We start from the raw sequence: 57,671 nt of genomic DNA on the forward strand, positions 1-57,671 counted from the left end.
TCCGCCGCAGCCGCCCAGAATGCCGTCGACCACGGAATCGCCCATCTCGGGGAGAATCGCTGGCCGGCATCGGAGGAGAAGTGGAACCTTCTGCAAGGACAAGCGGTCTTCCACTTTATCGGGTCGCTTCAAACGAAGAAAGTCAAGGATGTCGTCGGACGTTTCGATTACATACATTCGTTGGATCGCCTGTCGCTCGCCGAGGAGATCCACAAGAGAGCGTCCGCGCTCGGCATCGTCGTCCCCTGCTTCGTTCAGGTGAACGTATCCGGAGAGGAATCCAAGCATGGCCTTCGCCCGGAGGAGGTGCCCGCGTTCGCGGAAGCGATTCGCGAGCTGCGCCGCGTTCGTCCGATCGGGCTTATGACGATGGCGCCGCTGGAGCTGGAGGCCGAGCAGACGAGGCCGGTATTCCGCGCGCTTCGATTGCTGAGGGACGAGCTTAACGAACGCAAGGCGTTCGCGGAGCCGCTTGCCGAGCTGTCGATGGGAATGTCCGGGGACTTCGAGGTTGCCATTGAAGAGGGAGCAACTTGGGTTCGTCTGGGAACCGTATTGGTAGGCAAAGAAGAGGAAGCCTGATTCTAGATCGCCTAGGAGTCGATCCGGATCGGCCATCAAAGGAGGTACCGATTATGAGCGTAATGAACAAATTTCTGAACTACCTGGGACTTCAGGAAGAGGAAGCTCCGGCCGATCGCGACGAGAAATACGGTGTCGAGGACGAGCAAGAAGTTGAAACCACTCCGTTCGAAACCCGTAAACATTCGAGTAAGAACAATGTTGTCAGTATTCATTCCCAGAAGAACGCTCGCGTCGTGCTGACCGAACCGCGCACCTATGACGAGGCGCAGGAAATCGCCGATAATTTGAAGTCCCGAAAATCCGTCGTCGTGAATCTGCAGCGCGTCCGCAGAGAGCAGGCGGTTCGCATCGTCGATTTCTTAAGCGGTACTGTCTATGCTCTAGGTGGGCATATTTCCAAGCTGGGCCCGAATATCTTCCTTTGCACGCCGGATTCGGTGGAGATCACGGGCACCATTTCGGAGATGTTGGGAGAGGAAGCCGACTATTCCAAAATGAGGTGACCTCGAATTGAACGAAGTGTTTAACATCATCGACCTTCTTTACCAAATTTACTTCTACATGATTTTGATTTACGTGCTCATGTCTTGGGTGCCGGCCGTGAAGGACAGCTTCGTCGGCGAATTGCTGGGCAAGATCGTCGAGCCTTATCTCTCGATCTTCCGTCGGTTTATTCCGCCGATCGGAGGCATTCTGGACATCTCGCCGATCATCGCCCTGATTGCTTTGCAATTCCTGGTCAGCGGGCTTAAAACCGTGCTCGACGTGTTTATTTAACCGCGTCTCGCGCACGAAACGAAAGGGAACGATTAAGCATGCCGCATGCTGAAATATACGAACATTTCCATCCCGATGAGAAAGCGTTCGTAGATCGCGCCTGGGAGTGGGTCGAGCGGGCCGCCGAACTTCATCAAGTTCGGCGAACCGATTTTCTCGACCCGCGCCAGGCGCATATTTTATTTACTCTGGCCAATCGGCACCCGGACGCCGCGATCCGCCTCGACGGCGGCTACGAAGCCGCGGAGCGCCGAAGGGCCATCGTGGCGCCGGATTACCGGCCGGTAGAAGAGGAGCCGATCGGCATTCGGGTGCTGGACATCTCGTCCGAGGATCGCCGCATCAAAGAGCTCGACCACGGGGATTACCTCGGAGCTCTTATCGGCTTGGGAATGAAGCGGGACAAGATCGGGGACATCCATCCTCGGGAAGACGGCTGTCACGTGCTGATCGCGGAAGAGATCGGCGATTTTCTGACTTCGCATCTACGGCAGGTTCACCGAGCCGAAGTCCGCGCTTCGGTCGTCGAACTGGATCGGTTGAAGGTCGTGACTCCCGAACTGGAAGAGATGGCGATCTCGGTCGCCTCCCTTCGTCTGGACGGCGTGGCAAGCGACGCTTTCCGGTTGAGCCGGGCCAAGATCGTCGATCCCATCCGCGCCGGCCGCTGCCGGGTCAACTGGAAGCCGGTGGAGGATCCGTCGGCTCCGCTTCGCGAAGGGGATATCGTCTCGATGAAGGGATTCGGCCGCTTCAAGGTTCTCGCCGTCGAAGGACAATCCAAGAGCGGAAGATTTCGGGTGAGAATAGGGAAATTTGTGTAATCAGGTCCGTAGCCGGGAGGAATTTGACATCTTCCGTCGAATTAGTCGATTAAAGCGAAGGAATACATACGGACATTGAGCACAGGAGGTACGCTAATGCCACTTACTCCATTAGACATTCATAACAAGGAATTCGGCAAGCGTCTGAGAGGATACGATGAAGACGAAGTTAATGAATTCCTAGATCAGATCATCAAGGATTACGAGCTGCTTATCCGCGAGAACAAGGAGCTTCAGAACCAGCTCGGCACTCTTCAAGAGAAGCTGGGGCACTTCGCCAATATCGAAGAGACGCTCAGCAAGACGATCATCGTCGCCCAAGAGGCGGCGGACGAGCTGAAGAACAACGCCAAGAAGGAAGCCCAGCTGATCGTGAAGGAAGCGGAGAAGAATGCCGATCGAATCATCAACGATTCGCTCGTGAAGTCCCGCAAGATCGCGATGGAAGCCGAGGAGCTCAAGAAGCAGGCCGCGATCTATCGCGCAAGATTCCGCGCTCTCATCGAGTCGCAGATGGAGCTGCTCAGCCAAGACGGCTGGGAGTCGCTCGAAGGCAGCGAGCCTCGAATTCGGGAGATCGAATAAAGCGATCCGTCGCCAAGGACGAGCTTGTCGACATAGACTTACCGCACTACTTTGATAAAGAGCCGCCCGCAGGCATCGTACCGGGGCGGCTCTTTGCCATCTTCAGCCTTGAACGCTTGGGAAAGGATGAATGCCGGATGCAAAGGAAGCGTATGCGAAGTCTTTGGATCATTCCGTTCTCGGGCGTTCTGCTGTTGAGCGCGTGCAGCGGCGCGAAGAACGCATCCGATTCGGAAGCAAGTTCTTTAGGCGGCAGTCCGGCCGTGTCGGTCGTCTTATACGGCATCTGGGGGAACTGACATGAGAATCGGACCGATCGCCGTGCGCCGCATGTTCTCGCAAAATATCCAGTTCCGCCTTACGTGCTACTTCCTCATTCTGCTTCTTCCGCTCGCGGCCGCCGGCATGTACGCGGTGGAACAGTCCAAAAGCATCCTGTACGACCAGGCGGTCGAACGATCGCAGCTGGCGCTCTCTTCCACGATGGATAGCTTGGATTTAACACTCCTGAACGTGGAGCAATTGTCGACGATCATCGCCACCGACAAGACGGTCATCGAGCTGCTCGAGAGCACCGGGGAAAAAACGACTCCGGCATCGATCCTCGGATTCGCGCAAATTCTTAAGCAATTATCCAACATCAAGCTCAGCAATCAGTTCGTTCAGAAAATATCGGTCTATCACGAGGCGTCCAATACGATGCTGACGACGGGGTACGGAGCCAGGCAGCCCGACGCGGAGGAGAGGAAGTGGCTGACGGACACGCTGAGTCGCATCGGCTCGGGCATCCTGTACGAATCGGGCCGCATCGGAACGAGGGGAACCGAATCGGGCGGCCAATCGATCCGGAACGACAGCCTGTCGCTCGTCCGCTCGATGGATCTATACAATCAGCGCAGGCAGCCCAACGCGCTTATCATCTCGCTCGATCAGTCGGAGCTGCGCGCGACGCTGAAGTCGCTGCTGCCGTCGGCGAACGCGTACGTGTCGCTGTACGGGCAGGACGGGGGGCTGATCGTCGGCGAAGGCAGCGGCGAGACGGCGCGGGCCGCCGCGCTAGGCGGCTCGAAGCTGCTCACCGTCACGATCCGCTCCAATTATTCGAACTGGCAGATGACGATCGCGCAGCCGAAGAGCGAGGTGTTTCGGCGGACCGAATCGTTCCAATGGTACTTATATTTGATCGCCGGCCTTAGCATTTTGCTGGCGTTTATCATCTCCTGGACGGTGTACAAGGGAATCGCCGCCCCGGTAAAGAAGCTTATGAAGGGGATGAAGCTGGTCGGCGCCGGCAAGCTCGACGTGAGAATCGACTACAAGCGGGCGGACGAGCTCGGCTTCCTGACCGAGACCTTCAACCAGATGACGCTTAACCAGAAGCGCCTGATCGAGGACCACTACGAGCAGCAGCTGCATTTGGCCCAGACCGAGCTTAAGTTTCTGCAGTCGCAGATCAATCCTCATTTTCTGTACAACACGCTCGATTCGATCTACTGGACGTCCAAAAATTACGAGGCGGACGAGATCGGGGAAATGGTGCTGAACCTGTCGAAGTTCTTCCGGCTGAGCCTCAACAAAGGCAAGGACGTGATCACCGTAAGGGAGAGCATCGAGCATCTGAATTATTACGTGCGCATTCAACAGCTGAAGTCGCTGGACAGCTTCGAGGTCGAATACCGCATCGAGCCGGACGCGGCGGAGGTGCCGGTGCTGAAGCTGCTGCTTCAACCTCTGGTGGAGAACGCGATCCTGCACGGCTTGGAAGGCTGCAGCGAAGGCGGAAGGCTCGCGATCGGCGGGCGAGCGGACGGCGAATTCCTGGAGCTGTCGGTCTCCGACAACGGCAAGGGGATGCCTCCGGAGCGGATCGCTTACGTGCAGTCCGAGCTGAAGGAGCTGCGCCGCCGCCATATCCGGCTGCTGTCGCTCCATTCGGAGGAGACGAACGACCTGTTCGGCCTGCGCAACGTGATGACGCGGGTCCGTCTCTGCTACGGCGAAGCTGCCGATCTGACCATCGACAGCCGGGAAGGCGAAGGAACGAAGGCCGTCCTGCGGCTGCCGCTGGCGCGCTGCCGCGGAGAGATCTCAATCCGGAGAGAGGAGGAAGCGTAGATGAATCTGATGATCGTGGAGGACGAAGCCCGGCTGCGGCAGTCGCTCGCCGGAGGCATTCCGTGGGAGGAGCACGGCATCGAGGTCGTGGCGCTGGCGGCGAACGGGAACGAGGCGCTGCGGCTGTTCGAGCAGAAGAAGCCGGACATTATCCTGCTCGACGTTCAGATGCCGGAGATGGACGGATTGACGCTCGCCCGATTGATGAAGGAGAAGGATGCCTTCCTGAAAACGATTATTCTAAGCGGGCACGACAACTTCTCGTACGCGCAGCAGGCGATGGAAGCGGGGGTGACGCAGTACTTGCTGAAGCCAGCCGGAGAGCGCGACATCCTGGAAGCGGTTCTCGTAGCGGGACGGCAGCTTCGCGAGCAGTTGGACCGCCGCTACAACGAGGAGCTGTTGCGGCAGAAGTGGAACGATCATCTTCCCCAGCTTCAGACGGCCTTCCTCGAGCGGCTGCTGCGCGGCGCGTTTCCTCCCGGAGAAGCCTCGCGCCTAGGCGCCGAGTATGGCATCAGGCTCCCGGAGGACGCGCGGTACGCGGTCGCCGTCGTCGACGCGGAGCCGGCGCCGGCGCCGACGCCGACGGGCTCCGATACCGACGACAACCTTGACCCGCGGCGCGTTCGCTCGTCCGATCTCGCGCGTATGCGCTTCTCCGTCTACCTGATGGCGCAGACGCTGCTGGCCGAGGAGGATTGCTGGCTTTGCCTGGAAGGGCAAGGCTATCTGGCGGCGATCTTCGCCCTCCCCTCGGATAAGGATGCGAAGCAGGCGCTGCTCGGGCCTCAGGCGCTGGTCGATAAGCTGCTCATCCGGGCGCGGGAGGGGCTCGGCATCGTCTGCAGCGCGGGGATCGGCGGCTCCGCCGGAACGCTGAGCGAGCTTAACCGGCTGTACGCCGAAGCCTGCCTCGCCCTGCAGGACCGCATCGTGTACGGGCCGGGCATCGCCATCCCGTACCGGGAGCCGGAGGCGCCCGGTGCGCCCGCTGCCGCTTCCCCTCCGATAGGCGGGGAGCAGGAGAAGGCGCTCGAGATCGCGCTCGAGCTGGGAGATGCCGAAGCGGCGAGCCGCGCGCTGGACGAGATGTGGAGAAGCGGCCTGGCGGAGGCCGACACGGCCGACGAAGTGATGGAAGGCTTTCTCCGCATCGGCATCCTGCTTGTCCGCTTCGTGCAGAAGCAGGGGCTGTCGGTGAAGGAAGTGCTGAGGGAGCACCTCGGCACGTTCCTGAATCCCCAGCAATTGACGAGCCGCGAGCAGCTTCGCGCCTGGCTGGAGAGCGGCGCGTCCGAAATCGCAGCCTATCAGGCCCGTCGCCGCAAGTCGAGTCGCCATCAGTTCGTCGAAACGCTGATCGCCATCGCCCAGGAGGAGATCGACCAGGACGTCACGCTCCATACGGCCGCGGAACGGCTGTACGTGAACCCTTCTTATTTGAGCCGCTTGTTCAAGCAAGAGATGGGGCAGACGTTCTCGGCGTACGTGCTCGAGCAGAAGATGGAGAAGGCCAAAGCCGCGTTGTCCGACGGAGCCAAGGTGTACGACGCCGCGAGAATGGTCGGTTACCGCGACGTCAGTTATTTCACGAAGGTATTCCGCAAATACTGGGGCGTCACGCCGGGCGGAATGAAGCAGTAAACGGAACAAGGATGGACAGAGCTCGGCCCGGGACCGCGAATGATGCGGTTCCGGGCTATTTGGGTTTCGGGGGCTCCCGGAGCCGACCGCCCCCGCTTTCGGCCATGGCCCATGCATTCCAACATCAAATTACCAAAAACGGTCATGAGCCTCCTCTACTAAGCAAGCGCTTGCGCCTCTACACTTAAGCTACGGCAACGATCACAAATCAGCCAGAGGAGGGAGAAGCATGACGGACGGAAACCCGAACGCGGCTATCGCGCCGCGGCCGAACCGACGATCGGTCTGGAATAAAATCCGCGCCGACCGGGAGCTCTATTTGCTCCTCCTGCCGGGGTTAGCCGCGCTGCTGCTGTTCAAGTACACGCCGATGTACGGCATTCTGATCGCCTTCAAGGATTACAACATTTTCGACGGGATGGGGGGCAGCCCCTGGGTCGGAATGGACAACTTCCGCAAGCTGTTCGAGTCCGAGGACTTCCTGCTCGTGCTCCGCAACACGATCGAAATCAGCCTTCTTAAGCTCGTTTTCCTTTTTCCGCTGCCGATTATCGCCGCCATCCTGCTTAACGAATTAAGGCTGATGGCCTTCCGAAGAACGGTCCAGACGGTCATCTACCTTCCCCATTTTCTATCCTGGATCATCATCAGCGGCCTGTTCATCGACCTCCTGTCGATCAACGGGGGACTGGTGAACAAGCTGCTGGGCCAGTTCGGCATCGAGCCGATTCCCTTCTTCCTAAGCAACGATTACTTCCGCGGCGTGCTCGTCACGACGGCCGGCTGGAAGGAGACGGGCTGGAGCACGATCGTCTATCTCGCCGCTTTCTCCACCATCGACCCCGGCTTGTACGAAGCGGCGCGCATGGACGGGGCCGGGCGCTGGAAGCAGATCCGGCACATCACGCTGCCGGGCATCTCCCCGATCATCGTGCTGATGCTGATTCTGAGGCTGGGCAGCCTGTTTACCGCCGACACGGAGCAGATCCTGGCCATGTACAACTCCACCGTCTACAAGTCTTCGGACATCATCGGCACCTACGTGTACCGGATGGGTCTGGGCAAGCAGGAGTACAGCTTCACGACGGCCGTCGGCCTGTTCGAATCCGTCATCGGGTTCATCCTGATCGTTTCGGGCAACTACTTGAGCCGCAAATATTTGCGCCGGGGCATCTGGTGAGGAAGGGGGCGATCCGGGATGAATAGCTTGACGACTCAAACGCCGGTACCCCCGAGAAGGAAGCGCCGGAGCAAAGGCATTCGCCGTTCGTGGCCGGAAAAGCTGTTCGATGTTTGCAACTACGCGCTGTTCGCGCTGATCGGATTGTCGACGCTGCTTCCGTTCGTCAATCTGCTTGCCAAGTCGCTCAGCAGCGAGGAGGCGGTGTTCGCCGGACGGGTCGGCTTGCTTCCGATCGATCTGCAATTCGGTACCTACCGCTACGTGCTGGAGGACGAAGCGTTCATGGGAGCGCTGCGGGTCTCGGTGCTGCTGACCGTTCTGGGGACGGCTTGCAGCCTGCTGGTGACGACGCTGACCGCCTATCCGCTGTCCAAGCCTCGTCTCGTCGGCCGCAAGTGGCTGCTGCTGCTCTTCATTTTCACGATGCTGTTCGGCGGCGGCTTGATTCCGACGTATCTGCTCATGCACAATCTACACCTCGTCAATACGCTATCCGTGCTGTTCCTGCCTTCGATGGTCAACGTTTTCAACATGCTGGTGATCAAAAATTACTTCGAGGGGCTTCCCGACAGCCTGGAGGAATCGGCCAAGCTGGACGGAGCCGGTCATATCCGGATCCTGCTGTTCATCTACCTGCCGCTGTCGCTTCCGGTGCTGGCGACCATCGCGCTGTTCTTCGCGGTCGCCTTCTGGAACGATTACTTCAACGCGATGATCTACATCTCCAATCCGAGCTTGAAGCCGCTTCAGCTGTTCCTGAAGGAGCTTCTGGTCTCCTCCAGCGACTTCCTCCGCAACGCGACCATGAACCCCGATCAGGCGCTGAACACGGCTCCGCAGTCGATCCAGGCGGCTTCGATCATTCTCGCGACCGTTCCGATCCTGGTGGTGTATCCGTTCCTGCAAAAATATTTCGTCAAAGGCGTGCTCGTCGGGTCGGTTAAAGAATAGGGGGGTGTTCGGAAAATGTTCCGTTGACGATATTGGGAGGTGATGCGGGCGCAAACGGCAAGGCGATCCGGCAACAGGGCTAGTCGCGACAGGCGGTCCAATCCATGAAAACGGAGGTTATAAGCATGTTTAGAAAAATAGCGGCACTTTCTTTGGCAGGCGCATTGACTCTCTCGCTGGCGGCCTGCGGCGGCAATTCCGGGAACGAGTCGGGCTCGGATTCCGATAAGCCCGAGCTGAAGATGCTCATGCAATACGGCCGCTTCGAGCCGAACGACGATTACGCGGCGAAGGCGATCTCGCGGCTGACCGGCTACCCGGTCAAGTACGACATGCTGCCCGCCGAGGAAGCGGACCAGAAGCTTAACCTGCTTGTCGCCAACAAGGAGCCTTACGACCTGATGAAGCTCAGCGCCCCGCAATTCTACAGCCTGGCCAGCTCCGGGGCGCTCGAGCCGCTCGACGATCTGCTCGGCAAGGTCGGCCCCAACATCAAGAAGTCGATCCAAGACGCCTCGTGGGAAAGCGCCAAGATGGACGGCCATATCTACGGCATCCCCGAGACGGGATCGGGAATCGCGGTCAGCGAGGAGCTGGCCGTGCGGCAGGACTGGCTGGACGAATTGAACCTTCAGATGCCGACCAATCCCGACGAGCTGTACACGGTTCTCAAAACGATCAAGGAGAAGAAAAACGTCATTCCATTGACCGCGAGCAAGGACGCGGTGAGCTCGCTGCTCGGCGACATCGCGGCGGCGTTCGGCGTGACGACCGACTGGGTCGACCAGAACGGAACTCTCGTCCATCAAGTCGAGACGCCTCAGATGAAGGAATATTTGGCCTATATGAATAAGCTGTATACGGAAGGGCTGTTGGATGCGGAGCTGCCTCTGAACACGTCCTCGAAAATGATGGAGAAGTTCGCCAACGGGCAAGCGGCGATGTTCAAGATCGCCTGGTACAACGCGCCGAGCGCGATCAACTCGCTCGCAAAGAACGATCCGAACGCGAAGGTGTCGCTCGTGCCGTTCCTGAAGGGCGAGGGCGGCAAAGCGACCGTCTTCGCGGCCAGCGGGACCACTTGGTACGCGGTCGTCCCGAAATACTCGAAGCATAAGGAAGACGCCGTGAAGCTGCTCGACGCCAAGCTGTCGCCGGATATTTTCAAGGAGCTGGCGATCGGCCAGGAGGGCGTTCACCACGAGGTGAAGGACGGCAAGTATTATCCGATTCTGCCGAAGTTCAACGACGACTTGAACAACGCCAGCTCCTACATGACCGGCGTCGACGAAACCAACTACCCGACGTATTGGCAGGCGCGCGTGCGCAAGGACCCGACGCTGCAATCGTACTTCGAGCAGATGCAGGCGAACGCCGAGGGCTTGATCGTGACCGATCCGATCGCGCTCGCGCCGCCGATCCCTCAGGTCGCCGAGAACAAGCTGAACCTGCTGCAGCTTCAGCTGGACGAGATGCTGAACTTCATTACCGGAACGGAGCCTCTGTCCGCCTACGACAGCTTCGTGGCCAAGTGGAAGGAGCAAGGCGGCGCGGAGATGACCGAAGGAACGAACGAGTGGTATAAGAATTCCAAATCCTAAATAGAAAACGGGCGAGGTAGACGAGATAGGCGAGAGTATAAAAGGGACAGGAGCGAGGCCGCCCCCGAACGAGGAATAACGTTCGGGGGCGGTTTTGTTCGCTAATGGGTACAGGCAACTCTGTCCATTGACTCGCCCGCGGCTATTCCGCCTCTCCCCTACGCTCAGGTTACTTTTTCGCGCTTGCCCTGGGGCCACGTATCGCGGATTTTTAACGGAAATGGATTCCGTTAGCAAACCAAAAACCCAGCATCCTCGACTAGAGGCGCTGGGTTATTTGATACTCCGAGCCCCTTTGCAGGAGCTGGAGCGCGCTGGAGTTGGGCTAGAGTGGTGCTAGAGGAAGGGCGATTACCTGTATTCGGAACGGATCAGTCGAACACGATCTCCTTGCCCTGCCGGCCCGACTCGTAAATGCCGCATAAAATTTTCATCATCTCGACGCCGTCCTCGACCGGGCTGAGCGTCTCTTTGCCGCCTTGGCAGACGGCGATGAAGTGATCGATCTCCGCTTGGAAGCCGGAGGCGAAGTCGAACGTCAAATGGTTGATTTGGGGGACGGCGTTCAGCATCGTGTCGTGCTTCTCCAACACGAAAGTGAGCTTCGGCTCCACTTCGACGCCGCCCCTCGTGCCGTACAGCTTGACGGTCAGCTCGTCTTCCTTCGCGTGCAAGGAGAAGCTCACGTCGACGAGCAGCGAGGCTCCGTTCTCGAACCGGATCATCGCGTTCGCGAGATCTTCGACGGTGTTATGGTCCGGGCTGTAGTCCGCGGCCTTGTAGCTGGCGAAGTTGCGGATGTTGGCGCGGTTGCCGAGCTTATGGTACGCATTGCCGCTGACCGACCGTACCTTCGGACGGCCCATCAGGTACCAACACAGGTCGATGACGTGCACGCCGACGTCGATCAACGGACCGCCGCCCGAGCGCTCGACGTCTCCGAACCAGCCTCCGGGATTGCCGACGCGGCGGATGCACGAGGTTTTGGCGAAGTAGATATCGCCCAGCTCACCGCTCTCCAGGAACGAGCGGACGATGCCCGTGTTCGAGCCGTAGCGGCGGACGAAGCCGACCTGGAGCTGCTTGCCCGAGCGGCGGACGGCGGCTTCGATCTCTAGCGCTTCCTCGACCGTCTTGCAGAGCGGCTTCTCCACGAGCACGTGCTTGCCGGCTTCGAGCGCCGCGATGCTGAAGAGGGCGTGGGTGTTGTTCCAGGTGCATACGCTGATCGCGTGCACGTCGGGGTTGCTCAGCAGCTCCCGGTAGTCGGTGTAGACGTTCGGGACCCCGTACTTCTCCGCTTTGGCCCGCGCGCGCTCTTCGTTCAGGTCGCATACGGCGACGATGCTCGCTTCGGGGTTGTTCTGATACGCTTTCAAATGCATCTCGGAGATCGTCCCGAGCCCGATGATGCCGATGCCGATTTTACTCATTTTCGACTCGCTCCTTTAACGGATTCTCTCAGGCGTTACATGGCGCGCAGCGTCGGCCAGCGCAGTTCGACGCCGGCGGAGGCAAGCGACCGTTGGAAGGAGGCCAGCTCCTCCTGCATCGCGCGGACGGCGCTCGGGCTTAAGGAGCGCTCCAGGCAGTAAGCCGCGCACGAGCCGGCGGCTTCGCCGACGTTCCATTCCACCGGATGAAGCCGGTAGCAGCCATTGGTGATATGGGTGGTGCCGATGTTCTTGCCCGCGGCGAGCAGGTTGCCGATTCTCTTCGGGATCAGCGCCCCGAGCGGAATCTCGAAGGGGAGCGCGGCGATGTCGATGTAGGGTCGCCCTTCCGTGCTCGGATGAAGGTCGATCCGGTAACAGCCGATCCCGACGCTGTCGGCGAACGCCTCCGCCTTGCCGTCCGGCCGGCATTCCGGCGACACATGCTGCTCCAGCGCCGTGAATTCCGCTTGGATGCGTCTCGACTCGCGGATGTAAGGGTACATCGCCAGCCCGTCTTCGGTGCCGACGATGTCGGGCCGAAGGCGCAGCCCGGGATAGCCCGACTTCCCGTCCGGACGAGGGGCTTCCGTCTGCAGCCAGTACAGCAGCGACAGGCTGAGCTGTTTCGCGCCGCGAAGGTGCTTCCGGCGCTCTTCCTCGGGCACGTCGATGATCGGGCCGAGCCAATAATCGTTTTGCGGCCAATTGACGAGAGTGATATCGCCGCGGTACAGGCCGTTCGCGAAGCGGTCCCGCGCCGCGATTTGCCGATATTTGAAGAGCGGAAGCGAGGCGCCTCCGGGAAAAAGATCGTAGCGGATCGGCTCCATCGTGGCCGGTTTGACGCCGGTCATGCTCAGCAACCGTCCCGGCCAGAAATCGGGCGCGTATTCCCGCCAGAACGAATAGTCCTCGGGCCTGTCGATGACATGGTTCTCGCCCTCCAGGTACTCCATTGCGAAGCAGTAGGTGAATCCCTGCATATCCTGCGGCCGCGCCTCGCCGTCTACGGCATGAGGCTCGCCCGTCTGGGCTCTCGACTCGGCGCCCGTCACGTATTCCGCTCCCGCCAGCGGCAGCAGGTCGCCGCATTCGGTCGCATCGAGGAAGTAGGCGCCCGTCAGATGCGCGACGTCTCCGCTGTCCGAGCTGCGGACGTCGACGGAGACGATGGCGTCTCCGTCCGTCTCCGCGCGGATCGGCGCGTGGCGCAAGAGCACCGTCAGCCGGCCGCTGCTTACATAAGGCGCAAGCATCTGCTCGATGACCGCGAGCGCGACGCGCGGTTCGTGGCACAGGCGGCTGACGAAGCCGCCGCCCGGGTTGAGTTCTCTCGCCGCGCGAGCCTCCGCCGTAAGCGGATAATGGTCCCGGTAATATTGCCGCACTCCGTCGCGGAACCGGCGATAGCTTGCCGTGCAGCCGAACGATTCGATCCACGGGTGCTCATCCGGCGGTACGGCCTGGCTCGTCAGCTGTCCGCCGAGCCAGGAGGTCTCCTCCGTCAGGATAACGGTTCGGCCCGCGCGGGCGGCGGCCAGCGCCGCGGCGCAGCCGCCCGTTCCGCCGCCGATGACGACGATGTCGGCTGCCAATTCACGTCCCATGCGAGAGCCTCCGTTCAGTTGGGGATAAGGGTCTGAAAGTAAGCATTGCTAGCCCGGATGCCCTCGGCTTCGTCTCCGGTTCCTTCGTATTCCAGCACGAATTCGCCGCCGTACCCGCTGGCTATAAGCCGTTCGACGATCGTATCCAATCGCACAAGCCCCTTGCCGGCCTCGACCCCTTCGAATTTGGCGCCGGCGAGCGAGACGTATCTGCCCTCGGGGTCTTCCGCGAAGTCCTTCACGTGAACGTGGCCGACTTGGGGGAGCAGGACGTCAAGCGCGCGGAGCGGGTCTTCGTCCACCAGCAGGAAATTGCCCGTGTCGAAGGTGGACTTTAAGGCCGGGGATCCTACGCGTTCCAGAATATGGCGAACCTGTTCGCCCGTCCCGGCCAGCTTGCCGTGATTCTCGAGGCAGAGCGTCATCCCTTGAGCGGCCGCCGCGGCCGACGCCTCGCGCAGTCCCTCGATGATGAACCCGAGCGCCGAATCGAACGTGAAGCCCTCGGCCAGATTGCCCGAGAACACGCGAATCGTCCGGGTTCCGAGCGTAAGGGCGACCGGAATCGCGTCCGTGATTTGGCGCAGCGCGGCTTCCCGTTCCGCCGGATCGCCATGGACGAAATCGTTCGCGACCGCATAGCTGACTACCCGAATCCCGCTCGTCCGGGCGAATTCGACGACCTGCGGCAGCTCCGCGCCGATGTCGCGCCAGAACACGTTCAGCAGCTCGACTCGGTCGATTCCCTCTCTTCGGCAGTGCTCGAGAAAGTCCAGCGCCGTCCACCCTTCCTTGCGAACGGTCCGGTGCATGCTCCACATGCTTAATGCGAGTTTCATGGTTTTGCCTCCCTAGCCCATTTGTATGCTTTGGAAAAGCGCTTTTTTATCCGTTCCTCGGCTCGTTGGTAAAGTAGAGGTTCTGCGCTCCGGCCGAACCGCCGACGAGACTCGTCTGCACCTTGATTTCTCGCTCTCCCGCGCCCAGCGTAAAAGTCTTGAAATTCCAAGCATTCACGTACGACAGCCAGCCGGAATTCAGAATCTCGTTTTTCCATTGAAGCGTATAGTTTCCGGAGCCGCCCGGCGGGTTCAAATACATCTTGATCGTCTTCGGACCGCCGTCGTCGTTGATATAATCGAACGTCCAATGATAGAGCACGCCATAATTGCCGTTGTTGATCACTTCCTTGCCGTCGACCGCGTTCCATCCCTTCTCATACTCTCCCGGCATATCGTCCTTCCACTTGCCGGAAGCCGCCGAATCGATCGGCAGATACGCATTCCCCATCGAGGTATGGTACGTCAGCGTCCCGATCCGGTCGAAGTGCGGGAACGTGCCGCGGACCTGCGGGCCTCTTGCCGGCAGCACCGGAGCTTCTTCCGGATGGTCGGGCTTCGTTTCGTAATTCAGGACCGTCACCTGAACCTCGGCGGGGGAATTCCCTCTTTGCGTTCGGGCTTCGAATTGCGCCAGGCCGCTAGTCGTCTGGCCCGCACCGGTGGGGGCGTCGAGAAAATAGCTTTCTCCGGGAGCCAGGAGGGCGAGCGACTTCGTCCTGCCGTAAGTCTTCAAGAACTCGGCCAAGCTCAGCTGCCCCGCTTCGGTCACGTAAAGGCTTGTCGATACTCCTTGCCCTTTGGAGAAGAGCTTGACGGTCTCCTGGGAAGTGTTCGTGACGGCCACCGCCACCGTCGCTTCGCTATCCCCTTGATTCTGATGGTGCCAGAACACGCGGAACTCTCCCTCGGCCGAGTCGCGATAGAACGCGCCCGGCCGGGTGAACGGCTCGGGGTCGTCGCTGAAAATCAACTTGCCGCCGACGGGAGTGAGAACGGGTTTGTCCATGCTTAGCGCGGGCTTCAAAGTCGCGACCGGCACGAGGTCCCCTTCGGCGCCCGTATGGGCCGCGAATGTCATAATTCCGAATAGAGCGCCGACGGTCGTTAACGTTTTGAGCTTGGCCATGTCATCTTCCTCCTTATCAGATAGGTAGTATCGTACGATCAAGTCCAGTGTAGAGAAGAGACTCGCCGGGGAGTAGGGGACGCCGATGACCATTTGTGGTAGTTTGATGCTCTAATCTCTCGCGGAATTTGTAAAATAGAATTGACAAACGAGGTATTTATCTTTATAAAGAAGGGAAGAACAATAGGATCAACGTCATTGACGGGAACAAGTGCCCCATGAGCGGAGCCCAGAGAGCTGGCGGCCGGTGCGAGCCAGCGCGAAGCGAAGGCGGCATATCCTCCCCGAGACGACTCGCCGAACGGGCTGCGCGAGCTAGCCTGCTAAGCGAGTACGGATTCCCCTCCGTTAACGGGGCCGCGCGGCCGGTTGTGCTGCGCTCTCAAGTGCCGAAGCGCTCCTCCTATGGGTGGAACGGTCGGAACAAGGGTGGTACCGCGAGCGAACCTCGTCCCTTTGCCAGGGGCGGGGTTTTATTTATTTTTGCGAAAGGATGCGATCTGGCAATGAACCGCGTAGACGTCAAAGAGAAAGCGAGAGCCCGCGAGCTCCGCGTGCTGGACAAATGGAACCGGGAGGACACGTTCAAGCAATCGATCGAGAACCGGAAGGGCGCTCCTAACTTCGTTTTCTACGAAGGACCTCCGACGGCGAACGGCAAGCCGCATATCGGGCACGTTCTCGGCCGGGTCATCAAGGACTTCATGAGCCGCTACAAGACGATGTCCGGCTACCGCGTCATCCGCAAGGCGGGCTGGGACACGCACGGGCTTCCGGTCGAACTGGGCGTCGAGAAGCAGCTCGGCATCTCCGGCAAGCAGGAGATCGAGAATTACGGCGTCGAGCCGTTCATCAAGAAGTGCAAGGAGAGCGTGTTCGAATACGAACGCCAATGGAGAGAGCTGACCGCGGCGATCGGCTATTGGACCGACCTCGACAACCCGTACATCACGCTCGACAACCGCTACATCGAAAGCGTGTGGAACATCCTCGCGACGATCCATGACAAGGGTCTGCTGTATCGCGGCCACCGGGTCAGCCCGTACTGCCCGGACTGCCAGACGACGCTGAGCTCCCACGAAGTCGCGCAAGGCTACGAGGACGTCAAGGACCTGTCCGCGACGGCGAAGTTCAAGCTGAAGAACAGCGGCGAATACGCGCTGGCGTGGACGACGACGCCTTGGACGCTGCCGGGCAACGTGGCGCTTGCCGTTCACCCGGACATCGAGTACGTTCGCGTCAAGCAGGACGGCGAGGTATACATTCTGGCCGGAACGCTCGCCGAGAAGGTGCTTAAGGGCGAATACGAGACGCTGGGCTCGGTCAAGGGCAGCGAGCTGGTCGGCCTCGAGTACGAGCCGCTTTTCCCCTACGTGGTCGTGGAAAACGCTTATCGCATCATCGACGCCGATTACGTCAGCGATTCGAGCGGTACGGGTATCGTCCATATCGCGCCTGCGCATGGCGAAGACGACTATCGCGTCGCCAGACAGCACGGAATCCCGATGCTGATGGTGGTTAACGGCGAAGGGCGTTACGTTGACGCGATAACCGATATGGCCGGCCGTTTCGTGAAGGATCCCGAGGTCGACATCGAGATCGTGAAGAAGCTGTCCGAGCGCGGGCTGCTCTACCATAAAGAGAAGTACGAGCACAGCTACCCGTTCTGCTGGCGCTGCAAAACCCCGCTGATCTATTACGCGACGGAGAGCTGGTTCATCCGCACGACCGCCGTCAAGGACCAACTGATCGCGAACAACCGGACGGTCAAGTGGTATCCGGAGCATCTGCGCGACGGCCGCTTCGGCAAGTTCCTGGAGGACCTGGTCGATTGGAACATCAGCCGCAACCGGTATTGGGGAACGCCGCTTAACGTCTGGACCTGCGAAACGTGCGGCAAGGAAAAGGCTCCCCACAGCCATCAGGAGCTGAGGGACCTGGCGATCGGGGACGTCTCGGCGGACCTGGAGCTGCACAAGCCGTACGTGGACGACGTGCATCTGCGCTGCGATTGCGGCGGCACGATGACCCGGACTCCGGAAGTGATCGACGTCTGGTTCGACAGCGGTTCGATGCCGTTCGCGCAGTACCATCATCCGTTCGGCGACGAGAAGACGTTCGAGGAGCAGTATCCGGCCGACTTCATCAGCGAAGGCATCGACCAGACGCGCGGCTGGTTCTTCAGCCTCCTGGCCGTCTCGACGCTTTACAACGGCAAGGCTCCTTACAAGTCCGTCATCTCGACCGGGCACGTGCTGGACGAGAACGGACAGAAGATGAGCAAGTCCAAGGGCAACGTCATCGACCCTTGGGACATCATCAACGAATCCGGCACCGACGCTCTTCGTTGGGCATTGCTCGCGGACAGCGTGCCGTGGAACAGCAAGCGCTTCTCGAAGGGCATCGTCGGCGAAGCGAAGTCCAAGGTCATCGATACGCTCGTGAACACGCACGCGTTCTACGCGCTGTACGCCACGATCGACGGCTACGACCCGGAAGAGCATAAGGCCGGCGCTTCGACGAACAAGCTGGACCGCTGGATCCTGTCCCGCCTGAACACGCTGATCGCGCAAGTGAACCGCGGCCTGGAAGCGAACGACTTCCTGAACCCGGCGAAGGGGATCGAGCAGTACGTCGACGAGCTGTCCAACTGGTACGTCAGACGTTCCCGCGACCGCTTCTGGGGCAGCGGCCTGACGGAAGACAAGATCTTCGCGTACCAGACGCTTCGCGAAGTGCTGCTCGCGCTGTCCCGCCTGATCGCTCCTTACACGCCGTTCGTGGCCGAAGACATCTACGGCAACCTGGGCGGAGGGGAGAGCGTCCATCTGGCGGAATATCCGAAGGCGGACGAGTCCAAGATCGACGAGAAGCTGGAGCGCGACATGGAGACGGCCCGCAATATCGTCGAGCTGGCCCGCAACGTGCGCAACGAGTCGGGCATCAAGACTCGCCAGCCGCTGTCCGAGCTGCTCGTCTCCTTAAGCGGCGAGTTCGATGTCGCCGGCTACGAGGAGATCGTGAAGGACGAGATCAACGTCAAGAAGCTGACGATCGTCACGGACGACAGCGGCTTCGTCGACTTCAACCTGAAGCTGAACCTGAAGGTGGCCGGCAAGAAGTACGGCAAGCACGTCGGCCCGATCCAAGGCTATCTGAAGGGGCTCGGAGCGGAGGAAGCGCGCGGCATCGTGACGAGCGGCGTCTTGAGCTACGCGTCTGCGGAAGGCGAGACGCTCGACGTTACGCTCGACGAGCTGCTCGTCGAGAAGCAGGCGAAGCCGGGCTTCGCCTCGGCGTCCGACGGCGGCTTGACCGTCGCGCTCAATACCGACATCACGCCGGAGCTGGAGCAGGAAGGGCTCGTGCGCGAAGTCATCCGCGCCGTGCAGGACACGCGCAAGAAGCTCGATCTCAAGGTCGAGCAGCGCGTCTCGCTCGTGCTGGACGTCGACGCCGAGACGGAAGCGGCGCTTAAAGCGTTCGACCGCGTCCTCCGCGAGAACGTGCTCGTGAACGAAGTGAGCTTCGGCCGCGTAGAAGGCAGCGAATCCGTGCAGGCGGGCGACAAGCTGATCGGCATCGCGATTCGATAAGGTTAAATAAGCAGAGAATAAGGGAATGGCGGCTTCGGGGAGATGATGCCCCAAGCCGCCGTTTCGCGTTCTTGTATGATTCGATGCCCGCTTTTTTTTGACCGATCTAAAGGTTTGCATCGCTTTCGCCTTGGCTACATTTCTGATACGGCCTTTTCGGAGAAGACCAGAAGGGGGAGGGACCATCTTGGCGAAATGGAGATCGCGTCGGAGAAGCATGGACAAGAGACGGAGCCAGCCTAAGCAGCCGGCCCTTGGCGAACCCGTCCGCGCGAGCATGGAAGCATCGGCCTCGCTCGGCAAGGAGCCGTCTCCGCTGCAATCCACGCTCGAGACGCTCACGGAACGGATCGATCGTCTTGCCGTCGACATGGAGAAGGCGGAACTGAAGGAATACGTCAACCTGATGCGCCGCCCGTGGGGGCTCATCTGGCGCAACTTCGTCTCCGGCTTGTTTAGGGGCATCGGAATCGCTCTCGGCTTCACCTTCTTCGCGGCGACGATCGTTTGGCTGCTCCAACTGCTCGGCGCGCTTAATCTGCCCGTCGTCGGCGATTACATCGCCGACATCGTCCGGATCGTCCAGCGTCAGCTCGAGATCAATCCTTATTGACGCTTTACGGCCGGCTTACCGCCAATCGTCTACCTGCTCGTCCGGCTCCAGCAGAGCTTCGCCTTCCCCGTCGGCCAAATAATGATGATAGGCCCTGTTGCGGACGATGCTGATGTCCCGGCCCGTAATGTCCGTCGCCAAGAAGCTCTCGATCGGCTCCACGAACCCGTCGTTCTCGTCCGACTCGATGGCCATCGAGTCGTAATCGTCGACGTTGTTGCCTTCGGCCATCGCGGGGCTGTTCGAGGTGCCCCACGATTCGACGATCTGCCAGGCGTCCTCGCCGTCGAAGCCGTTCTGGTCCTGCTGATCGTCCATGCTGGTTCGGCCGAACGGAGGCTGCAGGAAGCCCTCTTCGGCCGGGCGCCCTTCGTTCTCCCGCTGTCTCGGCTCGTGCTCGACGCAATAGGCGGCCGTTGGCATCGCCTCGAGGCGTTCGAACGGAATAAACCGCCCGCAAGCCGCGCATATGCCGTATTCGCCCGTGTCCATCCGGCGGAGGGCGGCATCGATGCGGTCCAGGCGGAACGCTTCGTTCTCGAGCAGCGCGATGTCCTTGCCGCGCTCGAACATCTCCGTGCCCGCATCGGCCGGATGATTGTCGTTGCTGGAGAGATCGCCTGTCGATTCCCGGTGCGAGTTCTCCAATCCGAAATGCGAATTGGCGTGGATTTTGCGTTCGATCTCGTTCTTATCCTCGATCAATCTCCGGCGAAGCGAATGAAGCCTGTCGTCTGTCCAGTTAAGGGTCATCGGTTCCGCTCCTTCGGTAGGTTCTGGCTTGGAACAAGAGCGCGGCCCTTGCCCAAGCTTTGCTTCCTGTAGTGTACTCGGTCGGCCCCCAAGTTATGAGAGCGGCTCCGATATCGCGGAAACCGCCGTATCGCGTGGACGGTGTTCGGCCGGTATGGTAAAATCATCAGGATGGAATAACAGGTTGAAAGGCGGACCCTACAGCATGCAATCGAGACGAGTAGGCATTTGGTTTTATTATCTATGGGCAGTCGTCGTGTTCGCCCTGGATTACGCATCGAAGAAGCTGATCGAACGCAGCCTTGATCTGTACGAGCAGATTCCCGTCATCGGGGATTTTTTCCTCATCACTTCGATTCGCAATAGAGGGGCGGCATTCGGGATTCTCGAGGGGAAGCGGGTATTCTTTATCTTGATTACCGTCGTCGTCGTCCTGGCGATCCTATGGTATCTCCATCGCACCTATAAATCGGGAAGCAAGCTGATGCTGTTCGCTCTTCCTACGGTGCTCGGGGGCGCGGTGGGCAATTTCCTCGATCGCGCGTTGTTCGGCGAAGTCGTCGATTTTCTGCAGTTCAATTTCGGTTCGTATACGTTTCCCATCTTTAATTTGGCCGATGTCGCGATTTGCGTGGGGGTCGGGTTAATCATTTTGGATTCGCTTTTAACGGCTAGACAGGAGAAGAAGAATGAGCATGAGCACGGAGAACAATCGGAAGAACAAACCGTATAACGAGTCCGAGCCGGCGCTTCTCGAGGAAGCGGGCTTGACGGACGATGGCATGGATACGGAGGAAAACGCGGAAGCGAGCATGGCCTGGACCGTCGAGGAGGAGCAAGCCGGGGAGCGGATCGACAAGCACGTCACCGATGCCCTCGCCAATCCCTCGATTTCGCGCTCGCAGGTGCAGGAGTGGATACGCGCCGGACTCGTCACCGTCTCTTCCGAGAAGGTGAAGCCCAACGCCAAGGTGGCCGCGGGCGACGAGATCGTCGTCGTTTTTCCCGAACCGGAATCGCTAGAAGCGCTTCCCGAGAATATTCCGCTGGAGATCGTATACGAGGACGCCGACGTCATCGTTATCAACAAGCCCCGCGGAATGGTCGTCCATCCGGCTTACGGGCACTCGAGCGGGACGGTCGTCAATGCGCTGCTGTACCATTGCAAGGACCTGTCCGGCATCAACGGAGTCATGCGTCCGGGCATCGTGCACCGCATCGACAAGGATACTTCGGGACTCCTCATGGCGGCGAAGAACGATCTGGCGCACGCGTCGCTTGCGGCGCAGCTTAAGGAGCATAGCGTGAACCGCCGCTACACCGCGCTCGTTTACGGCAACGTGCCGCACGACAGGGGGACGATCGACGCCCCGATCGGCAGGGATAAGTATGACCGCAAGATGTTCGCCGTCACGGAGAAGAATTCGAAGCGGTCGGTGACGCACTTCGCCGTCATGGAACGATTTAACGATTATACGTTGGTGGAGCTTCGCTTGGAGACCGGCCGCACTCATCAGATCCGTGTGCACATGAAGTACATCGGCCACCCTCTCGTCGGAGACCCGATGTACGGCGGACGCAGCGGCCGAACGCTCGGGATGAACGGACAAGCCCTTCATGCCGGCGAGCTCGGTTTCGTCCATCCGCGCACGGGGGAGAGACACGACTTCGAGGCTCCGCTTCCGGCCGACATGGAACACGCTCTCCACATGCTTCGCAATCGCTGAGGCGCCGGTTCGGGTTTGCACTTTCCTGCAAAAAATCGGCGAAAAAATGCATGGAGAACGATACGCGATTTCAGGCATAGTAGATAACGTACCCTCGTATCGATGCTTCTTGAATCGACATGGGGAATGTTCAGCGGAACGAACGATTTCTACTATTATCCGATAGGAGTGTCTCGAATGAGCGTCGAGCAATATCAATCCACTTATATTCAGCAGCAATTCGCCGACCGGATCGGCGGGGCTAATTACGGCAAGGACACGAACATCTACAAGTTCGAGAAAATCAAACGCGCGAAAGCGGCGGCGAAGCAAGCGAACCCTGGCGTCGAGCTGATCGACATGGGCGTAGGCGAGCCGGACGAGATGGCGGATGCCGGCGTCGTGGCCAAGCTTGCCGAAGAAGCGGCCAAGCCCGAGAACCGCGGCTACGCCGACAACGGGATCCCGGAATTCAAGGAAGCGGCGGCGAAGTATCTGAAGGAAGTGTTCTCGGTCGACGGCATCGACGCGGCGACGGAAGTCCTGCACACGATCGGCTCCAAGCCGGCTCTCGCCATGCTTCCTTCCGTCTTCATCAACCCGGGCGACGTGACCATCATGACCGTTCCCGGCTATCCGGTCATGGGCACGCACACGAAGTACCTCGGCGGCGAAGTGTACAACGTGAAGCTGACGAAGGAGAACAACTTCCTGCCTGACCTGGATGCCATTCCGGAAGAAATCGCGAAGCGCGCGAAGCTGTTCTACCTGAACTACCCGAACAACCCGACCGGTGCCACGGCAACCGTGGAATTCTTCGCGAAGGTCGTCGCGTGGGCGAAGAAGTACGACGTCGTTATCGTACACGACGCTCCTTACGCGGCGCTGACGTACGACGGGATCAAGCCGTTCAGCTTCCTGTCCGTTCCGGGCGCGAAGGACGTCGGCGTCGAGCTGCACTCCCTGTCCAAGTCTTACAACATGACCGGCTGGCGGATCGGCTTCATCGCAGGCAACCCGCTGATCGTCAAGGCGTTCGGCGACGTGAAGGACAACAACGACTCCGGCCAATTCATCGCCATTCAGAAGGCAGCCGCTTACGGCCTGGCGAACCCGGCGATCACGGAAGCGATCGCGGAGAAGTATTCCCGCCGCCACAATCTGCTGGTCGGCGCCCTGAACGAGCTGGGCTTCAAGGCGGAGAAGCCGAAGGGCTCCTTCTTCCTGTACGTCGAAGCTCCGAAGGGCATCAAGGGCGGCCAACGCTTCGAATCCGGAGAAGCGTTCTCGCAGTACCTGATCCGCGAGAAGCTGATCTCCACCGTGCCTTGGGACGACGCGGGAAGCTTCGTGCGCTTCTCCGTCACGTTCATCGCGAAGGACCAAGCCGACGAGATTCGCGTCATCGACGAGATCAAGAGCCGTCTGTCCGACGTCGAGTTCGAATTTTAAGGATGAAGCCCCGTGCCTCGCGTTCCTAACGCGCGGTCCGGGGCTTTCTCGATTTAGGGGACAAATAACCGGATTTGCGGTTGACAGAGCTTGTCGAAAATGCGATAATTCTTCTGATGAAACGGTACCTTTAACTCAGTCCCGTGAGGCTGGCAAGGTGGCGCGGCTAATTCGCGTGTGCAGATCGGCAGAATAAGCTCAATCCTTCGAACGGAGAGGAAGGGGGGGCTTGCCGAGCCTGCGCGCGGATTCAACCTAAGCTTCTCTTGCGCTTCTGTCGCGGGGGAAGCTTTTTTGATGCGTTTTAAGCTTAAAATGTCTTCTGGCTTGACGGAGCGAAGAAGGAGGTCTGCACCATGCAGGATACCCGAGTCATAATGGACGAATCGGCCATTCGCCGGGCACTTACGCGGATCGCACACGAGATCGTGGAGCGAAACAAAGGAATCGAAGGCTGCATTCTGGTCGGCATTCGCACCCGGGGCGTTTACTTGGCGCAGCGGATCGCCGAGCGGATTCTGGAGATCGAAGGCCTCCCCGTGCCGGTCGGCGAGGTGGACATTACCCGCTACCGCGACGATCGCCCGCCGGAAGCGTCCATCGGCGCGGACAGCTGCGAGCTGCCGGTGCCGATCAAGGACATGACCGTCATCCTTTGCGACGACGTGCTATACACCGGACGGACGATCCGGGCGGCCATGGACGCCATTATGGATTGCGGCAGGCCCCAGTCGATTCAACTGGCCGTGCTCGTGGATCGGGGGCACCGGGAGCTTCCCATCCGGCCCGATTACGTCGGCAAGAACGTCCCGACCTCCCGGCAGGAGCAAATCGCGGTCGGCCTTCTGGAACTCGACAAAACCGACGGCGTCACCATTATTCATCCCTAACAAGCGAATACTAAGGGAATAATGGAAACGAGGACAAGCCGGGCATAAATATTCGGCTTGAGGTTAAATCTTCATTCGCTTAGTGACAAATGGCGGTTATAGTTATACAATAAAATGAATAAAGATGCATGAACCGAAGCTGAACCGAATGAGGGAAATGCGGCAGAGGAGGATTTACAGACAATGGCAACATGGATTCTGAACGCGTTGTTCGCGAATGGCTCGAGCGACGCCCTCGAAACCAAACACCTGAAAGTACAAGACGGCAAAGTAGCGGAGCTGCTGGACGCTGGCGCCAGTCCCGACACGACAGGCTGCGAAGTTATAGATGCGACGGGCAAGCTGCTGTCCCCCGGTTTTATCGATATGCACGTTCACCTTCGCGAGCCGGGCTTCGAGCACAAGGAGACGATCGCGTCCGGCACGCGCTCGGCGGCGAAGGGCGGCTTCACGACGATCGCCTGCATGCCGAACACGAGACCGGTCATCGACGCTCCGGAGACGGTCAAGCTCGTCCTGGATAAGGCCGAGACCGAAGGAGTCGTTAAGGTTCTCCCTTACGCCGCGATTACGAAGAACGAGCTCGGCCGCGAGCTGACCGACTTCGCCGCATTGAAGGAAGCGGGCGCGATCGGCTTCACGGACGACGGAGTCGGCGTGCAGAACGCGCAGATGATGAAGAACGCGATGGCGCTCGCCAAGTCGCTGGATATGCCGGTCATCGCTCACTGCGAGGACGATACGCTGGTCGTAGGCGCGGCGGTGACGGAAGGAGCCTTCTCCCGCAAGCACGGCTTGAAGGGCATCCCGAACGAGTCCGAAGCGATCCACGTCGGCCGCGACATCCTGCTGTCGGAAGCGACCGGGGTTCACTACCATGTCTGCCACGTCAGCACGGAGCAATCGGTTCGCCTGATCAAGCTGGGCAAGTCGGTCGGAGTGAACGTGACCGCCGAGGTTTGCCCGCACCATCTGGTGCTGTCCGACGAGGATATCCCGGATTCGATGGACGCGAACTGGAAAATGAACCCGCCGCTGCGAACTCCGCGCGACGTGGAAGCCTGCATCAAGGCGCTGGAGGAAGGGACGATCGACATCATCGTCACCGACCACGCGCCGCACAGCGCGGAGGAGAAGGCCAAGGGGATGGAACGCGCCCCGTTCGGCATCGTCGGCTTCGAGACGGCGTTCCCGCTGCTCTACACGAAGTTCGTCAAGACGGGACGCTGGACGCTGGACTTCCTGCTGCGCCGCATGACGAGCGACCCGGCTCGGGTATTCCGCCTGCCGAGCGGCAAGCTGGAACCGGGAGCTCCCGCGGACCTGGTTCTGCTCGATCTGGAGAACGAACGGGAAGTGAACCCGGAGACGTTCCTCACGAAGGGGCGGAACACTCCGTTCGCGGGCTGGAAGCTGTACGGCTGGCCTACGCTCACCATGGTGGACGGACGGGTGGTCTGGACGGAAGAGAACGGCATCAACCAGGCATAGGCTTATGCGGTCGGTTGCAAGTGCCCTAAGCATATACTTGAGGAGGAATCGGGAATGCAAGCAAGATTGTTACTGGAAGACGGCACCCTGTTTACGGGCAAAGGATTCGGGGCCGAAGGAGCTTCCACCGGCGAGGTCGTGTTCAACACCGGGATTACCGGCTACCAGGAAGTACTGTCCGACCCGTCCTACTGCGGGCAGATCGTCACGATGACGTTCCCGCTTATCGGCAACTACGGAATCAACCGGGACGACTTCGAATCCGTGCGGCCTTACATTCACGGCTTCGTCGTTCGCCGTCACGAAGAGGTGCCAAGCAACTGGCGCGCTCAATATACGCTTGACCATCTGCTTAAAGAATACGGCATCATCGGCATCAGCGAGATCGACACCCGGATGCTGACGAGAATCCTTCGCCAGCACGGCACGATGAAGGGGATCCTGACGACAGGCAACGAGCGCGTCGAAGAGCTCGCCGAGCGCCTGTCCGTCTCCTCGCTGCTGCGCGACCAAGTGGCCCGCACGTCGACGAAGACCGTCTTCTCCAGCCCGGGCAGCCGCGAGCGCGTCGTCCTGATCGACTACGGCGCGAAGAGCGGCATCCTGCGCGAGCTGACCCAGCGCGGCTGCGACGTCGTCGTCGTTCCGCACGACACGACCGCGGATGAGATTCGCCGCCTGTCTCCGGACGGCATTCAGCTGTCCAACGGCCCCGGCGATCCGAAGGACGTTCCCCATGCGGTGGAGACGATCCGCCAGTTGCTCGGCGAATTCCCGATCTTCGGCATCTGCCTCGGCCACCAGCTGTTCGCCCTCGCTTGCGGCGCGGATACCGACAAGCTGAAGTTCGGCCACCGCGGCGGCAACCATCCGGTCAAGGAGCTGGAATCCGGACGCTGCTTCATCACGTCCCAGAACCATGGATACACGGTGAAGGAAGAGTCCATCGTCGGCACCGACCTGGAAGTTACGCACATCAACAACAACGACAAGACGATCGAAGGCTTGAAGCATAAGAAGTTCCCGGCGTTCACGGTGCAATACCATCCGGAAGCGGCCCCGGGTCCGTTCGACAACAGCTATCTTTTCGACCGCTTCATCCAGATGATTCGCGAACATAAATCCGCCAACCCGCAGCGTCCTCGTCAGGCGCAATTGGCGGAGGCGCTGAGAGGAGAACTGCAGTATGCCCAGAAATAAAGACCTCAAGAAAATTCTCGTTATCGGCTCCGGCCCGATCGTCATCGGACAAGCGGCGGAATTCGACTATGCCGGCACGCAGGCTTGCCAAGCTCTGAAGGAAGAGGGACTGGAAGTCGTCCTCATCAACAGCAACCCGGCCACGATCATGACCGACACGAACATGGCCGACAAAGTATACATCGAACCGATCAACCTGGAGTTCGTCTCCCAGATTATCCGCCAGGAGCGTCCGGACGGCCTGCTTCCTACGCTTGGCGGTCAAACCGGCCTGAACATGGCGGTCGAGCTCGCCCGCGCCGGCGTCCTGGAGCAAGAGAAAGTGAAGCTCCTCGGCACGCAGCTGACGGCGATCGAGAAAGCCGAAGACCGCGACCTGTTCCGCGAGCTGATGCGCGAGCTGGAACAGCCGGTTCCGGAGAGCGACATCGTCACGACGGTTCAAGGAGCGGTAGACTTCGCGAACCGAATCGGCTATCCGGTCATCGTCCGTCCGGCTTACACGCTGGGCGGAACGGGCGGCGGCATCGTCGGCAACGAAGAAGAGCTGCGCGAGACGGTCGCGAACGGAATCCGCTACAGCCCGATCGGCCAGTGCCTGATCGAGAAATCGATCGCCGGCATGAAGGAAGTCGAGTACGAGGTCATGCGCGACGCGAACGACAACTGTATCGTCGTCTGCAACATGGAGAACCTCGACCCTGTCGGCGTCCATACGGGCGACAGCATCGTCGTGGCGCCGAGCCAGACGCTGTCCGACCGCGAGTACCAAATGCTCCGTTCGGCATCGCTGAAGATCATCCGCGCCCTGAACATCGAAGGCGGCTGTAACGTACAGTTCGCGCTCGATCCTCAGAGCTACCAATACTACGTCATCGAAGTAAACCCGCGCGTCAGCCGCTCCTCGGCGCTTGCGTCGAAGGCGACGGGCTATCCGATCGCCAAGATGGCGGCGAAGATCGCGATCGGCTACACGCTTGACGAGATCGTAAACCCCGTCACGGGACAGACGTACGCTTGCTTCGAGCCTACGCTCGACTACATCGTCAGCAAAATCCCGCGCTGGCCGTTCGACAAGTTCACGGACGCCAACCGCAAGCTGGGCACGCAGATGAAGGCGACCGGCGAAGTCATGGCCATCGGCCGCACGTTCGAAGAGTCCATCCACAAAGCGGTCCGTTCCTTGGAGATCGGCGTACACCGCCTGCTTCTGAAAGATGCGAGCGAGCTAGACGACGAGACGCTGACGACCCGCCTGGCGAAGCCGGACGACGAGCGCCTGTTCCTCGTAGCCGAAGCGTTCCGCCGCGGCTGGGGACTGCAGAAGATTCAAGACATCACTCGCATTGACTGGTGGTTCCTCGACAAAATCGAACGCATCATCTCCTTCGAGGATACGATCCGCAGAGAGCCCGGCTTGACCCAAGAGACGCTGTACCAAGCGAAGCGCATGGGCTTCACGGACCGCGCGATCGCCGAGCTTCGCAAGGAAGGCCAAGGCGCAAGCGCAGCCCATACGGCAGAAGCGGACGTTCGCGCGCTGCGCGTGCAGCAAGGGCTGAAACCCGTTTATAAAATGGTCGATACCTGCGCGGCCGAGTTCGAAGCTTCGACTCCGTACTACTACTCGACCTACGAGACCGAGAACGAAGTGCTTCCGAGCACGAAGGAGAAGGTTATCGTACTGGGCTCCGGTCCGATCCGGATCGGCCAAGGCATCGAGTTCGACTATTCGACCGTTCATGCGGTGTGGGCGCTTCGCAACGCCGGCTATGAAGCGGTCATCATCAACAACAACCCGGAGACGGTATCGACCGACTTCAATACGTCGGACCGGCTGTACTTCGAGCCTCTCTTCTTCGAAGACGTCATGAACGTCATCGAGCAAGAGAAGCCGATCGGCGTCATCGTGCAATTCGGCGGACAGACGGCGATCAACCTGGCAGGCCCTCTGGCCAAGGCCGGCGTTCGCATCCTCGGAACTTCCCTGGAAAGCATCGACGAGGCGGAAGACCGCAAGAAGTTCGAAGCTCTGCTTCGCAAGCTGAACATCCCGCAGCCGAAGGGCAGCACGGTCACTTCCGTCGAAGAAGCGGTCGGCACGGCTCGCGAGCTAGGCTATCCGGTGCTCGTTCGCCCTTCTTACGTCCTCGGCGGACGCGCGATGGAGATCGTCTACTCCGACGAAGAGCTGCTCGCTTACATGAAGGTCGCGGTCAAGATCAATCCGGAGCATCCGGTCCTGATCGACCGCTATATGCTGGGCAAGGAGATCGAGGTCGACGCGATCTGCGACGGCGATACGGTTCTGATCCCGGGCATCATGGAGCACATCGAACGCGCGGGCGTTCACTCCGGCGACTCGATCGCGGTATATCCGCCGCAGACGCTGTCGGACGACATCAAGAACCAAGCGATCGACATCACGACGCGCATCGCGAAGGAACTGAAGACGGTCGGCCTGGTCAACATCCAGTTCGTCGTCTGGCAGGATAAAGTCTACGTCATCGAGGTCAACCCTCGTTCCTCGCGTACGGTTCCGTTCCTGTCCAAGGTTACGAACGTACCGATGGCGAACCTGGCGACCCAGGCGATCCTCGGCGTGAAGCTGAAGGATCTGGGCTATCAGGACGGCCTGTGGCCGGAAGACCAGTACGTGTCCGTCAAGGTGCCGGTATTCTCCTTCGCGAAGCTTCGCCGCGTCGACCCGACGCTGACTCCGGAGATGAAGTCGACCGGGGAAGTCATGGGACGCGACCGCTTCTTCGCCAAGGCGCTGTTCAAGGGCCTTATCGGCTCCGGCATGAAGATTCCGCAATCCGGCACGATCATCGCGACGGTATCCGACAAGGACAAAGAAGAAGCGATCGAGATCCTCCGCGGCTTCTACCAGCTCGGCTACAAGCTGATGGCGACGGGCGGAACGGCCGACGCGCTCGAGAAAGCGGGCATGCGCGTGAAGCGCGTGAACAAGCTGAGCGAGGGCTCGCCTAACATCCTCGACATGATCCGCACGGGCCAAGCGCAATTCGTCGTCAACACGCTCACGAAGGGCAAGACGCCGGAGCGCGACGGCTTCCGCATCCGCCGCGAAGCGGTCGAGAACGGAGTAGTCTGCTTGACCTCCCTCGATACGGTGCGCGCTCTGCTCAACATGCTTGAGGCGCTTCGCTTCTCCAGCGAGCCGATGCCGGTTCTTCAGTAATCAAGGCTTCATGCCCGGTCTCCTCCGCGCAAGCGGATGGGGCCCGGGCTTCTGTATGAATAGATCGATATAAAGATTAAAGGAGCGGGCACAATTGACGATGACGAAGCTAACGCCGGAGCAAGCAGCCGCGAAAGTAATGGTAGCCTTGGACAAGCCGGACCGAAGCGCCGCTCTGCAGCTCGCCGAGCAGCTTCAAGGCACAGGCTGCTGGGCGAAGGTGGGAATGGAGCTCTTCTATGCGGCCGGACAGGATATCGTCCGGGAACTGAAGGCTCGCGGCTTCCGGGTATTCCTCGACCTGAAGATGCACGACATTCCCAATACGGTCAGGGGAGGAGCGCGCAGCATCGCCAAACTCGGAGTAGACATGTTCAACGTCCATGCCGCAGGCGGCGCCGCCATGATGAGAGCCGCCGTTCAAGGCGTTCAGGACGCGCTCGATGCGGGCGAAACGGCAACCAAGCCTCTTATCATCGGAGTTACTCAGCTCACGAGCACGAATTTGACGACCTTGAATGAAGAGATCGGCATTCCGGGCACGGTAGAGGAGGCCGTTCTTCGCTACGCCCGATTGACGAAGGAAGCCGGCCTCGACGGCGTCGTCGCTTCTCCGCTGGAAGTCGGCGCGATCAAAGCCGCCTGCGGCGCCTCGTTCCTCACGGTCACTCCGGGCATCCGCCCGAAAGGCGCCGATGTCGGCGACCAGCAGCGCATCACCACGCCTTCCGATGCGGTCAAGGGCGGCACCGACTATCTCGTCATCGGCCGTCCGATTACGGGAGCAGCCGATCCGGCTGCCGCACTTCAAACGATACTTAAGGAGATGAGCTCTTCCTATGACGACCGTTAAACTCGACCGGCTTCCTGCCGAGATTGCCAAAGGCTTGCTCAGCATCAACGCCGTTGCCCTGCGCCCGCAGGAGTCGTTCACGTGGACTTCGGGCATCAAGTCGCCGATCTACTGCGATAACCGTCTCACGATGTCGTATCCGGCTATCCGGGACTTGATCGCGGAAGGCTTCGCGACCATTATCCGCGAGAAGTATCCGGACTGCCAAGCGGTAGCCGGCATCGCAACCGGCGGAATCCCGCACGCCGCATGGGTAGCGCAGAAGCTGAACCTGCCGATGCTGTACGTCCGCGACAAGGCGAAGGGACACGGCAAGACGAACCAAATCGAGGGCCACTTCGAGCCGGGGCAAAAAGTCGTCCTGATCGAAGACTTGATCTCCACCGGCGGCAGTTCCCTGAAGGCGGCGGTAGCCGTCCGCGAAGCCGGCTGCGAGGTGCAAGGCGTCGTCGCCATCTTCACCTATCAGTTCCAGAACGCGCTGGATGCGTTCGCCGCGGAGAACATTCCTCTCGATACGCTATCCAACTATTCGGCGCTCATCAAAGTTGCCGTGGAATCCGGAGCGATCCGCGAGGAGGACGTCGCCCGGCTTCAAGCTTGGCGCGAGAATCCGTCCGCTTACGGCGTATAACGATCCATCGTCCTCGTCCTCGGAAAGGTCGCCTTTGCGGCCCTTCCGGGGACTTTTTTATAGTCGCTTGACGCCACGGTACCTTCATCGAACTTACGGTTTGCCTTTCCTTATGTCGCCTCTCCCGTTCGCTCAGGAAATGATCGGACGCCCAAACAAGGACCGCCTCCTAAGCGCGCCGGAAAATAGAGGTTCTCTATCTGAAGACTAGATGCCCCTCAAGGCGGATACTCCATGAACTTCTTCTCCTGACGCCATCGCACAGACACGATATCCCTGACGTGATTTTTCCTCATTTTGATCCCCATCTCACCTTAACTTACGCTCCTTAACTCACGCTTCTTATCTGGCGCTTCTTATCTCATGCTCCTTATTTATGGTCACCCTCTCATGGTCACCCTCTCATGGTCCCAACCTCATGCTCTCTATCCGATGCTCTCTATCTTATGCTCTCTATCTCATGCCTCTATCTCAGATTTCCCGCTCGTGCTCCCTCTTTCTTGATCGTCTTATTGCGAACGGTTCCTGAGCGGAGGGGAGAAGCGCGATAGCGATCCCGATCCGATAGCTCGAATGGTAGTTGGGACGAAAATGTTAAAATCCAATTGACATACTTGGTATTATTCGGTACGATAAGTCGCGAGAAGCAAACTTACGCGTTTCGATCCTCGAGGGATCGATCATAACCGGATACCCCGAAGAGTCGACCGGATCGCCGGAGATTCAACGACAGCCGAACAGCCCTTTCCCCGCGGGCGGCACTCGGCTTGACGTTGGATCTTTTTATTTTGCCCAAAGGGGAGTTCAGTCATGGAATTGTTCTGGTTTATTCCGACTTACGGCGACGGGCGCCACATCGGCACGAGCCGAGGCGCCCGCCAGCTATCGCCGGCCTATCTGCGCCAAGTCGCGGTCGCGGCCGACGATCTCGGTTACGAAGGAGTGCTGCTTCCGACCGGAAGATCGTGCGAGGACGCTTGGGTGACCGCATCGTCTCTTATACCGGTCACCCGGAGACTGAAGTTTCTGGTCGCGGTGAGGCCTGGCCTGATGAGCCCGACGCTGGCGGCGCGCATGGCTTCGACGTTCGATCGGACGTCGGAGGGAAGGCTGCTTATCAACGTCGTCGCGGGCGGCGATCCCGAGGAGCTTGAAGCGGACGGCGTCTTCCTCGGACATGACGAGCGCTACGAGCTGACGGACGAATTCCTCCACGTTTGGCGCAAGGTTCTGGGCCGGGAAGAAGTGACGCTGTATGGCGATCATTTGCGAGTCAAAGGGGCTCGGGTGTTCTACCCTCCCGAGCAGTCGCCTTACCCGCCGCTTTACTTCGGCGGCTCCTCGCCGAAGGCGATCGACGTCGCGGCGAAGCATTGCGACGTGTACTTAACGTGGGGGGAGCCTCCCGCGCAGGTGGAGAAGAAGCTGGAGTTCGTGCGCAAGCGGGCGGCGGCCGAAGGCCGGGAAATGACGTTCGGCATCCGGCTGCACGTGATCGTGAGGGAGACGGAACGCGAAGCGTGGGCGGCCGCCGACGACCTCATCCGGCATCTGGACGACGACACGATCGCGAAGGCGCAGCAGGTGTACGCGAGGATGGACTCGCACGGGCAGCGTCGCATGACCGAGCTGCACGGCGGCAGCCGGAGCAACCTCGTCGTCTCGCCGAATTTGTGGGCGGGAATCGGACTCGCGCGCGGAGGAGCGGGGACGGCATTGGTCGGAGACCCCGAGACGGTCGCCAAGCGGTTCAAGGAGTATGCCGAGCTTGGGATCGAGAAGTTCATTCTGTCCGGCTATCCTCATTTGGAGGAAGCTTATCGCGTGGCCGAGCTTCTTTTCCCTTTGCTGCCGTTGACGCGCGACGGAAGCGGAGCCAAGCCGTCCGGGTCGACCGCCGGATATATCCGCAACCCGGGAGAAATCGTGGCGTACGAACATCTCCCTTCGGCCGGGAAATAAGGCGGGGCGTTCATGCGAATCCGATCTTGGAACGGCTGGTTGTCGCTGCTGTCCGTCTTCCTGCTGCTGAGTCTCTGGTGGCTGTCGACCGCGTTGAACTGGGTCAATCCGCTGTTCGTTCCGTCTCCGCAGAAGGTGTGGGGGGCTTTCGTCGACATTTGCCGCGAAGGCTATAAAGGCAGCCCGCTCGCCAGCCACATCGGCGAAAGCCTGAAACGGCTCGCCCTTGCGTTCTTCTTGGCGATCGTAACGGCGATTCCGCTCGGCCTGGCCAGCGGGTATTCTCCGAAGGTGCGCGCGCTGATCGACCCGCTTATCGAATTCTATCGCCCCTTGCCTCCGTTAGCTTACTACACGCTGCTCGTCCTCTGGCTAGGGATCGGCGACGCTTCCAAGATCGCGTTGCTCTTTTTGGCGGCTTTCGCGCCGCTCTATATTGCCGTCGTAGCCGGCGTAGCCCGCATTCCGAGAGACCGCATCCTGGCGGCCCGGTCTCTCGGGGCCAGCCGCGGCAAAGCGTTCCTGTACGTCATCTTCCCGTCTTGCCTTCCCGACATCTTCACCGGCATCCGCACGGCGATGGGAATGACGTATACGACCTTGGTCGCCGCGGAGATGGTCGCCGCCGTGTCCGGCATGGGGTGGATGGTGCTCGACGCCAGCAAGTTCCTGCGGAGCGACGTCATCTTCGTCGGCATTCTTCTGATGGGTTTGATCGCGGTTCTGCTGGATCTGCTCGTTCGCTGGCTGGCGAAGACGCAGGTGCCGTGGAACGGCAAGGAATAAGTTCCAACAATGAAAAGGGAGAGGTCCAATCATGGCTCAAAAAAGAAAATTCAAGCGGACGGCACTCATACTGGCGGCATCCTTCGGGCTCGGATTGACGGCGTGCGGCAACGACCATTCGGAGAGCGGAAGCCTTCCGAAGGAGGTGACGATCGGTTACCAGGTGATCCCGAACGCGGAGCTGCTCGTCAAAGCGCAAGGACTCGCGGAGAAGAAGTTCCCGGACGTCAAGATCAACTGGAAGCAATTCGATTCCGGCCGGGACGTCAACACGGCCGTCGCGGCGGGCAGCGTCGATCTCGGGCTGGCGGGCTCCGTCCCGGTATCGATCGGGATCTCGAACAAGCTGCCGTACGAAGTGTATTTCCTGCACGATATTATCGGCGAAGCCGAATCGCTTGCCGTTCGCGACAGCGCGAACATCAAATCCGCAAAGGATCTCGTCGGCAAAAAGGTAGCGACGCCGTTCGGCTCCACCTCGCACTTCAGCCTTCTGTCCGCGCTTAAGCTCGAAGGAGTGGATCCGGCGCAGGTGACCATCCTAGACCTGCAGCCTCAGGATATTCTGGCCGCCTGGCAGCGCAAGGACATCGACGCCGCGTTCGTCTGGAATCCGACGCTGGCGAAGCTGACCCAGGACGGAGGCGGCATTATCGTTACCGCGCAAGAGCTGTCGGAGAAAGGCGCCATCACGGCCGACGTCGGAGTCGTACGCACGAAGTTCGCGGAGGATTATCCGGACTTCGTGAAGCAGTACGTCGGCGTTCTCGACGAGGCCGTCAAGCTGTATCGCGACAAGCCGGAAGAGGCGGCGAAGGCGCTCGCTCCGCTGCTCAGCACGGATGAGGCGGACGCGCTCGCTCAAACCAAACAGCTTGTCTGGCTGACGTCGAAGGAACAGCAGGACGCCAAGTACCTCGGCAGCAAGCCGGAAGAAAGCGGCTTCGCGAAGGTACTTAAGGAGACCGGCCAATTCCTGGCCGACCAGAAGCTGATCGAGGCGGTTCCGGAGCTGAAAGACTACCAAGCCGCCATTTATCAAGAATCGTTGAACCCATAATCGTACCGAACGGCGGGTGAATCCATGAGGGCTATCGGGTTAACGGAATCTTATGACGCTTCTCCTTCCACAGAGGATGGGGAGCGTCTGGTCTCTATCGAGGAGGTATCGCTCGTTTACGGAAGAGGCAAGAAGGAGAAGGAAGTGCTGAGGAATGTCAGCCTGGAGCTCCGGGAGCGGGAATTCGTCTGCGTGCTCGGGGCATCCGGCTGCGGCAAAACGTCGCTGCTCCGCCTTATCGCGGGATACGAGCAGCCTTCATCCGGACGCGTGAGAGTACTCGGGCGGGAGAAGGCGGAGCCGCGCCCGGAAGTCGGCGTCGTGTTCCAGCACGCTAACCTGTTCCCTTGGCTGTCGATACGACGGAACGCCGAATTCGGCCTTCGGATGCAGGGAGTCGGCCGTGCGGAGAGGCGGGAGCGGGCGGAGGAAGCGGTGCGCCGGGTCGGCCTTGGCGACGCCGAGGATAAGCTTCCATTCGAGTTGTCCGGCGGGATGAAGCAGAGGGCGGCCATCGCGCGTACGCTTGCCGCTTCGCCTAGAATTATCCTGATGGACGAACCGTTCGGGGCGCTGGACGCGATCACGCGCGAGAACCTGCAGCAGCAGCTTCGCCGGCTTTGGCTCGCTTCCCGGCAGGCGATCTTCTTCATCACGCACGACGTAGACGAAGCGCTTCTGCTGGCGACGCGCGTCGTCGTCCTCGGCGGATCGCCCGGCTCCGTCGCCGTCGACGCGCCGAATCCGCTATACTCCGAGGAAGAGTCGACGGCCGAGCTCCGCAAGCGCCAAGAATACGGCAAACTGCGCGAGCAGCTTGTCGAATCGCTGAAGCACGCATGACAGAATAGTAGTAGTAGGACCGCCCGGCAAGGCGGTCTTTGTCGCCTTTTCCCCGCCGCTGCCTTGATGCCTATTTGTCCCTCCTGTTTGAACCTTTCGTTCTCCGGGGAATAGGATGAAACGATAGTCAAGGATGAAAGGATAGATCGCGATGCATCAGCTATTAGAGAATTTATGGAACGTAACGGACGATCTCCTCTATCGGGTTCGGATTTACGACCGCAATCTTGCTTATTCGGATGAAATCGTAAAGATGGATGAACTTCATCGTAAAATAGACAGTTTGCGGGTATCGGACGATGAGCGGCTCCTCGCGTTCGGGGTCGATAAGCTCAAGGAGATGAGGTCCCGCCTGCTGACGATGATGGAGGACCTGCTGTTTACCGCCTGATGGAGAAGCTTATCCTCGCAATCACCCTTGAAGACGGTCCTTAGCGGTCTGGACGACACAGACCCAAGGGCCGTTTTGCGTTGCCTAGGCCATTCGCTTGACGAGCCCATGGGAGAAACCGATATACTGTAAGGGCGGCTTTTCAAGAAATGAGCATCGACGGAGGATTAGCATGAACTTTCAAAAACGTTTAATCATCGATACGGATACGGCGGGGGACGACGTCACGTCGATTCTGTTCGGCTTGCTCTGGCCCGGGGTCAAGGTGGAAGCGATCACGACGGTGATGGGGAACATTCCGGTCGGCCAGTGCACGATAAACGCGCTGACGACGGTCGAGCATGCGGGACGGAGCGGGGAGGTGCCCGTGTTCGAAGGCTGCGATCGACCGCTGCTGAGGCCGCTCGTGCAAGCGGCTTACGTGCACGGAGCGGACGGAATGGGCGAGACGAACTTCCCGCTGCCTAGGCAGAAGGCGGAAACGGAGCATGCGGCAAACGCCATCGTCCGGCTGCTGAACGAATATCCGGGCGAGCTGGAGATCGTGGCGCACGGACCGCTGACCAATCTGGCCGTCGCCTATATGCTGGATCCGTCCATCGTACATAAGGTGAAAAAAGTATGGGTTATGGGAGGCTCCTGCCACTTCCGCGGGAATATCACTTCTACGGCGGAATTCAACTTCTACGTGGATCCCGAGGCGGCGCAAATGGTGTTCCAAGCCGGCTTCCCGATCGCGATGGTCGGCTGGGACGTATGCGTCCGCTACGCGCTGGTGGGAGGGGAGGATCTGGAGAAGCTGAAGCGAATAGATACCGAGGTCTCCAGGTTCTACCACCAGGTCAACCGCAAAGCGCTGGAGTTCAACCTGGCGAACGGCCTGGAGGGCGTGACGCATCCGGATTCCGTGACTATCGCGATGTGCATCCGGCCGGAGCTGATCTTGAAGTCGGGTCATTACCCGGTGGAGATCGAATGCCATAGCGAAGCGAATCGGGGGTTCAGCGCGGTGGACACGAGACCTGCACCGGAGAACACGCCGGCCTGGAGCGGAGAACGCCCGCGTTCGGAGGTCGTGCTGGAGAGCGATTACCGGGAATTCTATCGCATGCTGACCGCCATGCTCAGCGGCGACTTCAGCGAATTCGCGGCGCCATAATATCGGAAGGCTCCGCGGACAATGCCGCGGAGCCTTCCTTTTGCCAAAACTTGCGTGTCTACCAGAACCCCGCGATTTGATAGGATGATACTATCCTATTAAATCGAGGTGCTTGTTCCTTGAGATTCGCTCGTAGTCGCCGCGTCCTTCTGCCTCTAATCGCGGCGTTAACCTTTGGCGCAGGCAGCCTGCCGACCGCCCCCGATGCCGCTTCCGCGGCTTCTTCCTTGCCCTTCGACGATATTTCCGCCAGCTATGCCAAAGACGACATTACCGCTCTCGCCGCCAAAGGAATCGTAGGCGGAACGGGCGAACGGCTCTATGAGCCCGGCAAGCCGGTGACGAGAGCGGAGTTCGCGGCCGTGCTCATCCGGCTGTTCGGCCTGGAAGAGACGAACAATGCGATCGCCTCTTTCCGGGACGCGAAGCCTTCCGACTGGTTCTACGGGGCGGTCCAAGCGGCATCCAATCTGGAGCTTGTCGCCGGAACGAGCGCAACGGCATTTCAGCCTAAGGCTTCGATCACGAGAGAGCAAGCGGCCGTCATTCTGGCGCGGGGGCTCGGGCTGAGCGCGAACGGCACCTCGGCTGTCCGCTTCCCGGATGTCGGCTCGATCTCCGACTATGCGAAAGCTTCCGTGCAGGCGGCTTCCCAAGCTGGTCTGCTGAAAGGCGACGGGAACGGGAATTTCCGGCCGACGGCTATATTGACCCGTGCGGAGATCGCGGTCGTGTTCCACCGAATCCTGCAAACCGCCGATTGGGAGAGCCGGTTCGGCGCGACCGCTTCCGCCATGCCGCAGCTCGGCTGGCAATACCAGCAGACGCTCGCCGAGTACAAGGCCAGCATCTCCCGCTCCTCGGTCAATACCTTGGTTCCCCGCGTGTTTTTCCTCGATTCCGCTTCTGCCATCACCGACAATACGGACTCGGCTCTGCTAAGCTGGGCGAATACGAGCGGCAAGCAAGTGTGGGGCATGTTCGGCAACCGTTTCGACGCGGATAGGACCCATGCGATGCTGAGCAGCCAGGCGAACCGCCAGAAGATCGTGTCGCAAGCCGCCGCTCTCGTCGTTAAGCACGGAATGGACGGCCTTAATCTCGACTTCGAGAACGTGTACGGAGAAGACCGCGATTCGATGACTTTGTTCGTAGAAGAACTGGCGGCGGCACTGCATAAGTCGGGCGCCGTGCTGTCGGTCAACGTCTCCCCCGATTTGGGGACGGACTGGACGGAAGCGTTCCAATACGAGGCGATCGGGGAATCGGCGGACTACGTCGTTCTGATGGCCTACGACGAGCACTGGGGCGGCTCTCCCGTGGCGGGCTCGGTGTCGTCGCTGCCTTGGTTGAAATCGGGCTTGAATACGCTGCTGCGCGAAGTCCCGGCCGAAAAAACGATAGTGGCGCTTCCCTTATACACGAGAGACTGGACGATAGAGCCCGCTGTGAGTTCGACGGAGCTTGAGATCGGCGAGCAGAACGAGCTCATCCGATCGCTCGCGTCCGCGTCCAAAGCGTGGGATTCCTCGGTCGGCCAATACGTGTTCGCCTACGCCAAGGGGCAAACGACGCACCGGATTTGGACGGAAGAAAGCCGCTCCCTGACCGCGAAAGTACGCGAATCGTTAAAGCTGGGAGCGGCAGGCTTCGCTTATTGGTACATCAGCGCCGATTCGGCGGACGTATGGCCGAGTATCCGCAACGCGATTAAATATGAGTCGTTCGGCTTCGATTGATCGGTTAGCCCTGCAAGGAAGACCGCCAAGCTTTGATGTCGCTGTTCAGCTCGGCCAGGTCGGGAACGGCCGTGTCCTCGTCCTTAAGCGCGTACTCGCTTTTAAGCCGAAGAATGCGGTAGACGCTCTCGTCGATTCTCGACTCGTCCAGCTTGCCGCTCTCGACCGCTTGCAGGAGAGAGTCGCGAACGGTCTTCATCTTATCGTAGCCATGGGCGACGAGCAGGACGTCGCAGCCGGCTTCCACGGCCTCGACGGCCGCTTCTTTAAGCGTATAGTTCTTCGCGATGGCTCCCATCGTCAGATCGTCGGTCATGACGACGCCGTCGTAACCCATTTTGTCCCGCAGCCAGTGTCCGACAAGCTCCCCGGAGAGGGAGGCGGGCTTATCCGGATCCAGCTTCGGGTACAGGATGTGGGCGACCATGATCGCTTCGACGCCGTTCTCGATGGCCTTCTCGAACGGAATCCATTCCAGCTTGGCGAGCTCCTCGGCCGTCTTGTCGACGACGGGCAGATCGAGGTGCGAGTCGACGGAGGTGTCGCCATGGCCGGGAAAATGCTTCGCCACCGGGATCACGCCGCCCTCGCGCAGCCCCTTGAGCTCCGCGGTTCCGAAGTAGGCGACCAGGGTTGGCGAGCTGCCGAAGGAACGCGATCCGATGACGGGATTGTCCGGGTTGCTGTTCACGTCCAGCACGGGAGCGAAGTCGAGATTGAAGCCGGCGGAGAGCAGCTCCCGCGCAAGGAGACGGCCCATCTCGCCGGCGAGACGGTCCTCCTTGGCCGCGCCAACGACTTCATTGGCCGGAATGTCCTCGTAGCTGTCCGGAAGCCGGCTGACCTTGCCTCCTTCCTGATCGACGCTCATGAAGAGGGGAATCGAGTAGTCCCGATTGGCCTTCTTAAGCGAGTTGATGAGGGAGACGGTACTCTTGAGCGTGCCGACGTTGCGGGAGTATAAAATAATCCCGCCGACATGGGAATCGGCGATCATCGAACGTCCTTCGGCGTCGAGAGTCTTGCCGTCGATGCCCGCGATCAGCATTTGACCTATCTTCTCCGATAGGGTAAGCCGCTTCACCTGATCCGCGATGGGATCGTCGATCCCGGTAGGCGAGGAGGACGGCGACGGCGTCGGCGAAGGGGACGCGGGATCGGACGGAGCGGGCGAGATCTCCGGCGGGACAGGCGTCTCCGTCCCGGCCTGGGACGGAGACGCGGACGACGGCTGGCTCGGCTCGCCGGTGGGAGCCGTGCCTCCGGAGCCGTTGCCGCATCCTCCCAAGACCAGCAGCACGGCTATGGCTAACAGCGTCCATCGGCAATGGATGCTTCGTTTCGTATTCATGCTTGGCATTCCTCCTTTATACGAAGGATAAGACGGTACAGCCTGCCTTCAGGTTCATTCTGGCCCTTATCGGGCCGTTTGTCGCCCGATTCGACAAAGAAAGCTCCGTTCCCCGCGGCCAAGCCGAAGGGGAGCGGAGCTTTCTTGCTATAAGATGGTTATGCTTTGGGAACCTCGAACGAGCTCTTGAGCGACACGATCCGGTTGAACACCGGACGGCCCGGCTCGCTGAGCTTCGAATCCACGTTGAAGTAACCGTGCCGGAAGAACTGGAACTTGTCTTGAGCGACCGCGCCCTTCATGCCCGGCTCGACGAAGCCCTGCAGCGTCTCGAGCGAATTCGGGTTGATTCGCTCCAGGAAGGAGGTGTCCTCGTCGTCGTCCTCGTCGTTGATAAGAGGCTCGAAGAGGCGGAACTCCGCCGGAACGGCTTGGGAAGCCTCGACCCAATGGATCGTTCCCTTGACCTTGCGGCCGGTGAAGCCGGAGCCGCTCTTCGTCTCGGGGTCGTACGTGCAGCGAAGCTCGACGACTTCGCCCGCTTCGTTCTTGACGACTTCCTCGCACTTGATGAAGTATGCGTGCTTCAGACGCACCTCGTTGCCCGGGAACAAGCGGAAGTACTTCGGCGGAGGCGTCTCCATGAAGTCGTCCTGCTCGATGTAGATCTCGCGGGAGAACGGGATTTGGCGGTTGCCCAGCTCTTCGTTCTCCGAGTTGTTCTCGGCTTCCAGCCACTCGACTTGGCCTTCCGGGTAGTTCGTGATGACGACCTTCAGCGGGCGAAGGACGGCCATCGTGCGGGGCGCCTTCAGCTTCAGGTCCTCGCGGATGAAGTGCTCGAGCATCCGCTCGTCGACGACGCCGTAGCTCTTCGCGACTCCGATCTCGCGGCAGAACGCGCGGATCGCTTCCGGCGTGTAGCCTTTGCGACGGAGGCCGGAGATCGTCGGCATGCGCGGATCGTCCCAGCCGTCGACGACCTTCTCGTCGACGAGCGCCTTCAGCTTCCGCTTGCTCATCACGGTGTTCGTGATGTTCAGGCGGTTGAACTCGTATTGGCGGGGCGTCGCTTCCATCTCGCATTGCTCGACGACCCAATCGTAGAACGGCCGTTGGTCCTCGAACTCCAGCGTGCAGATCGAGTGGGTCACTCCCTCGATGGCGTCCTCGAGCGGATGGGCGAAGGCATACATCGGATAGATGACCCAAGCGTCCCCGGTATTATGATGATGAGCGTGGACGATCCGGTAAATGACCGGGTCGCGCATGTTGATGTTCGGAGACGACATGTCGATCTTCGCCCGAAGCACCTTTTCCCCGTTGCCGAATTCGCCCTTCTTCATCCGTTCGAACAGCTCGAGGTTCTCCTCCACGGTGCGGTCCCGGTACGGGCTGTTCCTTCCCGGCTCGCTCAGCGTGCCGCGGTTCTCGCGAATCTGATCGGCCGTTTGGTCGTCGACGTATGCGAGTCCCTTGCGAATGAGAAGAAGAGCGCGCTCGTACATTTGCCCGAAGTAGTCGGACGCGAAGAAGAGTCCGTCCCACTCGAAGCCGAGCCACTTGACGTCCTGCTTGATCGATTCGACGTATTCGACGTCTTCCTTGACGGGGTTGGTATCGTCGAAGCGCAGATTGGTCCGGCCTTTGAATTCGTCGGCCAGCTCGAAGTTGAGGCAGATCGACTTGGCATGTCCGATATGCAGATAGCCGTTGGGCTCCGGCGGGAAACGGGTCACGACCTCGGTCACGCGCCCGGCCGCGAGATCCTCCACGACGATGTTTCTAATAAAGTTGTTAGATGATGCCGTTTTGCTCTCCAATCCGACCAACCTTTCTCGCGTAAAACTTGTTATTTCTTCATCATACACAAAATATCCCTCCCTTATAAAGAGGGAGCGAAAAAAAACAGGCGCTCTGCCGTATTCCGCCTGCGATTGAAGGCGCTTTCTGAGAAAAATGCCGAAATCCTTCTCATGTTTCTCATAAAATATACCTAAAGCCGTAACTTTTTCCCGGATTGGATCGTTAATATTGTTGGAAGTGCAACTGGAAGAGGGAGGGAATTCGGATGCTCGCTTGGAAGCCGCGCAGGAAGAAGCGGGAAGAACCGGGCGGCAGCCTGGAAGAGGCAGGGAAGATGGGGACAAGCGCGGAGGAGGGGCATGAGGGAGAAGAGAACAAAGAACCGCTTCTCGTCGTGCAAGGCGTGGAACGCTCTTTCGATGTGGGCTCTCAGAAGCTCAGGGTTCTGAAGGGCATCGATCTTAAGCTTTACCCGCAACAGCTCATCATGCTGAAGGGCCGATCGGGCTCGGGCAAGACGACGCTGATGAATTTAATGGGCGGCCTCGATACGCCGTCGCAAGGCCAAATTTTGTTCCGCGGCCAGCCGTTCCATGAATGGGACGACGACAAGAGAACCTCCGTGCGGCGGAAGGACATCGGCTTTATTTTCCAAGCGTATGCCTTGATGCCGCTGCTCTCCGCCTACGAGAACGTCGAGCTGTCGATGAGAATGGCGGGCATTCCGCGTTCGGAGTGGAAGGCGCGAGTCACCTCCTGCCTGGAGCTCGTCGGCCTGGGCAAGAGAATGCACCACCGCCCGTCCGAGATGTCCGGGGGCGAGCAGCAGCGGGTCGCCATCGCCAAGGCGATCGCGCACAAGCCCAGCCTCCTGCTCGCGGACGAGCCGACGGCGGAGCTCGATTCCCAGATGGCCGCGCAGGTGATGGCGGTATTCCGGGAGATCGTCGCGACGGAGAAGATCTCGATCTGCATGACGACACACGATACGACCATTATGGAGGTAGCAGACCATGTCTACGAGATGGTGGACGGCGTTTTCGCCCAAGGGTGAGCGTCAATCAATGAAGAAATCCAAAGCCGGCCTGCTGGCCGTCCTCTCGCTGTCCGTCGCGGTGACGGGCTGCAGCCTGCTGCCGGACGAACCGGTCGAGGAGGATCTGTCCGCGATTCAGCTGCCGCAGATCTCCAAGAGGCCGGAATACGAAGTGACGACGAAGACGCTCGAGAAGAAGGCTTCTTTCTCGGCTAAGCTTCTGTCCACGCAGGAGAAGTCGATTTATTACACTTCGAAGAGTTTAAACGGCAAGTTTATCAAGAAGCTCTACATACAGAACGGGGGCAAGGTGGAGGCCGGACAGGTCATCGCGGAGCTGGACGTGGAGGACATGAAGAAGTCGCTGCGCGACCAGCGCCTGGCGATGAGGAAATCCGAGCTCGCCATGAAGGAGACGATCCGCAAGAAGGACGAGATGGATCCGATCGAATTCGAAGAGCAGCAGATCGCGTTCGAGGAGCAGCGTCAGGCTATCGCCGATTTGGAGCAGGACATCGCGGACGCGGTGCTTACGGCTCCGTTCGCCGGCGAGGTGGTCTCCCTTACCGCCAAGGAAGGCGACGCGGTCGAGGCTTACAAGCCGCTAGGCGTGCTCGCCAATCCCAGCCAGTTGATCGTCGCCGCGGAGCCCTCGAAGGATTACCTGGAGATGATCACGGTCGGCATGGAAGCGCAGATCGACTTGAACGGCACCGGCACGGTAACGGGCAAGGTGAAGAGCCTGCCGACGAATACCGAGAGCAACAACGGCCAGAACGGCGGAGCGACGAACGTGAAGACCTTGGATCAATATCTGCTGATCGAGGTGAAGGATCTTCCCAAGACGGCGGTTCGCGGAACCTTCCTGACGGTGTCGATCATCCTCAGCCGCAAGGAGAACGCGATCGTCATTCCGCTCTCCGCCCTTCGCACGGTCGGAGCCCGCACCTACGTGCAAGTCGCCGAGCCGGACGGAACCAAACGCGAGGTGGATATCGAGGTCGGCCAGCAGACCTCGACGGATGCCGAAGTGCTGCAGGGCCTGACGCCGGGGCAGAAAGTCGTGGGTCAATAACGGATGGGGGCGCTGATCCGATTCCTCTTCCGCAAGATGTGGAATACGCGATGGCTGACGCTCAGTACACTGGCCGGACTGCTCCTCGCCGTCGCGTTCACGACAAGCATTCCGATGTACGCGGACGGGGCGCTTAAGCGAGTCGTCGCGCAATCGCTTCAGGAGAACAGCGAGGGACTCCCCGCGGGAGCCTTGCGGGTGCTCTATCAATCGACGGACGGCAAGACCGATATGGAAGGCTTCCGGAACGTCGACAAGTACATCACCGAAGACATACCGGCGAAGATCGGCTTCCCTCGGCAGGCGACTCAGAACAGCCTGACGATCCGGAGCGCCGACGTGCAGCCGGAGGATCCGAGCACGGTGGACGCGAGCCGGACCCGCAAGATGACGCTGAGCTCCTTCAGCGGCTTGAAGGATCAGGTCGAGCAGAGCGGGGGCGAGTGGTTCGCGGACCGGGCGGGCAGCGACGGAACGCTGCAAGCCGTCATGATGGAGGAGGCGATGTTCCGCAACGATCTTCACGTTGGCGACGTGTTGCTCTATCCCATCTATTCGGGCCTTAATATCACTCTGCGGGTCGAGATCGTCGGCACCTTCAAGCCGAAGGAGGATTCCGGCAGCTATTGGTACCAAGGGTTCGATAGCTTGATGTCGACTTTGTTCATCGCCGAGCCGGCGATGAAGGAGGACCTGGTCGCGAAGCAGGGCATTCCGCTGCAGATGGCGAGCTGGTATGCGGCATATGATCTGAGAGAGATCAAGACGAGCCAGCTCTCGCCTCTGGCGGATACGCTCGGCCGCATCGACATCGACGTGTTCCAGAAGCTGAACGGAACGCACCTGGACATCTCCTTCGAGGAGATGCTGGGGGAATTCCGAAGAGATAGCCTTCAGCTGCAAACGATGCTGTTCACGCTGGCCGCGCCGATGATCGCGATGGTGTTCTACTTCATCACCATGAACGCCCGCCAAGCGCTGGAGAAGCAGCGCTCCGACATCGCGGTCATGCGCAGCCGGGGAGCCGGCAAGCGCCAGATTCTGCTTATTTTCTTAATGGAAGGTATTCTTCTCGGAGTGATCTCGCTGCTGGCGGGACCGTTTATCGGCTGGTTCATGGCCAAGAGCATCGGCTCCGCGAGCGGGTTCCTGGAGTTCGTCAACCGCAAGGCGATCCCGGTCGGCTTCGGCACGGACAGCATTCTCGCGGGAGCCGCGGCCGTGCTCGTCGCGATCGGCGCGGCGGTTATCCCGGCGTTCGTGTATACGAGAACGTCGATCGTCGACCACAAGCGCCGGATGGCGAGAAGCGATCGCGCGCCGCAGTGGCAGCGATGGTTCATCGACATCGTGCTGCTGGGCGTGGCCGCTTACGGCTGGTACCTGTTCAACGAGCGCCAGATGGTCAGCTTCAAGACGGGAATGACGACGGATCAGCTGAACGTCCAGCCGTTCCTGTTCTTCGTTCCGGCGATCACTATTTTCGCGGCGGGGTTGTTCTTCCTTAGATTATTCCCGCTGCTGCTGAAGCTGTTCAACCGTCTCTGGAGATCGATTCTCCCCGTTCCGCTCTACCTGACGTTGACGCAGCTGTCCCGCTCGTCCCGCTCTTATTATCCGCTTATGATCCTGCTCATTCTGACGCTGGGTCTCGGGGTGTACAACGCCTCCGCCGCGCGGACGATCGACCTGAACTCGGAGGAGCGGATCCTGTACCAGTACGGTACCGACGTCGTCGTGTCGACGGTCTGGGAAGGAAGCCCGGACATCAGCTCCGGCGAAGGATCGGGCCAAGGCGGCGGCCAAGGCGGCGGACAGGGCGGAGGGCAAGGTCAAGGCCAGACGCCTAGGCCGTCGAAGGTTATTTATTCGGAGCCGCCGTTCGAGGTGTTCCGCACGCTGCCGGGCGTCGAGCATGCCGCCAAGGTGCTGCAAGCCAAGGTGAACCTGCTCGTCAACGACCGGTCGGCGGGCCAAGGAACGGTCGTCGGCATCCAGAATGTCGACTTCGCTCGCGTGGCGTGGTTCCGCGACGACCTGTATCCGGCAAGTCCGTTTCAATATTTGGCCCTGATGGGCAAAGGCGCGGAATACGCGCTTGTCTCCTCCAATCTGGCGGAGAAGTACAACCTGAAGCAAGGAGACCAGATCTCCGCGGTCATTCAGGAGCAGAGGGCCGAATTCATCGTCGCCGCCATTCTGCCGTACTGGCCGGCCCAGTATCCGTCCGAGTCGCCGTTCATCGTGGCGAACCTGGACTATATCTACGACGAGGCTCCGATGGCTCCATACGACGTATGGCTGAAGATGGAGCCGGAGGCGAAGGTGGCGCCGCTGATTCCGCTGCTTCAAGAGAAGGGAATCGAGATCGCCTCGATCAGCGACGCGAGAAGCGAGCTCATCACGCAGAGCAAGCACCCGGCAAGGGGCGGCGTCTTCGGAATCTTAAGCCTCGGCTTCCTCGTGACGATTATCGTCTCGCTGTCCGGCTACATTCTGTTCTGGTTCTTCAATCTATCCGGCCGGATCGTGCAGATCGGCATTCTGAGAGCGATGGGGCTGTCCCGCAAGCAGCTCACCGGGATGCTTCTGCTCGAGCAGGTGTTTACCGCCGGATTGTCCATCGGGCTCGGGATCGGCATCGGCAAGCTGACCAGCATGCTGTTCCTGCCGTTCCTGCAGACGACCGATAACGCCGCCGGCCAGATTCCGCCGTTCCGCGTCGTCTTCGACAACGTCGATACGAACCGGCTGTACATCGTCGTCGGCGTCATGATGGCGATCGGAGTCGCGATGCTGGTCGCCCATATCAGACGCTTGAAGGTCCACCAGGCCGTCAAGCTTGGAGAGGAGCGCTAACCCCATGATCCATTGCGAAGGGCTCGTGAAGATTTACAAGACGGACGATCTGGAGGTCGTCGCCCTCCAGGGCTTGAACCTGTCGGTTCAGGAAGGCGAGATGATGGCCATCATCGGCAACAGCGGCAGCGGCAAGTCGACGCTGCTGAACATTCTGGGCGGCTTGGACCGCCCGTCCGCCGGCCAAGTCAAGGTCGGTCCGTGGGACCTGCTTAAGGCGACGGAAGAAGACTTGGTCAAGTACAAGCGCGACACGGTCGGCTTCATCTGGCAGAACAACGCGCGCAACCTGCTGCCGTTCCTGTCGGCGCTCGAGAACGTCGAGATGCCGATGATGTTCTCCGGCAAGACGGACCGGGCGTACGCCAAGCAATTGCTGGAATGGGTCGGCCTCAAGGACCGGATGCACAACAAGCTGACGCAGCTGTCCGGAGGGGAGCAGCAGCGCGTCGCGATCGCGATCTCGCTCGCGAACAAGCCGCAGATGCTGCTCGCCGACGAACCGACGGGCTCCGTCGACACTCGCACCTCCGACATCATCATGGATATTTTCCGCAGGTTCAATCGAGAGCTCGGGCTTACGATCGTCATCGTCACCCACGACCTGTCGCTTGCCGGCAAGGTGGACCGCGTCGTCGCGATCCGGGACGGCCTTACGAGCACGGAGTTCATCAAGAGAAATCCGAATCTGGACGATGCCAAGGTTCCGCAGGAAGAGGGATCCTTGCTCGGAGAGGTTCACGAGGCGTACGTCGTCGTCGACCGTTACGGCCGGCTTCAGATTCCGAAGGAATACCTTCAGAGCCTCGGCATCAGCGACAAGGCGAGCTTGGAATTCGACGGAGAGAAGATCGGAATTCGCGCGCCGAAACCATTAGAGGGGGAAACCGCATGAACGTATTTACAACCAAGGCACGCAAATGGACGGTCGTAGGAATGACCTTAACGATGCTGGTTCCGATTCTCGCCGCTTGCAGCGGCGGCAACGACGACGACCCGAACAACCGCCGCACGCTCCGAATCGGAACGATGTACGGAAGCTCGCAGGACGAATCGTACTTCCGGCAGCAATATACCGACATGTTCGAATTGACTCATAACAACATCGATATCGAGATCGTTCCGGCCATCGACTACACGGAGACGCAATTCGATGAGCCTAAGGAGAACCAGAAGCAACCGGACCCGATCGAGAAGGTGAAGGAGATCATGACCGGCGAGAATCCGGTCGACGTCATGATCCTGGATTCCGGCGTGCTGGGCAGCCTCGTCCGCGACAATCTTCTTATGCCGCTGGACGCGAAGATGAAGGAAGACAAGATCGATCCGAACGACTACGTTCCGGCGGTCATCGAAGGAATCAAGGATCAGGGAGACGGGCAGCTGTACGCTCTTGCGCCTACCTATACTCCTTCCGCGCTCTTTTACAATAAGAAGATTTTCAGCAAATTGAACGTAAGTCCTCCCGCCGCCAACATCACTTGGGATCAATTGTTCACGCTGGCTCGTCAGCTGAAGAGCGGCGAGGGCAAGGATGCGACCTTCGGCTTCGCCTTTAACCAATGGGGCTATAGCGACGGTTACAGCGATATGATGAACTATGCTTCTCCGCTGCAGCTCAAGCTCTATGACGCGAACGCGGAGAAAATGACCGTCAATACGCCGCAGTGGGAGAACGTATGGACGACGATCTCCCAGCTGTACAAGGATCACATCCTGCCGACGACGGAGGATCTGCAGGTCGATCCGGCCACGATCGACAATACCAGATACAATCCGTTCCAGCAGCAAACCTTCTTCAACGGGAAGGTCGCTATGGTCATCGCGAATTACAACTTCATCAACGAGATCGACACCTACAACAAGAACTATCAGAAGTTCGAAGGCATGGAGCAGCTCGATTGGGACGTCGTACAGGTGCCGACCTTCGCGGAAGCTCCGGGAGTCAGCAGCTATATCTACATGAACTCGATGGCGGGCATCAACGCCAAGGCTCCGAATCCGGACGACGCTTGGGAATTCGTGAAGTTCATGAACGGCAAGGAGTGGGGCAAGCTGAGGTCCCGCAGCAGCTACGAGATGCCGGCGCTTAAGGAATTCATCAAGGTGAAGGACGGCATGTCCTACAACATCGACGCGTTCACGACGACGAAGCCGCTGCCGTCGCAGATCAATTACGCCGAGCAGCAGCTCCTCACCGAACGTCCGAACCTGTATATGATTCAGCAGCTCGCCCAAATCGAATTCAACAAGGTGATGCAGAATCAGATGACGGTCAAGGAGGCGCTCGCCGAGTTCGAGACGAAGGGCAACGATCTTCTGCAGAAGATCAAGCTGAATCCGACCGGCCAGATCGACGGGGTATTCGACGACGTTTACGGCGGAGGAGGAGGCGGGGGCGGCCCGATCCTCTACTAAGCGGGCACGATTATCATTCAAACTCATAACATCCATTACACCGCGGAATCGCAGACAAAGAGCTATAGAACTGGGTTCCGCGGTTCTATTATCAAGGAGGGGCTTATGAATACAAAGAAAAAAAGCATCGCCGCGACTTTATCCATTGCCATGCTGGTGCCGCTGGTTGCGGCTTGCAGCAGCGACAGCTCGGACGATCCGAACAACCGCAGAACGCTGAGAATCGGCATGCTGTACGGCAGCCCGGACAACGAGACTTATTTTCGCCAGCAATACACGGACATGTTCGAAATGACGCACAACAATATCGATATCGAGATCGTGAACGCTTACGACTGGAGCGAAATGCAGTATGCGACCGAGGAGGAGCGCAAGGAGAATCCTCAACCGGAACCGATGGAATTGTATAAGAAGCTCATGACCGGCGACAATCCGGTCGACGTGATCATGCTGGATTCGGGTTCCATGATCGGCGATCTGGTTGAGGCTAACATGGTTAAGCCGCTGGATCCTCTGTTGAAGAAGGATAAAATCGATCTTGCGGATTACGTGCCCTCGGTCATCGATTACATACGCGAACAAGGCAACGGGCAGATTTACGGGCTTACCCCGACATTCTCCTCTTCGGCGCTGTTCTATAACAAGAAGCTGTTCACCGACAAGGGAATCACGCCTCCGACGGACGATATGACCTGGGACCAGGTGTTTGCCCTCGCTCGCCAGGTGACATCGGGAACGGGGAAAGACGCCATCTTCGGATTTTCTTTTAACGACTGGAACAGCGGGTTGAACTTCTATAACGTGCAAAATATCGTAGCGCCGCTGCAGCTGAGAACATTCGATACGCAGGGAGAGAAGATGACCGTCAACACTCCTCAATGGGAGAAGGCTTGGGCGGAGCCGATTCAGCTTTATAAGGACCGCGTCATCCCTAAGGTCGAAGATTTCCAGCAAGAGCAGCCCATGGACGGCAATTACCGATACGATCCTTACGAGCAGAGACCGTTCTTCAGCGGAAGGCTCGCCATGATGATCGGCAGCTACAATCTGGTCAACGAGCTCGACGCCTTCAATCGAAACGTCAGCAAAATGAAGGATTACAAGGCGATCGAGTGGGGAGTCGTCACGTATCCGCAGTTGTCCGAGATGCCGGGCGTCGGAGGCAATATGTACTTGAACCAGCTCGTCGGAATCAATGCCACGGCCCCGAACGAGAAGGATGCCTGGGAATTCATCAAATTCATTAACGGCAAGGAGAACGCCAAGTTCAAGGCGAGAAGCCAATACGAGCTCAGCACGCTGCAGGAATTCGTCAAGCCGAAGGAAGGAGCTACCTTCAATATGGAGGCCTTCACGAAGCTGAAGCCGGTGTCGTATGAATCGAGCGATGCCGATACGCAGCTGTACAAGGACCGCCCGAACCTGAACCTTCTGTATAACCTGAGCGAGCAGGCTTTCCAGAAGGCGCTGAGCGGAGACATGTCGGTCAAGGAAGCGCTGGCGGATTGGCAGGCCAAGGGCGACGAGCTGCTTCAGAAAATCAAGGCGAACCCGACCGGCGAGATCGATATGACGCCTTACATGGATCCGAATGCCATGGACCAGAAGAATGCGATAATGGCTGCGGCCGGCATGGCCGTGGCTGGATGACCTTATCGTTGATAATGCATATGCTGAACCGCCCATCTCGGGCGGTTTTTGCTTCTTCGGGAAGGAAACGCGAGTAAGCGCAACGTCTGCCGTATATGCTAAGACCGTAGACAACTGACTTTTCCGGGAGGGAACTAGGGTGAGATGGGTGTACTGGTCCAGACTCTACGACAGCAAATTCCAAGCGGGATGTCTCGTGCGCCGAATGGAGAACGACGGCTGGCTGTTCGGCATCGAGATGCCGAGGGAAATCGAGGTTTACCGCTCGCGCAAAGGCAAGTATGGGGTGCGTTACGTGCCTTGATTATTGGAAGGACCGCGGCAGGGGAAAAGAGGCCGGCAGGACTAAGCTAGCTCGAGCTCTACGAGGCGCTTAGAGGCTTGATAGGCGTTTCGCAGGCCTTTGTAGGCTTGCGTAGAGTTGCCGGTCCTAGTTCTTGCCTGCACGCGGCTTTTGGGCTTAGCTTCGGTCTTACCTTGGCTGCGCGGCTGATTTTGTGGTATCGTCTAAAGAAGAAGGAGCGATGCCGAATGAGAAGAATGCCGTTGTCCGCGGATACCGCCGTCAAGCTGGCCAAGCACCTAAACGTGCCGTTGGAGCACCTGATGCATATGCCCCAGCATATTCTGATCCAGAAGCTGGCGGAGCTGGCCAAAGCTGAACAGGCGGAGAATGAGGCCGATAAGGCAGAGGAGAAGGCAGAAGGTAAAATCGGGAATAACGAAGAGAAATAATTCATATCCTTTAGTGAAAAAACCACAATTATTTCGGTTTTAGCCTTGACGCAGAGGATGGAAGTGTTGTATATTAATTCTTGTCGCCGTAAGAAGCGCGACCGAATACAACGACGCGGGGTGGAGCAGCCCGGTAGCTCGTCGGGCTCATAACCCGAAGGCCGCAGGTTCAAATCCTGCCCCCGCAACCAATTCCTCGTAGGACCCATAACGAACGAGGGCCCTTAGCTCAGTGGTTAGAGCTGTCGGCTCATAACCGATTGGTCGGGGGTTCGAGTCCCTCAGGGCCCACCACCAGACAACCTTGAGAATCAAGGTTTTTTTGATTTTTAGGGGCCTGTTTTTTATTGCCGATTGATCTGTTTTAATGTTTGACGAGTCGGGCTTGTTCATGGTAATATGTAACTCGTTGACCGAACGAACGGCCTTTCGTTCGCGCTTTCAATCGACATGCCGGGGTGGCGGAATTGGCAGACGCACAGGACTTAAAATCCTGCGTAGGGTGACCTACGTACGGGTTCGACCCCCGTCCTCGGCACCATACTTAAAGATTGAAATCCCTTGATGCAAGGGATTTTTTTGTTCTTCCCAACGGGAAAAGTTTCGGCAAATTCATGAATGACCCGTACCTTGAGATGCGTTGGGGACGGATTGGGGACGAACTTCAGAAGTCGCTCGCTTCTTCCGGCGGTCAGCGTTTGGAACCCCGAAGAGTTTACTTTTTTTTCTTTCTAAATACACCAAACACAACCGCTAGAATAATAACAACGATTAAAAAATCCATAATGTCACCTCTAGTTTGAATTATAGCATGAGCAATTGTTGTTTGAATACGAAGGAACATGGCATTAGGGGCTTAACTCTCTCCGCATATCGTTGGCCCTAATGGGAGGGCATATGGAACATTAAGAGGTCACACGATAATGGGCCCAATCGACGAAGCGATCGGGCCCAGCAGCCTGGCATAGGCGGCTCTATGTCAGCATGGCTTCACCGACGCACTTGCAACGGCGAACGAGCCGAATACGGGTTACTTCCTCTTTTCAATATACGTGAGTAAAGAAATGAGGAATAAACCAAAAGCAACGATGACTGACAGGCTTTGAAAGAGATCCACAACGACTCCTCCTTTCGCAGGAGTGCTGTCCGCCTTCTTCCAAGCTGCAAGATTAGCATAATATGATTTGGGTATTATTGTAAGTTGATCGCGCACTATTCTTTCTTGCGGATTCGACACGCGCACCGAGCATTTCGGCACATCCAAGGTCTGTTTCTCTGTTAAATTAGGAGGATAGATCGAATCAGCAAAGTTTTTCTAGCGTTTGTACAATCCTCTTCTGTGATGCATAAGAAACAATTACAGAATCGAAAACAATAGGATGATGATTGAACAATTAATCGAATTGGTTGTTTTCTGTAAATTTAACTTGATGTAATATCTATCCAAGGGCGTTTATTTTTGAGGGTTTACTATCTTGCATACAATGGCAAGCGTGTAGGCGCGCCGCTACCTCGTGAAGAAGCGATCTTGCTCTTATTTACGACAAGAGGGAAAGTCAAGGGCTTATCCATTCAAGTTTGGAAGAATGGCCGAATGATAAAGCAGATTCCGAACCGGCCGCGCTAACGACGCTGTTCGGAATTCACAATAAGCGCGTTGTTGCAAATTCGTTGATTCTCAAGATAACGAGGCGTTCTCGCCAACAAAGGGAAGAATGCCTAATGACTCACCTAACATCCGCCTGCTTAATCTCCCTAATCCCCGTATCGATAAATCCGGGTAACTGCCGACCATCGCTTACCTTGATCAGCGTATCGACGATCGATCTTCCCCAATTCTGCTCGTTCTGGGAAACGATCGCGGTAAGCTGTCCGTTCTCCAGCGCTTCGATGCTTGCGGGGTTATTGCCCATCGAGAGGAAAATTCTATTCAAACCTTTCGCTTTCCAGATGAGAGTCCCGGCGGAAGCGGAGACGGCGTCGAGGCTGATCATCGCGCTGAAGTGCGGATGCTCGCCGATCATGGTCTCGATGTCCTTCATGGCCCGTTCTTCGTTTCCTTGATTATAACGAACCTCGAGGACCTCGATCGAGGATTCCTCGTTCAAGTACTCGAGCAGCGCCTCGAGCCTCTGATGCAGGCCGAGCATCTCCTGCATGCCGGTCTCCACGATAATCATCCCCTTGTTGCCCAGCAATTGACCGATCGTGATCGCGATTTGCCTTCCGGTCGCGTTATTGTCTGCGCCGATATAGGCGGTTCGGCCGCTCCCCGGAGCATCCGATTCGAACGTGATGACGGGAATCCCCTTGGATACGGCTTTGCGGATAACGGGAGCGAGCGCGTCGGAGTTCACGGGGGAGATGGCGATCCCGTCGACATCGAGCTTGATCATCGATTCCATGATCCGGATTTGCTGCTCCGTGTTCGCTTCGTCCGGCGCGCTGACCAATAGAGTCACGTTGCGACTCTCCGCGGCTTCTTTGGCATCTTGAGTGATCGTCTCATAGGTCGTATAGGTCATCGGGTAGATGATACCGAACGTTCGGTCCGATACGGGCGCATCTGCGGAGGAGACGGAGTCGGTCGCCTTAGGCGAGCTTGCGTTCCTATCGGCGCCGATACAGCCGGTTGCTGCGAGCAATAGAAGCGCATAGGCAAGTAAACCCCGAATGAAGCGTTGGATGCTAGTTCGTCCTTCTATCATCAGTTGCCTCCGAATGGCCGGCTTTGGGCTCCGCCGTTCCTTGGTTTCGATATTCCTTGGGCGTCATGCCCGTCATCTTCTTAAACAGGTTCGAGAAGTAGTGCGGGTCGCCGTATCCGACATCGTAGGCAATCTCGAACATCTTGTTCGGGGTGGACTTCAGCAGCTCCATGGCCCGCCGGATTCGTACCTGCGTTAGATATTCGGTCAAGGTCTGGCCCATCTCCTGACTGAAGATCTTGCTCAGATGGCTGGGGCTGATTCGGACGTGAGACGCTATCTCCTTAAGGGACAATTGATCGTTGGAAAATTGATCCTGGATATACGCTTTGACTTTGTCGATCACTTCCCCGTACTTATCCGAGCACTCCTCGCGCCACTGCCATAGCTGAAGAAACAGCGTGTTCAGGTACTCGAGGCAATCTTCCCAGGATGCTGCCCTGCGCAGCGACTGCTGCATCCGTTCGATCCGATCCGCGGGATCCTCCGGCGAGCGGAACCATTGCTTCGCGACTCGGAACGCCTCCAGGGTCAGGTCGTTCAAGAGATAGAAGCCGTAGGAGGAAGAGCGCCAATCGATTCGTCTCAGGTCCTCGGCGAACTCCCGGACGAAGCCGTCTCTCTGGGCGAGGGTCCCGATCTTCAGGAAGTCGAGGAATTTGGCGCGATCCAGCAGAATGTCCGTTTTCTCCCGGAAGGTAGCTTCTTTAAGAGAGATCTTGTTCTGCCGGGTTAATCGAGTGATGTACTGGTCTTCCGTGGCTTCCAAGTAGGAGAAGTGAATGCCCTGCAAGCGTTCCTGCAGGCTGCCTATGCCTACCGTGATCACGCACCCGTACTGTTCCTCGAGCTCCGATCGAATCCGCGCTCCTATCGGCTCGATGGAATCGGATAAGCTATCCGCGACGTTGCTCTTGAAGATGCGAACGAGCTCGGTTCGGCCGCGTACGAAGGTGAAGCCTTCCGCCGCGGGCACGTTCCAACGATCGATTCCCGCTTGGATGGCGAGAAGCTCTTCGTCGCTCAAGGCGCCGGCATCATTGAGAGCCCTAACGTCCAGAACGGCTACCCGATAAAAGCGCGCTCTGATCGGCAAGGAGAGCTTCTCGGCGAATTCGATGGCCTCGGCCGCGGCGATCAGCCCGCCGCAGAGATCGGAGAGCAGCTTCTCCTTTGTCATCCCCTGATTGCGCTTGGATTGCTGCTCCTCGTCAATCTTGCGGCTGACCTTATGCAACAGCTCCACGAGCTCCGACGAGCTGACCGGCTTCAGGCAGTAATCCTCCACTCCCAGCCGGATGGCGGCTTGGGCAAAGCGGAATTCGTCGTGCCCGCTCATGACGATGACTTTGACGTTAGGCATTTGTTTGTTCACGACGGAGGCCAGCTCGAGGCCGTCCATGAAGGGCATCTTGATGTCCGTGATCAGGATGTCCGGTTTCTGCTCCTCGAGAAGGGGAAGCGCCATTTCGCCGTCCGAGGCGTCTCCGCAATAGATAAACCCTTCTTTCTCCCAATCGACGCATCGCCTTATCGTCTCGCGAATCAGAATCTCATCGTCCACGATCATGACTTTTTTCACGAATATTCCCTCCTTATTTTTTGGGAATCCGTATCGAAATCTTGCTTCCGATCTTGTATTCGCTGTCCAGCTCGATCCCGAATGGATAACCGAAGTAGAGCCGAATCCGATGATGGACATTGGCGAGACCGAACCCGCCTTCCCGATCATCGTCCGCCAGAATGCGAGCGTCGGCGGGCTTCTCCAGCTCCTCGCGGAGGGAAGCCAGCTTCTCGGGAGGAATGCCGATGCCGTTATCCTCCACGGCAAGCACGATGGAATCGTTCTCGGAATAGCCTCCGATCCGGATCATGCCCAGCCCTCGCTTGTTCTTGATCCCATGGTAGATGGCGTTCTCGACAAGGGGCTGCAGGGACATCTTCATGATCGGATACACCTGCAGCGACGGATCGACGTCGACCCGATATTGCAGGATATCCCGGTATCTCATCTGCTGGATGACCAGATAATTTTCCGCGTGCTCCAGCTCGGTCTTGATCGACACCCAGTCCCTTCCTTTGTTGAGGCTTAAGCGGAAGAAACGGGAGAGGGCCTTGACCAGCTTGATGACGCTCTCCTTGTTCTCGTCCTCGGCCATCCACAGAATCGAATCCAGGGCATTGTACAGAAAATGAGGATTTATCTGCGCCTGAAGCGTACGCAGCTCCGCCATCTGAACCCGTTCCTGCTCCAGCCGGCTCTTTTCCATCAAATTCTTGATGTTATCCAGCATGATATTGAAGCTGTTGCCCAGGTCGGCAATCTCGTCGTCGCCGTTCGGCTTGACCTTCGCGTCCAAGTAACCGCTTGCAGCTTTGCGCATCTTGTTCATCAGGATCTGAATCGGCCTCGTAATTCGA

Annotated in this window: 48 protein-coding genes and 3 tRNA genes (2 of these 51 only partly in view); 40 read left to right on the top strand and 11 right to left on the bottom strand. The window is 58.9% G+C overall.

The genetic code is table 11. From position 1 onward, the window contains the following. From H7B67_RS19525 to H7B67_RS19575, 11 genes are all read left to right on the top strand, one after another. Nucleotides 1-582, top strand: partial view of a YggS family pyridoxal phosphate-dependent enzyme gene (locus H7B67_RS19525; RefSeq protein WP_185121533.1) — the 3' portion only. It extends 111 nt beyond the left edge of the window; the window shows 582 of its 693 coding nt (coding positions 112-693); its start codon lies off the left edge, out of view; the stop codon is at nucleotides 580-582. Nucleotides 583-635: 53 nt separating this feature from the next. Further along, a complete protein-coding gene (locus H7B67_RS19530) occupies nucleotides 636-1,088 on the top strand; it encodes a cell division protein SepF (RefSeq protein WP_185121534.1) in 453 nt (150 codons plus the stop codon). Between the two features lie 7 nt (nucleotides 1,089-1,095). Then, nucleotides 1,096-1,362: a YggT family protein gene (locus H7B67_RS19535; protein ID WP_185121535.1), complete on the top strand. Its 267-nt coding sequence runs from the start codon at nucleotides 1,096-1,098 to the stop codon at nucleotides 1,360-1,362. Between the two features lie 38 nt (nucleotides 1,363-1,400). Further along, nucleotides 1,401-2,186, top strand: coding sequence for a YlmH family RNA-binding protein (locus tag H7B67_RS19540; protein ID WP_185121536.1), 786 nt, complete (start codon nucleotides 1,401-1,403; stop codon nucleotides 2,184-2,186). 96 nt (nucleotides 2,187-2,282) lie between these two features. After that, the gene (locus H7B67_RS19545; RefSeq protein ID WP_185121537.1) at nucleotides 2,283-2,771 is read left to right on the top strand and encodes a DivIVA domain-containing protein; all 489 of its coding nucleotides are present in this window, start codon (nucleotides 2,283-2,285) and stop codon (nucleotides 2,769-2,771) included. A 137-nt stretch (nucleotides 2,772-2,908) separates the two neighbouring features. Then, nucleotides 2,909-3,070: a hypothetical protein gene (locus H7B67_RS19550; protein WP_185121538.1), complete on the top strand. Its 162-nt coding sequence runs from the start codon at nucleotides 2,909-2,911 to the stop codon at nucleotides 3,068-3,070. A 1-nt stretch (nucleotide 3,071) separates the two neighbouring features. Next, on the top strand, nucleotides 3,072-4,886 hold the full coding sequence (locus tag H7B67_RS19555; RefSeq protein WP_185121539.1) for a sensor histidine kinase: 1,815 nt from the start codon (nucleotides 3,072-3,074) through the stop codon (nucleotides 4,884-4,886). Further along, nucleotides 4,887-6,533: a response regulator gene (locus tag H7B67_RS19560; RefSeq protein WP_185121540.1), complete on the top strand. Its 1,647-nt coding sequence runs from the start codon at nucleotides 4,887-4,889 to the stop codon at nucleotides 6,531-6,533. Nucleotides 6,534-6,762: 229 nt separating this feature from the next. Beyond that, nucleotides 6,763-7,713 (top strand): ABC transporter permease, encoded by a 951-nt coding sequence (locus H7B67_RS19565; RefSeq protein WP_185121541.1) that lies wholly within the window; start codon nucleotides 6,763-6,765, stop codon nucleotides 7,711-7,713. Nucleotides 7,714-7,731: 18 nt separating this feature from the next. Beyond that, nucleotides 7,732-8,667, top strand: coding sequence for a carbohydrate ABC transporter permease (locus tag H7B67_RS19570; protein ID WP_185121542.1), 936 nt, complete (start codon nucleotides 7,732-7,734; stop codon nucleotides 8,665-8,667). 125 nt (nucleotides 8,668-8,792) lie between these two features. Continuing rightward, on the top strand, nucleotides 8,793-10,268 hold the full coding sequence (locus H7B67_RS19575) for an extracellular solute-binding protein (protein WP_185121543.1): 1,476 nt from the start codon (nucleotides 8,793-8,795) through the stop codon (nucleotides 10,266-10,268). 371 nt (nucleotides 10,269-10,639) lie between these two features. Here H7B67_RS19575 and H7B67_RS19580 read toward each other — a convergent pair whose 3' ends face one another. The 4 genes from H7B67_RS19580 to H7B67_RS19595 are packed head-to-tail and all read right to left on the bottom strand — an operon-like array spanning nucleotide 10,640 to nucleotide 15,279. Next, on the bottom strand, nucleotides 10,640-11,701 hold the full coding sequence (locus tag H7B67_RS19580) for a Gfo/Idh/MocA family protein (RefSeq protein ID WP_185121544.1): 1,062 nt from the start codon (nucleotides 11,699-11,701) through the stop codon (nucleotides 10,640-10,642). A 35-nt stretch (nucleotides 11,702-11,736) separates the two neighbouring features. Next, the gene (locus tag H7B67_RS19585) at nucleotides 11,737-13,311 is read right to left on the bottom strand and encodes an FAD-dependent oxidoreductase (RefSeq protein ID WP_185121545.1); all 1,575 of its coding nucleotides are present in this window, start codon (nucleotides 13,309-13,311) and stop codon (nucleotides 11,737-11,739) included. A gap of 14 nt (nucleotides 13,312-13,325) precedes the next feature. Continuing rightward, nucleotides 13,326-14,150 (bottom strand): sugar phosphate isomerase/epimerase family protein, encoded by an 825-nt coding sequence (locus tag H7B67_RS19590; RefSeq protein WP_185121546.1) that lies wholly within the window; start codon nucleotides 14,148-14,150, stop codon nucleotides 13,326-13,328. Between the two features lie 46 nt (nucleotides 14,151-14,196). Then, nucleotides 14,197-15,279: a hypothetical protein gene (locus tag H7B67_RS19595; RefSeq protein WP_185121547.1), complete on the bottom strand. Its 1,083-nt coding sequence runs from the start codon at nucleotides 15,277-15,279 to the stop codon at nucleotides 14,197-14,199. Between the two features lie 506 nt (nucleotides 15,280-15,785). Here H7B67_RS19595 and ileS point away from each other — a divergent pair. Further along, nucleotides 15,786-18,875: an isoleucine--tRNA ligase gene (gene ileS, locus H7B67_RS19600; protein ID WP_185121548.1), complete on the top strand. Its 3,090-nt coding sequence runs from the start codon at nucleotides 15,786-15,788 to the stop codon at nucleotides 18,873-18,875. A gap of 277 nt (nucleotides 18,876-19,152) precedes the next feature. Further along, the gene (locus tag H7B67_RS19605; protein ID WP_185121675.1) at nucleotides 19,153-19,488 is read left to right on the top strand and encodes a DUF5665 domain-containing protein; all 336 of its coding nucleotides are present in this window, start codon (nucleotides 19,153-19,155) and stop codon (nucleotides 19,486-19,488) included. A 15-nt stretch (nucleotides 19,489-19,503) separates the two neighbouring features. Here the strand turns inward: H7B67_RS19605 and H7B67_RS19610 are convergent, their stop codons facing one another. Beyond that, a complete protein-coding gene (locus H7B67_RS19610) occupies nucleotides 19,504-20,241 on the bottom strand; it encodes a TraR/DksA C4-type zinc finger protein (protein WP_185121549.1) in 738 nt (245 codons plus the stop codon). 205 nt (nucleotides 20,242-20,446) lie between these two features. Here H7B67_RS19610 and lspA point away from each other — a divergent pair, with 205 nt between their 5' ends. The 16 genes from lspA (at nucleotide 20,447) to H7B67_RS19690 (ending at nucleotide 39,612) form a co-directional block, all read left to right on the top strand. Then, complete coding sequence (gene lspA, locus H7B67_RS19615) at nucleotides 20,447-20,974, top strand: signal peptidase II (protein WP_185121550.1); 528 nt, start codon at nucleotides 20,447-20,449, stop codon at nucleotides 20,972-20,974. A 49-nt stretch (nucleotides 20,975-21,023) separates the two neighbouring features. Further along, entirely contained in the window at nucleotides 21,024-21,968 is a 945-nt protein-coding gene (locus tag H7B67_RS19620; RefSeq protein WP_185121676.1) for an RluA family pseudouridine synthase, read from the top strand. Nucleotides 21,969-22,145: 177 nt separating this feature from the next. Next, on the top strand, nucleotides 22,146-23,399 hold the full coding sequence (locus tag H7B67_RS19625) for an LL-diaminopimelate aminotransferase (protein WP_185121551.1): 1,254 nt from the start codon (nucleotides 22,146-22,148) through the stop codon (nucleotides 23,397-23,399). Nucleotides 23,400-23,755: 356 nt separating this feature from the next. After that, the gene (pyrR, locus tag H7B67_RS19630; protein ID WP_185121552.1) at nucleotides 23,756-24,289 is read left to right on the top strand and encodes a bifunctional pyr operon transcriptional regulator/uracil phosphoribosyltransferase PyrR; all 534 of its coding nucleotides are present in this window, start codon (nucleotides 23,756-23,758) and stop codon (nucleotides 24,287-24,289) included. A 183-nt stretch (nucleotides 24,290-24,472) separates the two neighbouring features. Further along, complete coding sequence (locus H7B67_RS19635; RefSeq protein ID WP_185121553.1) at nucleotides 24,473-25,780, top strand: dihydroorotase; 1,308 nt, start codon at nucleotides 24,473-24,475, stop codon at nucleotides 25,778-25,780. 54 nt (nucleotides 25,781-25,834) lie between these two features. Continuing rightward, nucleotides 25,835-26,980, top strand: coding sequence for a carbamoyl phosphate synthase small subunit (locus H7B67_RS19640; protein ID WP_185121554.1), 1,146 nt, complete (start codon nucleotides 25,835-25,837; stop codon nucleotides 26,978-26,980). Then, complete coding sequence (carB, locus tag H7B67_RS19645; RefSeq protein ID WP_185121555.1) at nucleotides 26,967-30,185, top strand: carbamoyl-phosphate synthase large subunit; 3,219 nt, start codon at nucleotides 26,967-26,969, stop codon at nucleotides 30,183-30,185. The genes H7B67_RS19640 and carB overlap by 14 nt, the downstream gene beginning before the upstream one ends. Nucleotides 30,186-30,285: 100 nt before the next feature. Next, the gene (pyrF, locus tag H7B67_RS19650) at nucleotides 30,286-31,038 is read left to right on the top strand and encodes an orotidine-5'-phosphate decarboxylase (protein ID WP_185121677.1); all 753 of its coding nucleotides are present in this window, start codon (nucleotides 30,286-30,288) and stop codon (nucleotides 31,036-31,038) included. Beyond that, nucleotides 31,025-31,672: an orotate phosphoribosyltransferase gene (pyrE, locus tag H7B67_RS19655; RefSeq protein WP_185121556.1), complete on the top strand. Its 648-nt coding sequence runs from the start codon at nucleotides 31,025-31,027 to the stop codon at nucleotides 31,670-31,672. Before pyrF ends, pyrE begins: the two co-directional genes overlap by 14 nt. 810 nt (nucleotides 31,673-32,482) lie before the next feature. Next, nucleotides 32,483-33,634 carry an FMNH2-dependent alkanesulfonate monooxygenase gene (gene ssuD, locus H7B67_RS19660; RefSeq protein WP_185121557.1) on the top strand — a complete coding sequence of 384 codons (1,152 nt, stop codon included), beginning with the start codon at nucleotides 32,483-32,485 and terminating at the stop codon, nucleotides 33,632-33,634. A gap of 12 nt (nucleotides 33,635-33,646) precedes the next feature. Continuing rightward, nucleotides 33,647-34,420, top strand: coding sequence for an ABC transporter permease subunit (locus H7B67_RS19665; RefSeq protein WP_185121558.1), 774 nt, complete (start codon nucleotides 33,647-33,649; stop codon nucleotides 34,418-34,420). Between the two features lie 31 nt (nucleotides 34,421-34,451). Then, nucleotides 34,452-35,480: a taurine ABC transporter substrate-binding protein gene (locus H7B67_RS19670; protein ID WP_185121559.1), complete on the top strand. Its 1,029-nt coding sequence runs from the start codon at nucleotides 34,452-34,454 to the stop codon at nucleotides 35,478-35,480. A 24-nt stretch (nucleotides 35,481-35,504) separates the two neighbouring features. Then, the gene (locus tag H7B67_RS19675) at nucleotides 35,505-36,323 is read left to right on the top strand and encodes an ABC transporter ATP-binding protein (protein WP_185121560.1); all 819 of its coding nucleotides are present in this window, start codon (nucleotides 35,505-35,507) and stop codon (nucleotides 36,321-36,323) included. Nucleotides 36,324-36,474: 151 nt separating this feature from the next. Then, on the top strand, nucleotides 36,475-36,714 hold the full coding sequence (locus H7B67_RS19680) for a hypothetical protein (RefSeq protein ID WP_185121561.1): 240 nt from the start codon (nucleotides 36,475-36,477) through the stop codon (nucleotides 36,712-36,714). 172 nt (nucleotides 36,715-36,886) lie between these two features. After that, entirely contained in the window at nucleotides 36,887-37,873 is a 987-nt protein-coding gene (locus H7B67_RS19685) for a nucleoside hydrolase (protein ID WP_185121562.1), read from the top strand. 119 nt (nucleotides 37,874-37,992) lie between these two features. After that, a complete protein-coding gene (locus H7B67_RS19690; protein ID WP_185121563.1) occupies nucleotides 37,993-39,612 on the top strand; it encodes an S-layer homology domain-containing protein in 1,620 nt (539 codons plus the stop codon). Nucleotides 39,613-39,616: 4 nt separating this feature from the next. Here H7B67_RS19690 and nagZ read toward each other — a convergent pair whose 3' ends face one another. Beyond that, the gene (nagZ, locus tag H7B67_RS19695; RefSeq protein WP_185121564.1) at nucleotides 39,617-40,963 is read right to left on the bottom strand and encodes a beta-N-acetylhexosaminidase; all 1,347 of its coding nucleotides are present in this window, start codon (nucleotides 40,961-40,963) and stop codon (nucleotides 39,617-39,619) included. A gap of 158 nt (nucleotides 40,964-41,121) precedes the next feature. Continuing rightward, a complete protein-coding gene (locus tag H7B67_RS19700) occupies nucleotides 41,122-42,786 on the bottom strand; it encodes a glutamine--tRNA ligase/YqeY domain fusion protein (RefSeq protein ID WP_185121678.1) in 1,665 nt (554 codons plus the stop codon). 317 nt (nucleotides 42,787-43,103) lie between these two features. Here H7B67_RS19700 and H7B67_RS19705 point away from each other — a divergent pair, with 317 nt between their 5' ends. From H7B67_RS19705 to H7B67_RS19755, 11 genes are all read left to right on the top strand, one after another. Continuing rightward, a complete protein-coding gene (locus H7B67_RS19705; RefSeq protein ID WP_425353890.1) occupies nucleotides 43,104-43,823 on the top strand; it encodes an ABC transporter ATP-binding protein in 720 nt (239 codons plus the stop codon). Nucleotides 43,824-43,833: 10 nt separating this feature from the next. After that, a complete protein-coding gene (locus tag H7B67_RS19710; RefSeq protein WP_245363455.1) occupies nucleotides 43,834-44,880 on the top strand; it encodes an efflux RND transporter periplasmic adaptor subunit in 1,047 nt (348 codons plus the stop codon). Between the two features lie 3 nt (nucleotides 44,881-44,883). Further along, nucleotides 44,884-47,739 carry an ABC transporter permease gene (locus tag H7B67_RS19715; protein WP_185121567.1) on the top strand — a complete coding sequence of 952 codons (2,856 nt, stop codon included), beginning with the start codon at nucleotides 44,884-44,886 and terminating at the stop codon, nucleotides 47,737-47,739. Nucleotides 47,740-47,743: 4 nt separating this feature from the next. Further along, nucleotides 47,744-48,634 carry an ABC transporter ATP-binding protein gene (locus tag H7B67_RS19720; protein ID WP_185121568.1) on the top strand — a complete coding sequence of 297 codons (891 nt, stop codon included), beginning with the start codon at nucleotides 47,744-47,746 and terminating at the stop codon, nucleotides 48,632-48,634. Next, nucleotides 48,631-50,157 carry an ABC transporter substrate-binding protein gene (locus tag H7B67_RS19725; RefSeq protein ID WP_185121569.1) on the top strand — a complete coding sequence of 509 codons (1,527 nt, stop codon included), beginning with the start codon at nucleotides 48,631-48,633 and terminating at the stop codon, nucleotides 50,155-50,157. The genes H7B67_RS19720 and H7B67_RS19725 overlap by 4 nt, the downstream gene beginning before the upstream one ends. A 105-nt stretch (nucleotides 50,158-50,262) precedes the next feature. Continuing rightward, on the top strand, nucleotides 50,263-51,807 hold the full coding sequence (locus tag H7B67_RS19730; protein ID WP_185121570.1) for an ABC transporter substrate-binding protein: 1,545 nt from the start codon (nucleotides 50,263-50,265) through the stop codon (nucleotides 51,805-51,807). A 139-nt stretch (nucleotides 51,808-51,946) separates the two neighbouring features. Continuing rightward, entirely contained in the window at nucleotides 51,947-52,111 is a 165-nt protein-coding gene (locus H7B67_RS19735; protein WP_185121571.1) for a hypothetical protein, read from the top strand. 227 nt (nucleotides 52,112-52,338) lie between these two features. After that, nucleotides 52,339-52,542: a YycC family protein gene (locus tag H7B67_RS19740; protein WP_185121572.1), complete on the top strand. Its 204-nt coding sequence runs from the start codon at nucleotides 52,339-52,341 to the stop codon at nucleotides 52,540-52,542. 114 nt (nucleotides 52,543-52,656) lie between these two features. Then, a tRNA-Met gene (locus H7B67_RS19745) sits at nucleotides 52,657-52,733 on the top strand. Nucleotides 52,734-52,760: 27 nt separating this feature from the next. Then, nucleotides 52,761-52,836: transfer RNA gene (locus H7B67_RS19750), tRNA-Ile, on the top strand. 158 nt (nucleotides 52,837-52,994) lie between these two features. Continuing rightward, nucleotides 52,995-53,083 (top strand) — tRNA-Leu (locus tag H7B67_RS19755). Nucleotides 53,084-53,572: 489 nt separating this feature from the next. On the opposite strand, the gene H7B67_RS31500 is transcribed toward H7B67_RS19755, so the two are convergent. From H7B67_RS31500 to H7B67_RS19770, 4 genes are all read right to left on the bottom strand, one after another. Further along, nucleotides 53,573-53,800 carry a putative holin-like toxin gene (locus H7B67_RS31500; RefSeq protein WP_425489466.1) on the bottom strand — a complete coding sequence of 76 codons (228 nt, stop codon included), beginning with the start codon at nucleotides 53,798-53,800 and terminating at the stop codon, nucleotides 53,573-53,575. A 469-nt stretch (nucleotides 53,801-54,269) separates the two neighbouring features. Continuing rightward, entirely contained in the window at nucleotides 54,270-55,250 is a 981-nt protein-coding gene (locus tag H7B67_RS19760; protein ID WP_185121573.1) for a sugar ABC transporter substrate-binding protein, read from the bottom strand. Beyond that, on the bottom strand, nucleotides 55,231-56,832 hold the full coding sequence (locus H7B67_RS19765) for a response regulator (protein ID WP_185121574.1): 1,602 nt from the start codon (nucleotides 56,830-56,832) through the stop codon (nucleotides 55,231-55,233). Before H7B67_RS19765 ends, H7B67_RS19760 begins: the two co-directional genes overlap by 20 nt. Before the next feature lie 13 nt (nucleotides 56,833-56,845). Then, a protein-coding gene (locus tag H7B67_RS19770) for a sensor histidine kinase (protein WP_185121575.1) crosses the window boundary here: on the bottom strand, nucleotides 56,846-57,671 show its final stretch. It continues 968 nt past the right edge of the window; the window shows 826 of its 1,794 coding nt (coding positions 969-1,794); its start codon lies beyond the right edge, outside the window; it ends in the stop codon at nucleotides 56,846-56,848.

This window comes from Cohnella thailandensis, assembly GCF_014212135.1.
Lineage (GTDB): Bacteria > Bacillota > Bacilli > Paenibacillales > Paenibacillaceae > Cohnella > Cohnella thailandensis.

Coding starts and splice junctions, on each gene's coding strand:
- H7B67_RS19560 (WP_185121540.1), top strand. CDS start 4,887: ATGAATCTGATGATCGTGGAGGACGAAGCCCGGCTGCGGCAGTCGCTC.
- lspA (WP_185121550.1), top strand. CDS start 20,447: ATGCAATCGAGACGAGTAGGCATTTGGTTTTATTATCTATGGGCAGTC.
- H7B67_RS19540 (WP_185121536.1), top strand. CDS start 1,401: ATGCCGCATGCTGAAATATACGAACATTTCCATCCCGATGAGAAAGCG.
- H7B67_RS19675 (WP_185121560.1), top strand. CDS start 35,505: ATGAGGGCTATCGGGTTAACGGAATCTTATGACGCTTCTCCTTCCACA.
- H7B67_RS19590 (WP_185121546.1), bottom strand. CDS start 14,150: ATGAAACTCGCATTAAGCATGTGGAGCATGCACCGGACCGTTCGCAAG.
- H7B67_RS19680 (WP_185121561.1), top strand. CDS start 36,475: ATGCATCAGCTATTAGAGAATTTATGGAACGTAACGGACGATCTCCTC.
- nagZ (WP_185121564.1), bottom strand. CDS start 40,963: ATGAATACGAAACGAAGCATCCATTGCCGATGGACGCTGTTAGCCATA.
- H7B67_RS19625 (WP_185121551.1), top strand. CDS start 22,146: ATGAGCGTCGAGCAATATCAATCCACTTATATTCAGCAGCAATTCGCC.
- H7B67_RS19550 (WP_185121538.1), top strand. CDS start 2,909: ATGCAAAGGAAGCGTATGCGAAGTCTTTGGATCATTCCGTTCTCGGGC.
- H7B67_RS19605 (WP_185121675.1), top strand. CDS start 19,153: ATGGAAGCATCGGCCTCGCTCGGCAAGGAGCCGTCTCCGCTGCAATCC.
- H7B67_RS19720 (WP_185121568.1), top strand. CDS start 47,744: ATGATCCATTGCGAAGGGCTCGTGAAGATTTACAAGACGGACGATCTG.
- ssuD (WP_185121557.1), top strand. CDS start 32,483: ATGGAATTGTTCTGGTTTATTCCGACTTACGGCGACGGGCGCCACATC.
- pyrF (WP_185121677.1), top strand. CDS start 30,286: ATGACGAAGCTAACGCCGGAGCAAGCAGCCGCGAAAGTAATGGTAGCC.
- H7B67_RS19545 (WP_185121537.1), top strand. CDS start 2,283: ATGCCACTTACTCCATTAGACATTCATAACAAGGAATTCGGCAAGCGT.
- H7B67_RS19575 (WP_185121543.1), top strand. CDS start 8,793: ATGTTTAGAAAAATAGCGGCACTTTCTTTGGCAGGCGCATTGACTCTC.
- carB (WP_185121555.1), top strand. CDS start 26,967: ATGCCCAGAAATAAAGACCTCAAGAAAATTCTCGTTATCGGCTCCGGC.
- H7B67_RS19670 (WP_185121559.1), top strand. CDS start 34,452: ATGGCTCAAAAAAGAAAATTCAAGCGGACGGCACTCATACTGGCGGCA.
- H7B67_RS19530 (WP_185121534.1), top strand. CDS start 636: ATGAGCGTAATGAACAAATTTCTGAACTACCTGGGACTTCAGGAAGAG.
- H7B67_RS19610 (WP_185121549.1), bottom strand. CDS start 20,241: ATGACCCTTAACTGGACAGACGACAGGCTTCATTCGCTTCGCCGGAGA.
- H7B67_RS19730 (WP_185121570.1), top strand. CDS start 50,263: ATGAATACAAAGAAAAAAAGCATCGCCGCGACTTTATCCATTGCCATG.
- H7B67_RS19570 (WP_185121542.1), top strand. CDS start 7,732: ATGAATAGCTTGACGACTCAAACGCCGGTACCCCCGAGAAGGAAGCGC.
- H7B67_RS19705 (WP_425353890.1), top strand. CDS start 43,104: ATGGGGACAAGCGCGGAGGAGGGGCATGAGGGAGAAGAGAACAAAGAA.
- H7B67_RS19640 (WP_185121554.1), top strand. CDS start 25,835: ATGCAAGCAAGATTGTTACTGGAAGACGGCACCCTGTTTACGGGCAAA.
- H7B67_RS19715 (WP_185121567.1), top strand. CDS start 44,884: ATGGGGGCGCTGATCCGATTCCTCTTCCGCAAGATGTGGAATACGCGA.
- H7B67_RS19740 (WP_185121572.1), top strand. CDS start 52,339: ATGAGAAGAATGCCGTTGTCCGCGGATACCGCCGTCAAGCTGGCCAAG.
- H7B67_RS19710 (WP_245363455.1), top strand. CDS start 43,834: ATGAAGAAATCCAAAGCCGGCCTGCTGGCCGTCCTCTCGCTGTCCGTC.
- pyrE (WP_185121556.1), top strand. CDS start 31,025: ATGACGACCGTTAAACTCGACCGGCTTCCTGCCGAGATTGCCAAAGGC.
- H7B67_RS19685 (WP_185121562.1), top strand. CDS start 36,887: ATGAACTTTCAAAAACGTTTAATCATCGATACGGATACGGCGGGGGAC.
- H7B67_RS19725 (WP_185121569.1), top strand. CDS start 48,631: ATGAACGTATTTACAACCAAGGCACGCAAATGGACGGTCGTAGGAATG.
- H7B67_RS19555 (WP_185121539.1), top strand. CDS start 3,072: ATGAGAATCGGACCGATCGCCGTGCGCCGCATGTTCTCGCAAAATATC.
- H7B67_RS19580 (WP_185121544.1), bottom strand. CDS start 11,701: ATGAGTAAAATCGGCATCGGCATCATCGGGCTCGGGACGATCTCCGAG.
- pyrR (WP_185121552.1), top strand. CDS start 23,756: ATGCAGGATACCCGAGTCATAATGGACGAATCGGCCATTCGCCGGGCA.
- H7B67_RS19565 (WP_185121541.1), top strand. CDS start 6,763: ATGACGGACGGAAACCCGAACGCGGCTATCGCGCCGCGGCCGAACCGA.
- H7B67_RS19595 (WP_185121547.1), bottom strand. CDS start 15,279: ATGGCCAAGCTCAAAACGTTAACGACCGTCGGCGCTCTATTCGGAATT.
- H7B67_RS19620 (WP_185121676.1), top strand. CDS start 21,024: ATGGATACGGAGGAAAACGCGGAAGCGAGCATGGCCTGGACCGTCGAG.
- H7B67_RS19760 (WP_185121573.1), bottom strand. CDS start 55,250: ATGATAGAAGGACGAACTAGCATCCAACGCTTCATTCGGGGTTTACTT.
- ileS (WP_185121548.1), top strand. CDS start 15,786: ATGAACCGCGTAGACGTCAAAGAGAAAGCGAGAGCCCGCGAGCTCCGC.
- H7B67_RS19665 (WP_185121558.1), top strand. CDS start 33,647: ATGCGAATCCGATCTTGGAACGGCTGGTTGTCGCTGCTGTCCGTCTTC.
- H7B67_RS19585 (WP_185121545.1), bottom strand. CDS start 13,311: ATGGGACGTGAATTGGCAGCCGACATCGTCGTCATCGGCGGCGGAACG.
- H7B67_RS19635 (WP_185121553.1), top strand. CDS start 24,473: ATGGCAACATGGATTCTGAACGCGTTGTTCGCGAATGGCTCGAGCGAC.